This is a genomic window from Duganella sacchari (assembly GCF_900143065.1).
GTDB classification, from domain to species: Bacteria; Pseudomonadota; Gammaproteobacteria; order Burkholderiales; family Burkholderiaceae_D; genus Rugamonas; species Rugamonas sacchari.
The window spans coordinates 114,154-170,094 of sequence record NZ_FRCX01000006.1 but is presented as its reverse complement, the minus strand read 5'-3'; the positions used below and the strand labels follow the sequence as shown (position 1 = coordinate 170,094).

The 55,941-nt window shown below is 61.8% G+C and carries 54 protein-coding genes, 1 tRNA gene and 1 pseudogene (2 of these 56 cut by a window edge); 27 read left to right on the top strand and 29 right to left on the bottom strand.

All coding sequences use genetic code 11. From position 1 onward, the window contains the following. The 6 genes from BUA36_RS14730 to BUA36_RS14705 form a co-directional block, all read left to right on the top strand. Positions 1 to 696: the 3' portion of a LysR substrate-binding domain-containing protein gene (locus BUA36_RS14730; RefSeq protein WP_072785791.1), read on the top strand. 207 nt of this gene lie to the left of the window's left edge; the window shows 696 of its 903 coding nt (coding positions 208–903); the start codon falls outside the window, past its left edge; it ends in the stop codon at positions 694 to 696. Between the two features lie 45 nt (positions 697 to 741). Next, a complete protein-coding gene (locus tag BUA36_RS14725) occupies positions 742 to 1,758 on the top strand; it encodes a M14 family zinc carboxypeptidase (RefSeq protein ID WP_072785788.1) in 1,017 nt (338 codons plus the stop codon). Then, positions 1,755 to 2,519 (top strand): alpha/beta fold hydrolase, encoded by a 765-nt coding sequence (locus tag BUA36_RS14720; protein ID WP_072785786.1) that lies wholly within the window; start codon positions 1,755 to 1,757, stop codon positions 2,517 to 2,519. Before BUA36_RS14725 ends, BUA36_RS14720 begins: the two co-directional genes overlap by 4 nt. Before the next feature lie 12 nt (positions 2,520 to 2,531). Then, positions 2,532 to 2,810, top strand: a complete 279-nt coding sequence (locus tag BUA36_RS14715) for a YkgJ family cysteine cluster protein (protein ID WP_072785784.1) — start codon at positions 2,532 to 2,534, stop codon at positions 2,808 to 2,810. Positions 2,811 to 3,111: 301 nt separating this feature from the next. Continuing rightward, positions 3,112 to 4,008 carry a LysR substrate-binding domain-containing protein gene (locus BUA36_RS14710; protein WP_072785782.1) on the top strand — a complete coding sequence of 299 codons (897 nt, stop codon included), beginning with the start codon at positions 3,112 to 3,114 and terminating at the stop codon, positions 4,006 to 4,008. After that, a complete protein-coding gene (locus BUA36_RS14705) occupies positions 4,008 to 4,712 on the top strand; it encodes a substrate-binding periplasmic protein (RefSeq protein ID WP_072785779.1) in 705 nt (234 codons plus the stop codon). The genes BUA36_RS14710 and BUA36_RS14705 overlap by 1 nt, the downstream gene beginning before the upstream one ends. Position 4,713: 1 nt before the next feature. Here the strand turns inward: BUA36_RS14705 and gudD are convergent, their stop codons facing one another. From gudD to BUA36_RS14675, 6 genes are all read right to left on the bottom strand, one after another. Continuing rightward, positions 4,714 to 6,039: a glucarate dehydratase gene (gene gudD, locus BUA36_RS14700; RefSeq protein ID WP_072785777.1), complete on the bottom strand. Its 1,326-nt coding sequence runs from the start codon at positions 6,037 to 6,039 to the stop codon at positions 4,714 to 4,716. A 2-nt stretch (positions 6,040 to 6,041) separates the two neighbouring features. Then, positions 6,042 to 8,279 (bottom strand): glycoside hydrolase family 3 N-terminal domain-containing protein, encoded by a 2,238-nt coding sequence (locus BUA36_RS14695; RefSeq protein WP_072785775.1) that lies wholly within the window; start codon positions 8,277 to 8,279, stop codon positions 6,042 to 6,044. Between the two features lie 3 nt (positions 8,280 to 8,282). Continuing rightward, positions 8,283 to 10,184, bottom strand: a complete 1,902-nt coding sequence (locus BUA36_RS14690; RefSeq protein ID WP_072785773.1) for a glycoside hydrolase family 2 protein — start codon at positions 10,182 to 10,184, stop codon at positions 8,283 to 8,285. A gap of 19 nt (positions 10,185 to 10,203) precedes the next feature. Next, positions 10,204 to 10,584, bottom strand: a complete 381-nt coding sequence (locus tag BUA36_RS14685) for a 5-carboxymethyl-2-hydroxymuconate Delta-isomerase (protein WP_072786181.1) — start codon at positions 10,582 to 10,584, stop codon at positions 10,204 to 10,206. Next, positions 10,565 to 12,451, bottom strand: coding sequence for a hypothetical protein (locus tag BUA36_RS14680; RefSeq protein WP_072785771.1), 1,887 nt, complete (start codon positions 12,449 to 12,451; stop codon positions 10,565 to 10,567). Before BUA36_RS14680 ends, BUA36_RS14685 begins: the two co-directional genes overlap by 20 nt. Positions 12,452 to 12,519: 68 nt before the next feature. After that, positions 12,520 to 13,515, bottom strand: coding sequence for a LacI family DNA-binding transcriptional regulator (locus tag BUA36_RS14675; RefSeq protein WP_072785769.1), 996 nt, complete (start codon positions 13,513 to 13,515; stop codon positions 12,520 to 12,522). 86 nt (positions 13,516 to 13,601) lie between these two features. Between BUA36_RS14675 and BUA36_RS14670 the strand changes: the two genes are divergently transcribed. From BUA36_RS14670 to recQ, 5 genes are all read left to right on the top strand, one after another. Next, positions 13,602 to 14,414 (top strand): NAD-dependent epimerase/dehydratase family protein, encoded by an 813-nt coding sequence (locus tag BUA36_RS14670; RefSeq protein WP_072785767.1) that lies wholly within the window; start codon positions 13,602 to 13,604, stop codon positions 14,412 to 14,414. A gap of 35 nt (positions 14,415 to 14,449) precedes the next feature. Next, positions 14,450 to 16,645, top strand: coding sequence for a glycoside hydrolase family 88 protein (locus tag BUA36_RS14665; RefSeq protein ID WP_072785765.1), 2,196 nt, complete (start codon positions 14,450 to 14,452; stop codon positions 16,643 to 16,645). Positions 16,646 to 16,780: 135 nt separating this feature from the next. Further along, on the top strand, positions 16,781 to 19,174 hold the full coding sequence (locus BUA36_RS14660; RefSeq protein WP_072785763.1) for a TonB-dependent receptor: 2,394 nt from the start codon (positions 16,781 to 16,783) through the stop codon (positions 19,172 to 19,174). Between the two features lie 290 nt (positions 19,175 to 19,464). Then, on the top strand, positions 19,465 to 20,301 hold the full coding sequence (locus BUA36_RS14655; protein ID WP_072785761.1) for an undecaprenyl-diphosphate phosphatase: 837 nt from the start codon (positions 19,465 to 19,467) through the stop codon (positions 20,299 to 20,301). 25 nt (positions 20,302 to 20,326) lie between these two features. Continuing rightward, positions 20,327 to 22,150, top strand: a complete 1,824-nt coding sequence (gene recQ, locus BUA36_RS14650) for a DNA helicase RecQ (protein WP_072785759.1) — start codon at positions 20,327 to 20,329, stop codon at positions 22,148 to 22,150. Here recQ and BUA36_RS14645 read toward each other — a convergent pair. Next, positions 22,147 to 23,073 (bottom strand): helix-turn-helix domain-containing protein, encoded by a 927-nt coding sequence (locus tag BUA36_RS14645; protein WP_072785757.1) that lies wholly within the window; start codon positions 23,071 to 23,073, stop codon positions 22,147 to 22,149. The two genes, recQ and BUA36_RS14645, sit on opposite strands and share 4 nt — an antisense overlap. A 103-nt stretch (positions 23,074 to 23,176) precedes the next feature. On the opposite strand from BUA36_RS14645, the gene BUA36_RS14640 reads away from it, so the two are divergent. From BUA36_RS14640 to BUA36_RS14625, 4 genes are read left to right on the top strand one after another with little or no spacing between them, the layout of a single operon-like run. Continuing rightward, positions 23,177 to 24,067, top strand: coding sequence for a DMT family transporter (locus tag BUA36_RS14640; RefSeq protein WP_072785755.1), 891 nt, complete (start codon positions 23,177 to 23,179; stop codon positions 24,065 to 24,067). Between the two features lie 55 nt (positions 24,068 to 24,122). Beyond that, on the top strand, positions 24,123 to 25,904 hold the full coding sequence (locus tag BUA36_RS14635) for an amidohydrolase (RefSeq protein WP_072785753.1): 1,782 nt from the start codon (positions 24,123 to 24,125) through the stop codon (positions 25,902 to 25,904). Between the two features lie 30 nt (positions 25,905 to 25,934). Next, positions 25,935 to 26,444 (top strand): hypothetical protein, encoded by a 510-nt coding sequence (locus BUA36_RS14630; protein WP_072785751.1) that lies wholly within the window; start codon positions 25,935 to 25,937, stop codon positions 26,442 to 26,444. Then, entirely contained in the window at positions 26,441 to 26,881 is a 441-nt protein-coding gene (locus BUA36_RS14625; RefSeq protein WP_072785748.1) for a hypothetical protein, read from the top strand. The genes BUA36_RS14630 and BUA36_RS14625 overlap by 4 nt, the downstream gene beginning before the upstream one ends. A gap of 1 nt (position 26,882) precedes the next feature. On the opposite strand, the gene trmB is transcribed toward BUA36_RS14625, so the two are convergent. Next, positions 26,883 to 27,563 carry a tRNA (guanosine(46)-N7)-methyltransferase TrmB gene (gene trmB, locus BUA36_RS14620; RefSeq protein ID WP_072785746.1) on the bottom strand — a complete coding sequence of 227 codons (681 nt, stop codon included), beginning with the start codon at positions 27,561 to 27,563 and terminating at the stop codon, positions 26,883 to 26,885. A gap of 216 nt (positions 27,564 to 27,779) precedes the next feature. Between trmB and BUA36_RS14615 the strand changes: the two genes are divergently transcribed. From BUA36_RS14615 to BUA36_RS14605, 3 genes are all read left to right on the top strand, one after another. After that, positions 27,780 to 29,126, top strand: a complete 1,347-nt coding sequence (locus BUA36_RS14615; protein ID WP_072785744.1) for a GH1 family beta-glucosidase — start codon at positions 27,780 to 27,782, stop codon at positions 29,124 to 29,126. Positions 29,127 to 29,226: 100 nt separating this feature from the next. Then, positions 29,227 to 30,597, top strand: coding sequence for an MFS transporter (locus BUA36_RS14610; RefSeq protein WP_229255716.1), 1,371 nt, complete (start codon positions 29,227 to 29,229; stop codon positions 30,595 to 30,597). A 73-nt stretch (positions 30,598 to 30,670) separates the two neighbouring features. After that, positions 30,671 to 31,459, top strand: a complete 789-nt coding sequence (locus BUA36_RS14605; RefSeq protein ID WP_072785742.1) for a LytR/AlgR family response regulator transcription factor — start codon at positions 30,671 to 30,673, stop codon at positions 31,457 to 31,459. Here BUA36_RS14605 and BUA36_RS14600 read toward each other — a convergent pair. The 6 genes from BUA36_RS14600 to BUA36_RS14575 form a co-directional block, all read right to left on the bottom strand. After that, positions 31,433 to 31,669, bottom strand: coding sequence for a hypothetical protein (locus tag BUA36_RS14600; protein ID WP_072785740.1), 237 nt, complete (start codon positions 31,667 to 31,669; stop codon positions 31,433 to 31,435). The genes BUA36_RS14605 and BUA36_RS14600 overlap by 27 nt on opposite strands. Before the next feature lie 68 nt (positions 31,670 to 31,737). After that, on the bottom strand, positions 31,738 to 32,877 hold the full coding sequence (gene torT / locus BUA36_RS14595) for a TMAO reductase system periplasmic protein TorT (RefSeq protein WP_072785737.1): 1,140 nt from the start codon (positions 32,875 to 32,877) through the stop codon (positions 31,738 to 31,740). Next, positions 32,874 to 33,677 (bottom strand): substrate-binding periplasmic protein, encoded by an 804-nt coding sequence (locus BUA36_RS14590; RefSeq protein ID WP_167544296.1) that lies wholly within the window; start codon positions 33,675 to 33,677, stop codon positions 32,874 to 32,876. The genes torT and BUA36_RS14590 overlap by 4 nt, the downstream gene beginning before the upstream one ends. A 25-nt stretch (positions 33,678 to 33,702) precedes the next feature. Then, positions 33,703 to 34,620: an alpha/beta hydrolase gene (locus BUA36_RS14585; RefSeq protein ID WP_084560165.1), complete on the bottom strand. Its 918-nt coding sequence runs from the start codon at positions 34,618 to 34,620 to the stop codon at positions 33,703 to 33,705. An 85-nt stretch (positions 34,621 to 34,705) separates the two neighbouring features. Further along, positions 34,706 to 35,311: a PEP-CTERM sorting domain-containing protein gene (locus tag BUA36_RS14580; RefSeq protein ID WP_072785729.1), complete on the bottom strand. Its 606-nt coding sequence runs from the start codon at positions 35,309 to 35,311 to the stop codon at positions 34,706 to 34,708. Positions 35,312 to 35,444: 133 nt separating this feature from the next. Next, positions 35,445 to 37,895, bottom strand: coding sequence for a TonB-dependent receptor (locus BUA36_RS14575; protein WP_072785727.1), 2,451 nt, complete (start codon positions 37,893 to 37,895; stop codon positions 35,445 to 35,447). 240 nt (positions 37,896 to 38,135) lie between these two features. Between BUA36_RS14575 and BUA36_RS14570 the strand changes: the two genes are divergently transcribed. After that, positions 38,136 to 39,707, top strand: a complete 1,572-nt coding sequence (locus BUA36_RS14570; protein ID WP_072785725.1) for a tryptophan halogenase family protein — start codon at positions 38,136 to 38,138, stop codon at positions 39,705 to 39,707. Between the two features lie 14 nt (positions 39,708 to 39,721). Here the strand turns inward: BUA36_RS14570 and BUA36_RS30310 are convergent. After that, positions 39,722 to 39,847: pseudogene (locus tag BUA36_RS30310) on the bottom strand (MFS transporter); the annotation flags it as partial. Positions 39,848 to 39,958: 111 nt separating this feature from the next. Here BUA36_RS30310 and BUA36_RS14565 point away from each other — a divergent pair. Further along, positions 39,959 to 40,858 (top strand): hypothetical protein, encoded by a 900-nt coding sequence (locus BUA36_RS14565; protein ID WP_072785722.1) that lies wholly within the window; start codon positions 39,959 to 39,961, stop codon positions 40,856 to 40,858. A gap of 86 nt (positions 40,859 to 40,944) precedes the next feature. On the opposite strand, the gene BUA36_RS14560 is transcribed toward BUA36_RS14565, so the two are convergent. The 3 genes from BUA36_RS14560 to BUA36_RS14550 are packed head-to-tail and all read right to left on the bottom strand — an operon-like array spanning position 40,945 to position 42,735. After that, positions 40,945 to 41,934: an alpha/beta fold hydrolase gene (locus BUA36_RS14560; RefSeq protein WP_072785720.1), complete on the bottom strand. Its 990-nt coding sequence runs from the start codon at positions 41,932 to 41,934 to the stop codon at positions 40,945 to 40,947. After that, positions 41,934 to 42,311: a GFA family protein gene (locus BUA36_RS14555; RefSeq protein ID WP_072785718.1), complete on the bottom strand. Its 378-nt coding sequence runs from the start codon at positions 42,309 to 42,311 to the stop codon at positions 41,934 to 41,936. The genes BUA36_RS14560 and BUA36_RS14555 overlap by 1 nt, the downstream gene beginning before the upstream one ends. Before the next feature lie 16 nt (positions 42,312 to 42,327). Beyond that, positions 42,328 to 42,735 (bottom strand): organic hydroperoxide resistance protein, encoded by a 408-nt coding sequence (locus BUA36_RS14550; protein ID WP_072785716.1) that lies wholly within the window; start codon positions 42,733 to 42,735, stop codon positions 42,328 to 42,330. A gap of 140 nt (positions 42,736 to 42,875) precedes the next feature. Here BUA36_RS14550 and BUA36_RS14545 point away from each other — a divergent pair, with 140 nt between their 5' ends. Continuing rightward, positions 42,876 to 43,322 (top strand): MarR family winged helix-turn-helix transcriptional regulator, encoded by a 447-nt coding sequence (locus BUA36_RS14545; protein ID WP_072785714.1) that lies wholly within the window; start codon positions 42,876 to 42,878, stop codon positions 43,320 to 43,322. A gap of 115 nt (positions 43,323 to 43,437) precedes the next feature. After that, positions 43,438 to 45,078, top strand: coding sequence for a methyl-accepting chemotaxis protein (locus tag BUA36_RS14540; RefSeq protein ID WP_072785712.1), 1,641 nt, complete (start codon positions 43,438 to 43,440; stop codon positions 45,076 to 45,078). A gap of 11 nt (positions 45,079 to 45,089) precedes the next feature. On the opposite strand, the gene BUA36_RS14535 is transcribed toward BUA36_RS14540, so the two are convergent. The 3 genes from BUA36_RS14535 to BUA36_RS14525 form a co-directional block, all read right to left on the bottom strand. Continuing rightward, positions 45,090 to 45,163: transfer RNA gene (locus BUA36_RS14535), tRNA-Gly, on the bottom strand. Positions 45,164 to 45,234: 71 nt separating this feature from the next. Next, positions 45,235 to 45,555 (bottom strand): hypothetical protein, encoded by a 321-nt coding sequence (locus tag BUA36_RS30745; RefSeq protein ID WP_072785710.1) that lies wholly within the window; start codon positions 45,553 to 45,555, stop codon positions 45,235 to 45,237. A 13-nt stretch (positions 45,556 to 45,568) separates the two neighbouring features. Then, positions 45,569 to 46,195, bottom strand: a complete 627-nt coding sequence (locus BUA36_RS14525; RefSeq protein ID WP_208861894.1) for a hypothetical protein — start codon at positions 46,193 to 46,195, stop codon at positions 45,569 to 45,571. 501 nt (positions 46,196 to 46,696) lie between these two features. On the opposite strand from BUA36_RS14525, the gene infA reads away from it, so the two are divergent. After that, complete coding sequence (infA, locus tag BUA36_RS14520) at positions 46,697 to 46,957, top strand: translation initiation factor IF-1 (RefSeq protein WP_072785708.1); 261 nt, start codon at positions 46,697 to 46,699, stop codon at positions 46,955 to 46,957. A 123-nt stretch (positions 46,958 to 47,080) separates the two neighbouring features. On the opposite strand, the gene BUA36_RS14515 is transcribed toward infA, so the two are convergent. Further along, the gene (locus BUA36_RS14515) at positions 47,081 to 48,061 is read right to left on the bottom strand and encodes a choice-of-anchor A family protein (protein ID WP_072785706.1); all 981 of its coding nucleotides are present in this window, start codon (positions 48,059 to 48,061) and stop codon (positions 47,081 to 47,083) included. Between the two features lie 177 nt (positions 48,062 to 48,238). Between BUA36_RS14515 and BUA36_RS14510 the strand changes: the two genes are divergently transcribed. Continuing rightward, entirely contained in the window at positions 48,239 to 49,465 is a 1,227-nt protein-coding gene (locus tag BUA36_RS14510; protein WP_072786178.1) for a M28 family peptidase, read from the top strand. Positions 49,466 to 49,468: 3 nt separating this feature from the next. Here the strand turns inward: BUA36_RS14510 and BUA36_RS14505 are convergent, their stop codons facing one another. The 4 genes from BUA36_RS14505 to BUA36_RS14490 all read right to left on the bottom strand — a co-directional run bounded on the left by BUA36_RS14505 (position 49,469) and on the right by BUA36_RS14490 (position 52,182). After that, positions 49,469 to 50,134: a DUF799 domain-containing protein gene (locus BUA36_RS14505; RefSeq protein WP_072785700.1), complete on the bottom strand. Its 666-nt coding sequence runs from the start codon at positions 50,132 to 50,134 to the stop codon at positions 49,469 to 49,471. Continuing rightward, complete coding sequence (locus BUA36_RS14500) at positions 50,131 to 50,484, bottom strand: DUF4810 domain-containing protein (protein ID WP_229255713.1); 354 nt, start codon at positions 50,482 to 50,484, stop codon at positions 50,131 to 50,133. Before BUA36_RS14500 ends, BUA36_RS14505 begins: the two co-directional genes overlap by 4 nt. A 23-nt stretch (positions 50,485 to 50,507) precedes the next feature. After that, on the bottom strand, positions 50,508 to 51,188 hold the full coding sequence (locus BUA36_RS14495; RefSeq protein ID WP_072785698.1) for a CsgG/HfaB family protein: 681 nt from the start codon (positions 51,186 to 51,188) through the stop codon (positions 50,508 to 50,510). 118 nt (positions 51,189 to 51,306) lie between these two features. After that, a complete protein-coding gene (locus BUA36_RS14490) occupies positions 51,307 to 52,182 on the bottom strand; it encodes a LysR substrate-binding domain-containing protein (RefSeq protein ID WP_072786176.1) in 876 nt (291 codons plus the stop codon). A gap of 99 nt (positions 52,183 to 52,281) precedes the next feature. Between BUA36_RS14490 and BUA36_RS14485 the strand changes: the two genes are divergently transcribed. Genes BUA36_RS14485 through BUA36_RS14475 form a run of 3 tightly spaced genes read left to right on the top strand, consistent with a single transcriptional unit; the run spans position 52,282 to position 53,548 of the window. Next, on the top strand, positions 52,282 to 52,590 hold the full coding sequence (locus BUA36_RS14485; protein WP_072785696.1) for a carboxymuconolactone decarboxylase family protein: 309 nt from the start codon (positions 52,282 to 52,284) through the stop codon (positions 52,588 to 52,590). Further along, positions 52,581 to 52,982 (top strand): tautomerase family protein, encoded by a 402-nt coding sequence (locus BUA36_RS14480; RefSeq protein WP_072785694.1) that lies wholly within the window; start codon positions 52,581 to 52,583, stop codon positions 52,980 to 52,982. Before BUA36_RS14485 ends, BUA36_RS14480 begins: the two co-directional genes overlap by 10 nt. Continuing rightward, positions 52,979 to 53,548, top strand: coding sequence for a DUF4865 family protein (locus BUA36_RS14475; RefSeq protein WP_072785692.1), 570 nt, complete (start codon positions 52,979 to 52,981; stop codon positions 53,546 to 53,548). The genes BUA36_RS14480 and BUA36_RS14475 overlap by 4 nt, the downstream gene beginning before the upstream one ends. 2 nt (positions 53,549 to 53,550) lie before the next feature. On the opposite strand, the gene BUA36_RS14470 is transcribed toward BUA36_RS14475, so the two are convergent. The 3 genes from BUA36_RS14470 to BUA36_RS14460 all read right to left on the bottom strand — a co-directional run. Next, positions 53,551 to 54,096, bottom strand: a complete 546-nt coding sequence (locus tag BUA36_RS14470) for a DUF7010 family protein (protein ID WP_072785690.1) — start codon at positions 54,094 to 54,096, stop codon at positions 53,551 to 53,553. 38 nt (positions 54,097 to 54,134) lie between these two features. Continuing rightward, positions 54,135 to 55,172, bottom strand: coding sequence for a hypothetical protein (locus BUA36_RS14465; protein WP_139260567.1), 1,038 nt, complete (start codon positions 55,170 to 55,172; stop codon positions 54,135 to 54,137). A gap of 248 nt (positions 55,173 to 55,420) precedes the next feature. Beyond that, positions 55,421 to 55,941: the 3' portion of a flagellin N-terminal helical domain-containing protein gene (locus BUA36_RS14460; protein WP_072785686.1), read on the bottom strand. Its footprint extends 937 nt past the window's final position; the window shows 521 of its 1,458 coding nt (coding positions 938–1,458); its start codon lies off the right edge, out of view; it ends in the stop codon at positions 55,421 to 55,423.

Below are 55,941 nucleotides of genomic sequence, written 5' to 3'. Positions count from 1 at the left end.
CAAGCCTTTCTCACCCACGCGCAGCGGCTGGAAGGACTGGCCAAACGGCTGGGGCGCGGCGACGAAGGAGGCCTGTGCGTTGGCTACATCGAGAACGCCATGCACGCGGGTGTGCTGCCGGCCGGCCTGCGCACCCTGCGCGCCGCGCGGCCCAATGTGCACGTGGCCTTGTATAGCTTGCATTCGTCCGAGCAGCTGGAAGGCCTGCGCCAGCGCAGCCTGGACATCGCGCTGGTCTGCGATCCACCGCCGGCCGACGATCCCGACCTGGAAGGCGCGCAGGTGCTCAGCGATCCGATGATCCTGGCGATTCCGGAAGCGCACCCGCTGGCCAAGCTCAAGACGCTCAAGCCGGACGACCTGGCCGGACAGGAATTCATCGTCGTGCGCCACCACGAAACGGGCGACCATCACCATAACTTTGTGGCGGCCTGTGTACGCTCCGGCTTCACTCCCAACATCAAGATGGAAGCCAGCGAACCGACGACGGCACTGGGTCTGGTGGCGGCGGGACTGGGCATCGCCCTGGTGCAGCAGGGCTTGCGCCATCAGGCGCCGCCGGGCGTGGTGCTGCGCGAACTGCCCTGGTTCACCTACCGCGCCGCGCTGTGGGCGGCCTGGCACCGCATCAACCTGCGGCCTCTGGTAGCCACCTTCCGCGAGACACTGCTGCAATTGGCGGCGACGGAACGCTAGGAATATCGGCTACACTAGCCGTCACATCTTTTTTGCGCCGCGCCCATGCCTGAGAAGAACCTGCCCGAGCTGATCACCCTCAAACGTCTGATCGACGAAGGCGGGAAGCATCTTGAAGTCAGCACCGCCTGCACCGTCGCCATGGACGGACGCCAGTTCCCCGTCTACAGCATCGCGCTAGGTAATCCGAGCCTGGATGTACCGGCGCTGGGCTTCTTTGGCGGCATCCACGGACTGGAACGCATCGGCACGCAGGTCGTGCTGTCGTTCCTGGAAAGCCTGCTGGCGCGGCTGCGCTGGGACAGCACCCTGCATCAGCAACTGGAGTCGATGCGGCTGGTGTTCATGCCACTGGTGAACCCGGGAGGCATGTGGCAAGCCACGCGCTGCAATCCGCAAGGCGTGGACCTGATGCGCAACGCGCCGCTAAGCGCAGTCGAGCGCGTGCCTTTCATGCTGGGCGGCCAGCGCTACAGCCATCACCTGCCGTGGTATCGCGGCGCCGAGGATGCGCCCATGGAGCCGGAAAGCCAGGCCGTGTGTGCACTGGTGGAGAAGGAACTGCTAACGCGTCAGTTCAGCATGGCGCTTGACTGTCACTCCGGCTTTGGCCTGCGCGACCGCATCTGGTTCCCGCACGCGCACACCACCGCGCCGATTCCGCATCTGGCCGACATCGGCGCGCTGGAAGAGTTGTTCAGCCAGGCCTACCCGAATCACAACTACGTGTTCGAGCCACAGAGCCGTCAGTACCGCACGCACGGCGACCTGTGGGACTATCTGTATTTGAACGGCACCAGCTATAACCAGCGCGTGTTCCTGCCCTTCACACTGGAGATGGGCTCGTGGCTGTGGGTGAAAAAAAACCCGCGCCAGATCTTCGACCGCATCGCCATCTTCAACCCGACCGCGCGCCACCGCTTGCAGCGCGTGCTGCGCCGGCACCTGATCCTGTTCGACTTCCTGATGCGCGCCGCGAACAGCCACGGACGCTGGCTGCCCGAAGGCATGGCGCGTACCGTCCAGCATCGCCGCGCACTGTCGCAGTGGTATCACACATGAGCACCTGGGTGCTGTTGCGTGGCCTGATGCGGGAGCAGCGGCACTGGGGGCGTTTCCCCAGCGAGCTGTCCGCAGTGCTGCCGGATGCCGACATCATCACCCCGGACTTGCCGGGCAATGGCCAGCGCCACGCCCTGCGCAGTGCCACCAGAGTGGCGCAGATGGTGGAGTTCTGCCGCGCCGATTTGCGCGCGCGCGGCGTCAAAGCGCCCTACTCCTTGCTGGCACTCTCGCTGGGCGGCATGGTGGCCGTGGAATGGGCCAGCCGTTATCCGCAGGAGATAGAACGCTGCGTGCTGATTAACACCAGCATGCGGCCGTACAGCCGCTTTCACCAGCGCCTGCGCTGGCAGAACTATCCGTCCATCCTGCGGCAGATGGTGAAAGGCGGCGTGGAAAATCAGGAGCGGCTGATCCTGCGCCTGACCAGCCGCGAAGGCGACCTGGCACGGCGCGCCGGGTTGATGGAGCGCTGGCTCGAGTATCAGCGCGAGTATCCCGTCACCCGCGCCAATGCCTTGCGGCAGCTATGGTCGGCCGCCCGTTTCCGCGCGCCGTCCAAACCACCGGCGATACCGGTGCTGGTGCTGAGCAGCGCCGGCGACCAGTTGGTCGATCCACGCTGCTCCGCCAACCTGGCCAGCGCGTGGCAAGCCGCGCATGCGGTACACCCAACCGCCGGCCACGACCTGCCTCTGGATGATGGTGCATGGGTGGCACACGCCGTCGCAAAATGGCTGGCGTCCGGCGAAGCGCGGTAAAATACCGCCCCTATGAACTCCACCACGTCCGTACTGGAGTGCCGGCCGAACTGCGGCGCATGCTGCACGGCCCCCTCCATCACCAGCCCCATCCCCGGTATGCCCAACGGTAAACCGGCGGGTGTGCGCTGCGTGCAGCTCGCGCACGACAACCGCTGCCTGATCTTCGGCCAGCCATCACGGCCGGCGTTCTGCGGCGGCCTGCAACCGGCAGCCGACATGTGCGGCGACACACGCGAATACGCCATCCGCTGGCTGGGTGAACTCGAGCGCGCTACCGCGCCAGTCTGAATCAGCCCAACAAGAAAGCCAGCCGCTCATCGGCTTGGGATGGCGGAATTCACGATAATTTTGCTGTTACCACGTTCGCTTCAGGTCAATGGAATTCGCGATGCGCCATTTGTGCCAACAGCTTGACCAGTTCATTCGTAAAACGGGACTGTTGCACGCGCAGGATCAGGTCGGACATGAGAATCTCCTCTAAAGAAAACTTGTTCATGGAGTTTTAACTGCTGATAGGTTATATTTTCTGCTTGTTCCAAACTGTTATCAAACGAGTTATTTTCGACCTGAGCATAAGAAAAACTTAGCCATGCCCAAACTGCTGCGATCACTTTCCGGCTTGATCGATTTCGACTGCGCAGCGCGCTGGGGCAGCTTTAAACTGGCCGCCCAAGAGCTGCACAAGACACCTGCGGCAATCAGCTTGCAGGTAAAACAGCTGGAAGAAGCGCTGGGCTTCGACTTGTTCGTGCGTCACCCACGCCACATCACGCTCACTGAAAAAGGCCAGGAAATGGCTGCCACCGTGCGCCGCATGCTGGACGAGCTGAATACCAAGGTCGCGGCCCTGCAAGGCGGCGATGAAGAAAAAATCCTGCGCATCTCGACCACGCAATCGCTGGCCATCAAATGGCTGGTGCCGCGTATTACACGCTTCACCAAACGTTATCCCGACCTGGATATCCGCATCGATTCCAGCGACCGTCTGGTGGACATCGAGGACGGCAGCACCGACATCGCACTGCGCACCTACAACGTGGTCCCTGGCGACCCCGCACTGCTATTCCACGACTGCCTGGTCGCCGTCTACAGCCCGTCGCTGCTGGCGCCCGGCGAAACCGAGATCACGCTGGAGACGCTGCACCGCTATCCGCTGCTGCACGAATTCACCACCGACACCTGGATCGCGCTGCTGAGACATAACAACGCCCTCAAAGGCAAGTTCAACTTTTCGCGCAGCTTTACCAACTTCGCCGTGATGGTGCAGTCGGCCGTCGCCGGCCAGGGCGTGGCACTGGTATCGCACGCCATCGCCAGCGAAGACTTGCGCAACGGCGCCTTGCGCATGGTGAACTGCGCCAGCGCGCCGTATGAACGCGGCTATCGCTTCATCGTCAGCCGCAGCAAACAAAGCATGAGCAAGATCACCCACTTCTGCGACTGGTTGCGCGAAGAAGTCGCCGAGATGCAGAAAGGCTTGAACTGATGCGCGCCGCAATGCTGGCCAGCCTGCTGCTGGTCATGGCGTCCACACACGCTATCGAAAAAGAACCACTACGCTATGTCGAAAAAGTGGATGGCATGTTGACCGCCAATCCACTGCCCAAGTCGGAGTTTCAGGACAAGCTGGGCGCAGCCCTGGCACGCCAGCTCGGCATGCCGCTCAAATACGTGGAGCTGCCACGCACGCGCGTCATGGCGGCGCTGGAGAACGGCGATGGCGACATCCTGTGCAGCTACCTGCCCGAATGGCTGCCGGGCGATGTCGACTGGACGCAAGCCTTCATTCCGATCAGCGAGGTGGTGATTTCCTCACCGCGCGTGAAGCCGCCGGCTTCACTGGCAGAGCTGCGCGGCAAACGCCTTGGCACGGTACTCGGCTTCCGCTACCCGGAGCTGGAGAAAATCGTCGGCAAGGACTACATCCGCGACGACGCGCCATCCAGCGCACTGTCGATCCGCAAATGGCTGAACGGACGCTTTGACTATCTGGTGACGCCAACCACTGTCGTCCACCGCCAGTTCGCCGGCGGCAAAGTGCCGCACGGCGCACACGTACTGGTGGTCTACGAAGCACAGACCCGCTGCGCCGTCTCCCGCAAGAGCAAGATCACCGTCGCCGAATTCGACGCTGCGATCAATGCGCTGGACAGGAGCGGCGAACTGACGAAGATACTGCGCCTGCGCTGATTCAGCGCACCAGGCACGGACGCTTGGGATCGAAGCGCCAGCCTGGAATCAGGAACTGCATCGCGGCGGCGTCATTGCGTGCGCCCAATCCCATTGACAAGTAGCGCTGGTGCGCGGCTTCCACTTCCGCCATATCCAGCTCCACACCGAGTCCCGGCCTGGTCGGAACATCCACCAGGCCACCAGCGATTTTCAACGGTTCCGTGGTGAGGCGTTGACCATCCTGCCAGATCCAGTGCGTATCGATCGCCGTGATGTTGCCCCGCGCTGCCGCTGCCACGTGCGTGAACATCGCCAGAGAGATGTCGAAGTGATTATTGGAGTGCGAGCCCCAGGTCAGCCCCCATTCATGGCACAACTGCGCCACACGCACCGAACCTTGCATGGTCCAGAAATGCGGATCGGCGAGTGGGATATCCACCGACTGCAGCTGCACCGCATGTCCCAGCTCGCGCCAGTCGGTGGCGATCATATTGGTGGCGGTAGGCAGGCCGGTGGCGCGGCGGAATTCCGCCATCACTTCGCGGCCTGAATAGCCATTCTCCGCACCGCATGGGTCTTCCGCGTAGGCCAGAACATCGCCTTTATCGCGGCACAGGCGAATCGCATCCTTGAGCAACCAGCCGCCGTTCGGGTCCAGCGTCACGCGCGCCTCCGGGAAGCGTTCGGCCAGCGCGGTGACGGCTTCGATCTCGTCTTCTCCGCGCAGCACACCGCCCTTCAGCTTGAAGTCCTTGAAGCCGTAGCGCTCATACGCCGCCTCGGCCAGCGCCACGACAGCGTTGGCGTCCATCGCTTTTTCATGACGCAGACGGAACCACGCATTGTCCGCATCCGGCTCGCTGGCATACGGCAGATCGGTGACGGTGCGGTCGCCAACGAAGAACAGATAACCCAGCATCGGTACTTGCGTGCGCTGCTGGCCGTCGCCCAGCAACGCCGCCAGCGGCACGCCGAGGTGCTGGCCCAGCAGATCCAGCAGCGCGCATTCAATCGCCGTCACGGCGTGGATAGCGATGCGCAGGTCAAAGGTCTGCAAGCCGCGGCCTTCGCTATCGCGGTCGGCAAACGCAGCACGCGCCTTGTTCAGCACCGCATTGTATTGGCCGATAGACTGACCGACGATGAGCGTTTTCGCATCTTCCAGCGTGGCGCGGATTTTCTCGCCGCCGGGAACTTCGCCAACACCGGTATTGCCGGCGCTGTCGGTCAGGATCAGCAGGTTACGGGTAAAGAATGGCGCGTGCGCGCCGCTCAGGTTGAGCAGCATGCCGTCGCGGCCCGCGACAGGAATCACGCGCATGGCGGTAATGGTAGGCGTCGTCATAATCAGTTCAGTTTAAGAGTGCTTTCAAGGCGGATGTCATCCGATGCGCTGCCGACCATGAGTTTGAAGTCGCCTGCTTCCGCGCCCCACGTCAACTGGCTGTTGAAGAAGGACAGCGTATCGCGGTCAATCGTGAAGCTGATACGGCGGCTCTCCCCCGGTTTCAGGCGCACCTTCTCAAAGCCTTTCAACTCTTTCAAAGGGCGCACCACCGACGAGACCATGTCGCGCAAATACAGCTGTACGATTTCCGTGCCCTCGACCTTGCCGGTATTGGCCAGGTCAAAGGACAGCGTCACCTTCTGCGCACCGTTCATTGAGGGACTGCTCAGCGTCAGACCGGAATATTTGAACTCGGTATAGCTCATGCCATGGCCAAACGCATAGCGCGGCGTGTTGACGGAATCGATGTAGGCCGATTTGTAGACCACGTTCTTCTCGTCTGTCACCGGGCGACCAGTGTTGTACTGGATGTACGACAGCGGAATCTGTCCCACGCTGCGCGGGAAGGTAATCGGCAGCTTGGCCGATGGGTTGTAGTCACCGAACAGCACATTGGCGACCGCGTTGCCGCCTTCGCTGCCCGGGAACCACGCATAGACAATCGCGTCCGCCTGGTCGGCAATCGTATTGAACACCAGCGGACGTCCGGCCAGCATCACGACAACCACTGGCTTGCCGGTCGCCTTCAGCGCGTTGAACAGCGCCTCCTGCTGGCCAGGCAGCGTGATATCGCTGCGGGACTTGGCCTCGCCGCTCTGATCCCACGTCTCGCCGATGGCCAGTACGACGACATCCGCCGCTGCCGCCTTCGCCACCGCATCGGCAAAACCTTCGTTGCTGGTGCAGCCCGGCGCACACGCCTGCGCATAGCTGATCTCCGCCTTGCCCCCATGGCTACGCATGCCTTCGAGGATGCTCACCACTTTGGCACGCTCGCCCTGCACCACCCAGCCGCCTTCCAGGTCACGCTGCGAATCGGCCAACGGGCCAATCACGGCAATGCGCCGGGCCTCGCGCGACAGCGGCAACAGCTGGTTCCCGTTCTTCAGCAGGACGATGGACTTCTGCGCCACATCCAAAGCCGCAGCGCGGTGCGAGACATCACCCAGCACGGTCTTCTCGCGCGCGGCGTCCGAATAGCGGTAGGGATCATCGAACAGGCCCAGTTCAAATTTCTTGTACAGGATGCGGCGCACGGCGTCGTCCAGGGTAGCCATCTTCACCTTGCACGCCTTGACTGCGGCTTGCAGATGCTGGCTGTAGGCGTAGCCTTCCATGTCCATATCGCTGCCGGCATTGATGGCCTTGACGGCGGCATCGGACAAATCGGCCGCATACCCATGCGGCACCATCTCGCGCACCGAACCCCAGTCGCTGACCACAAAGCCCTTGTACTTCCAGGCGCCTTTCAGGATATCGCGCTGCAGGAAGGCATTGCCGGTGGCAGGCACACCATTCAGCGTATTGAACGAATTCATAAACGTCGCGGCGCCTGCATCCGCAGCAGCTTTGAATGGCGGCAGATAGGTTTCAAACAGCTGCTGGTTGCTCATGTCCACCGCGTTGTAGTCACGGCCGGCAATCGCCGCGCCGTAGGCGGCGAAGTGCTTGGCGGTCGCCATCACGGAATCAGTGGCGCCCAACTGCTTGCCCTGGAAACCATGCACGCGCGCGGCAGCAATGCGCGCGCCAAGGTAAGTATCTTCGCCCGCACCTTCCATCACACGGCCCCAGCGCGGATCGCGCGCCACATCCACCATCGGCGCAAAGGTCCAGTGGATGCCGGCAGCTGCGGCCTCCTTCGCCGCGATGTGGGCGGACAGCTCAATCGCCTCCATATCCCAGGAAGCGGATTCCCCCAGTGGCACAGGGAACACGGTCTGATAACCATGGATGACGTCAAGGCTGAACAGCAGTGGAATCTTCAAACGCGATTGCAGCGCCAGCGCCTGAATCTCGCGTGTGTCGGCGACGCCTTTGACGTTCAGCATGGAGCCGACTTTACCGGCGCGGATATCGGCCAGCTTGTCCGCATAAGCGCTGCTGGTGGGGCCAGTGAACTGGCGGCCCGACAGCTGATGCAACTGGCCGACTTTTTCCGCGACCGTCATCTTCTTCATCAGCTCCGCCACTTTGCGGTCAATCTGTGCATCCTGCGCGTGCGCAGCCATGCCCATGGCAAGGGTAGCGGTACCAATTGCGAGCGACAGCGTGCGGTGTATGATGGGATTTTTCATGGCTTATTTGTACTGCTGCTGTTTTTGTTCGTAATACGACTTCAGCGTGTAGAAGGCCTGCTTCTTCTTGCCAGTCTCCGAGATCAAGCCTTTGCGATTCCAGAAATCCTGGAAGTAAGGATGCGGACGGCGTGGCGAACGGAAGTCCGTCAGCACCCACGGCGTCATGCCACGCAAACCGGGAATCGCATCCAGCAGCTTGAAGGTATTCTTGTACAGCTGGTCCTGATACTCCTCGCTCCACTTCGTATCGCTGTCGGCGTGATAGCCGCCCAGCGCATCGGCGCCAAACTCCGTCACCAGCACCGGTTTGTTGTAATTGACCTTGAAGGAGAACTTCAGCATCTCCTTGTTGTTGGACCAGTACCAGCCGGCGTATTCATTAAAGCTGGCCAGATCGATCTTCTCGGCCAATGGATCTTCCACCGTCACCACATCGCCAGTACGATGCACTTCCAGCGCCGCACCAACCAGGCGCGTACGGTCCAGCGCACGCACTGTGTCCGCCAGCTTGCCCATGAAAGCGTTACGCGGTGCACTGACTGGCGTCTCGTTCCCGATAGACCAGATGATGACACTGGCGCGGTTTTTGTCGCGCACGACAAGGTCGGTCAGCTGTTGCGCCGCGTTGGCGTAGACTTCCGGCTTCTCCCACGAGATGGTCCAGTACACCGGCACCTCGGCCCACACCAGGATGCCCATTTCGTCGGCCAGCTTGATCATCTCCTCGCTGTGCGGGTAGTGCGCCAGGCGGACATAGTTGCAGTTCATGTCCTTGGCCCATTGCAGCATCATCCGCATATCGCCCTCGCCGCGCAAACGGCCCGGGATCAACGGGTTCTCGTCATGCAGCGACACGCCGCGCAGGAACACGGATTTGCCGTTGAGCAGAATGTCATGGCCGCGCGTTTCAATCGTGCGCAGACCGATACGGTCATTCAGCTTGTCCGTCGTGCTGGCGATGCTGACGTTATACAGTTTGGGATCTTCCGGCGACCAGTAGCGCACCTTGTTCTTAGGCAGTGCAAGGTTGATGACCGCACGGCCATTCACGTCCGTGTGCACCACCGTTTTTACGCCCAGCTCCGCAATCGATACCGTCACGTCCTGCGTCCGCTGGACACCGGCCAGCGTCACATAACCTTCAATGCGGCCCATATCACCTTTGGCCAGCTGGATCTGGTAATCCTCGATATAGGTGTCCGGCGTTTCAGCCAGCAGCACGTCGCGTGTGATGCCGCCGTAGTTCCACCAGTCCGTATTCAGCGTCGGAATATCGTCCTGATGACGCGTGTTATCCGCTTTGACCACCACCGTGTTCTGGCCATTCAGCAGCCGCCCCGTCACCTCGAACTGGAACGGCGTGAAGCCGCCCTTGTGGCTGCCCAGCTTCCTGCCGTTCAGGTAGACATGGGCCTCATAATTGACTGCGCCGAAATACAGGAAGTAACGCTTTCCGTCCTTGGGCGTGGCGTTGAACAGCTGGCGCATCCACACCGTGCCTTCATAGTTTTCCAGTTTGGCGTTCTGGGAATTCCAGTCGCCAGGAATCGCCAGCGTCGGCGAGCCTTCAAAGCTGTATTCAACCGCATCGTCCTTGCTTTTCGGTTTGCGGTCATCATAGAAGCCACCGGCGCCACTAGGCGACTGGTCGAACGGCTGATGGCGATAATTGTAGAAGCCTGTTTCATATGGATCGACGATGTAACTCCAGCGGCCATCCAGCAGCAGATGCTGGCGGCCATAGATGTTCTGCAGCGTAGGCGACTGCCTGGCCAGTTCGGCGCGTTTGCCAGCGCCCTGATTGGCCAGCGCCTGGCCCGGCGCCTGGTCGTCCTGAGCGCCCACCGCGAAACTCGCGGCCAGACAACTCGACAACAACAGCAGCTTCCACACTTTATGCATTCATCGTCTCCTGAAATTCTTAGTTGGTGAATTTACCTTCGTACGCCGGCGGCGCCGCATCGATATGCAGCGTCAGGCGCAGCGGCAATTTGTCCATGACCGGCGCCAGCTGCTGCCTGGCTTCGGCCAGCACCGCATCGCCTATCGCCTGTACCAGCTCTTGGCTGCGGCCGGGCGTGATACGCATATTGAGGTAGACGAAGGCCCGGTCCTGCTCTCCATCCGCCACCGCATACTGCGCCGACGGATAGGCCAGCACGCGCGTTCCATACAACGGGAACACCAGCGCGCCAGCCGCGTCCTTCAACGTCACCAGCGTGTGCGACAGCGCCTTGCACAAGATGCCGACATCGGTATGCGCGTCCAGATTCGCGGTGTACTCAATTTTCAGATGCGGCATATTTGATCGTCCACTTGATGGTCAGCGGCTCCTTCATGGTCAGCTTGCCGGTGCTGCAGGTGACGAGCGTCTTCATCGGTCCATAGGGCGCCATAAAGTTCTTGTCGCCGTTGGTTGGCGCAGCCTGGCATTGCTGCAGGCCGCTGACGCTGTATTCCTTCACATCGCCCTGCCTGAACGTGACCGTGTTGCTGTTCAGCGTAGCCTGGTCCGAGAACGACGCGAATTCCAGCGTGACCTTGTCTACGTCCTGCGTTCCCACCGGCGTGTAAACGTCCGTGCGGGTCATCATGCCATGTTCCAGCGTGTAGGCGGTTTGCAGCTTGATGCGCCCATCCTTGACCGGCGAGCGTTTGCCCAGCCGGTCCAGTTCATCCTGGCGATAGGTGACCGTGTAACGCTGGCCATCCTTGCCGGTCTTGATATCCTTGATCCACGCCGCGCCGATCAGCTGCGTGCCGTCAGCCATGGTGAACTTCGGCAGCAGTTGCGGATGTGCACCACCGCTGTCCGCCACGCCAGAGACGATGCCCGGTGCGAAAGGCAGCGGATAGTAAGGGCTGTTGTCATGCTGGCTGATGCCGCCGTTAATCATGTTCAGACTGACGACGTGCTTACCATCGCGGAAGATGGCCAGCGCGCGGTCATACTCGCCCTGCGCAAACGTGGTGGTGCTGAACTGCGGGCGGTTCTTGTCCAGCCATGCCTGCAAGTCCGCTTTCGGCTGCACATCCTTGAAGCCAGCCTTGTTCCAGGTATCGTTGGTATAGATCAGCTGATGCAGCAGCGAGAAGTTCTCGCCCAGGATGCGGTGCTTGCCGCGATAGGTGTCCGTGCGGCGCCCCTTGCCCCACATGTCCAGCGAGTGCATGGAAGGGTCGTACCAGAAGTCCATATAGCGCGCGGCTACGCGTGAGGAGAAGGCGTAAGCGTACTGCTTCTCTTCCGGCGTCAGCACGTCGAGATAGGCCGATACGGACAGGATTTCCACCAGCGCTGTTTCACCATACGGGCCAAGACTGCGGCCAAAACTGAAACCATCACCTGCGGTGTTGGCCACATTCAGCGCGATATCAGCGGCCTTGCGCAGCAGGCCTTTGAGTTCATCGGTCGGTTGCAGGCCGGTTTCCAGGAAGCGCTCGCAGATCTCGGCGATCAGCAGGATGCTGTAGCGATCAAAGCGCCCCTCGCCATCCGTCTCGTCGGAGAAGCCGTATTTGCCGGAGTACTTCTTGTAATGCGTGAGCATCTTCTCCAGCAGTACCTTGCCCGCGCTATCGTCCTCCCAGCCCATCAGCATGCGCAGGCGCGCGATGCTGAATGCCACGCCGTAGTAGTTGGTCGGCAGGCTAATCAGATCCCACTGCGGCGTGACAAAGGTGCGCCAGTCCAGTTGCTTGCGCAGCTTTTCCAGCGTGGCCGGGCTGACAGCACGCTCCAGCAGGCCAGCCTCCTTGAGCTTCACCAGCGTGCCGATGTAGTAGTAGATGCCCCAGGTATGGTTATCCATGCCGACCGTCATATCGGCGATTGCGCGGTAATCCTTGAGCTTCTGCGCCAGCGACGGATCATCCTTGGCGGTATTCAGCAGCACATGGCCCAGGCCTGCCGCCACTTTCCCGGGCAAGAACTTGTCGCCGCTCTTGAACGGCGACGCGCCATCCAGCACCATGCCCTCCTTTTCCGCCACCAGCTTCTTGAAGAAGAAGTCCAGCTGTGTGTACGCGTTGTCCTGCACGATGCGGTTCATCGGCGTGGTGGCCAGCGGCGCTACATAACTGGCAGGAGATTGGGCAAGGACTGCGGAAGCAGGCGCAAAAGCCAGCAAGACGGCCAGCGCAGAAGAGTTCAGGCGAAGAAAGGTCATGTGGTGTCTCTGATTTTTGGAAAACGTTTTACAAATATGGTATGTGATTTTTCTGCCGAGGTAAAGCACTAACGATTGTGGTTGCTGGTCGAGTGCCGCAAGACCAGCTTGGGCTCGATGATATTGGCGTGATCGGCGTCTTTGCCTTCGATCTGCGCAATCAGCTTTTCTACCGCCGCTGCGCCCAGCCGCTCGCTTTGCAGATCGACCGTGGTCAAAGGCGGCGAGGTGTAGCTGGCAAAGGCGATGTTATCGAAACCGGCGACCGAGATATCCCCCGGTATGCGGAAGCCCAGCGTCTGTGCTGCCTTCATGAACCCCATGGCCATCAAGTCGTTGTAGCAGATCAGCGCATCGGGATGCTGGGCGCCCAGCATGATGGAAGAGCTCATGCGTTCCCCTTCCTGCGCCGACGGTGCAGTGGCGTCATACACCTCCAGCGACAAGCCCACGTCGGCCAGGCAGTCGCGGATGCCGGCCAGCCGCTCCTCGTCGCGGCGCGACTTGGAAAACCCCAGGTAGGCAATGCGCTTGTGGCCCAGCGTGACCAGGTGCCGCGCCAGCATGGCCGCACCGCGATGGTCGTCGCCCGCCACCCACGGAATATCGTGCTGCGTCAGGCGGCCGAACAGCACCAGCGGCTTGCCCAGTTCGACCATCCAGTCCATCTCCGCTTCCGCAATCCGCGTGAAGACGATCAGGCCATCCACGCGGCGGCTCAGCGCCTCCAGCAGCGGACGTTCGCGGCCAGGATTTTCCTCCGTATCCACCAGCAGCAGATTGTAGCCATGCGCCTGCGCGACACGGTTGGCCCCTTTGACCACACTGGCAAAGTGCGGATTCGCCACATCCAGCACCGACAGGCCGATGCTCTGCGTGCGGCCGGTAATCATCGACTGCGCGAGCGGATTGGAACGGTAGCCCAGCTCCGCGATCACTCTGGTAATGGCCTCTTCAACCCCCGGCGAAAAGCGCTGCGTACCGTTGACAAACTTGGACACCGTCGCGGTGGACACGCCAGCGCCGGCGGCCACGTCGCGAATGGTGGGAACGGGCTTTTTCATGAATCGATTGACCTCGAAGAGAATTTCGTTATACTTGCGATTAAACGTTTAACCACAATACCTTTACCATCCCATAAAAGCAACCCATGACCACTACAAAACCTTTCAAACGCATTCTGTTGACCGGCGCCGGAGGCGGCCTGGGTTCCATCCTGCGCGAGCGCGCCAAGGAATGGGCCGACATCGTCCGCCTGAATGACGTCAAGGATCTTGGTCCGGCGCGCGAAGGCGAAGAAATCGTGATCGGTGATCTGGGCGACCGCGACAAGGTCATGAGCATGATGGAGGGCGTGGAGGCCGTGCTGCACTTCGGCGGCATTTCGGTGGAAGACAAATTTGAACCCATCATGAACGCCAACATCCTGGGCCTGCATCATCTGTACGAGGCGATCCACAAGTGCGGCGTCAAGCGCGTGATCTACGCCAGCTCCAGCCACGTGGTCGGCTACTACAAGACCACGGACCTGGTGGACGCCCACATGCCGCTGCGCCCGGACGGCTTCTACGGCATCTCCAAAGCGTTTGGCGAGGCGCTGTCGCGCTACTACTACGACCGCTTCGGCACCGAGACTGTCTGCCTGCGCATCGGCTCCTCTTTCCCCGAGCCGAAGAACAGCCGCATGATGGTGACCTACCTGGCCTACGACGACCTGGTACAGCTCATCAGCCGTTCGCTGTTCACGCCGCGCGTGGGGCACACCATCACCTTCGGCACCTCGGACAATGCCACCAAATGGTGGGACAACAAACATGCAGCGCACCTGGGCTATGCGCCGCAGCACAGCTCCAGCGAGTTCGCCGGCAAATTCCCGGACAGCGCCGACTATCCCGAAGCAGGCGATGCCACCACGATTTACCAGGGTGGCCCGTTCGTGACGGCCGGCCCGATGTACAAATAACGCATAAAAAGTATATCCATCACGGAGACAACTGCATGACATCGTCGCACCTGCGTATTGCCGTACTGGCTGCCGTAGCAGCCATGTTCCAAGCCGTACCCGCCATGGCAGCTGAAGCACCGGCCGCGCAAGCGGCAGCGCCATCGGCCGCCATCAATCCCAAAGCCGTGCTGTCGACCATGGAGCGCGTGGCCGACTGGCAGCTGGCCAATCCCAGCAAGCACCGTCCGGACGACTGGACGCAGGCGGTAGGCTACAACGGCATCATGGCGCTGGCGAATATCTCCGGCAGCAGCAAATACCGCGATGCGATGATCGCCATGGGCGAGAAGAACAACTGGAACCTGGGTCCCAACCACTATCACGCGGACGACCACATCGTCGGCCAGACCTACGCCGAGCTGTATCTGCAAACGCATGACTCGAAGATGATCGCGCCGCTGCGCGCCAGCTTTGACGACATCCTGGCCGACCGCCGCACCGGCACGCTGGACTTCACCGTCAAGGGCAACCAGGACCGCTGGTCATGGTGCGACGCGCTGTACATGGCGCCACCGGCCTGGCTGCGCCTGTGGGCCATCACGGGCGACCAGCGCTACCTCGACTTCGCCATCAGCGAATGGTGGGCGACTTCGGACTACCTGTACGACAAGGAAGAGCACCTGTACTTCCGCGACTCCAACTACTTCGACAAGCGCGAAGCCAATGGCAGGAAGGTCTACTGGAGCCGCGGCAATGGCTGGGTGATGGGCGGCCTGGTACGCGTGCTGCAATACCTGCCGGAGAACCATCCCGAACGTCCGCGCTTTGTGCAGCAGTATAAAGACATGGCCGCCAAACTGCTCACGCTGCAGCAGGCAGATGGCCTGTGGCGCGCCAGCCTGCTGGACCCGGACACCTATCCGATGAAAGAGTCGAGCGGCTCGGCGCTGTACACCTACGCGTTTGCATGGGGCGTCAACCAGGGCCTGCTGGATGCCAAGGCCTTCAAGCCTGCGGTGCAGAAGGCCTGGAGCGCGCTGGTCGCCAACGTGCAGGCCGACGGCAAGCTGACCCACGTGCAGCCTATCGGCCTGGCGCCGAAAGTGTTTGACGATAACCTGACCGAGGTCTATGGCGTCGGCGGCTTCCTGCTGGCGGGAAGCGAAATCTATCGCATGGCAGTGCTGGACAAGACCAGGCCGCAAACCGTCAGCGTAGCCAATCCGACCAACGGCGTGCGAGGCGACGAACTGGCGGAAGTCCGACCGGGCGCCGGCATCAAGCAGCCCGTCGTGATGGATGCCGCCACCTCGGCCATCATCAACTCGCAGGTGATCGGCAAACAGCTGCTGTTTCCGGTGAACCTGGCAGCGAACGAAACGCGCCGCTATCTGGTGCTGCCGGCCAGCCGTCTGGCCGCCGTGCCACCGGCTGACGTAAAAACCCATGCGCGCTTTGTGCCGGAACGCCTCGACGATTTCGCGTGGGAGAGCGACCGCACTGCCCACCGCGTCTACGGTCCCGCCATCATCAAGGACCCGAAAGAACACTTGATCAGCAGCGGCGTTGACGTCTGGGTCAAGAAGGTACGCACACCGGTGGTCGATAAATGGTACAAGCGCGGCGAGTACCACCACGATATCGGCGAAGGCCTGGACTTCTACGACGTCGGCCAGAGCCGCGGCTGCGGCGGCACCACCATCTACGCTGACGGCAAGCTGCACAACTCGTCCAACTTCACCCAATACAAGGTGCTGGCCGACGGCCCGCTGCGCGCCGTCTTCGAACTGACCTACGGCAGCTGGGACGCCGGCAACGGCCGCAGCGTCTCGGAAGTGAAGCGCTATTCGATCGACGCCGGCTCCAACATGACCCGCGTAGAAAGCCGCTTCGCCAGCAGCAGCAAGGCGCCGCTGACGGTTGGCGTGGGCATCGTCCACCGTGATGGCGAAGGTAGCCACAACACCGAAGATGGCGCCAACCATTTCAACAGCTACTGGCAGCCGCCGCACGGCGACGATGGCAGCATCGGCTGCGCCGTCATCCTGCCTGCTGGCGTCAGCGGCTTTGAGCTCGTCGACAAGCAGATGCTGACGCTCGGCAGCGCACAACCAGGCCAGCCCTTCGTCTACTACATGGGCGCCGGCTGGAGCAAGAGCGGCGACTTTGCCGACGCCTCCGCATGGGACGCCTACGTGCGCGGCTACGCCCAGAAACTGAAAGCGCCGCTGCAGGTCAAGAGTCAATAAAACCGGACCGCCGGCCGTCTGCGCGACGACCGGCGGATTTTTTTAAACCAGAAATGGAAGCGCTACCACAACCTGGTTTCAGTACCACGCAGCACACCATAACAGCTATAACATCGACAACACAGGAGACACGATATGCACTCGAATCAACCGAAAGTCCGGCGCATCACCGCTGCGGTATCCCTTGCTTTACTTGGATATGGTAGCGCTGTCATGGCCCAGCAGGCCGACAACGGCAAACTGGAATCCGTGATCGTTACCGCCAACAAGCGCGCGCAGAACCTGCAGGACGTACCGGCCTCCATCACCGTCCTCAACGACGCCGTCCTGCAGCGCGCCAACGTGCGCGACCTCGAAGACGTCCCGGCCCTGTCGCCGGCGCTGACACTGTCCTACGGCACCCAGCCGGGCAACTTCAGCATCAATATGCGCGGCATCGGCACCTTCTCGCTGGGCATCGGCGTCGAGGCCGACGTCGCCGTGATCGTCGACGACGTCCCGCTCGGCATGCAGGCCGGCGCCTTCAAGGACCTGGCCGACGTCGGCCGCATCGAAGTACTGAAAGGCCCGCAAAGCACGCTGTTCGGCAAGAGCTCGATCGCGGGCGCCATCAACATCACCACCAAGCCGCTGGGTGGCCCGTGGAAAACCAACGCCACCACCTACGTCACCAACGACCATGAGTGGCGCGCCGGCTTCAGCACCGGCGGTTCGGTGTCCGACACGCTGCGCGTACGCCTGGCCGCCAGCAAGACCAGCTTCGACGGCACGCTCAACAACCTCACCACCGGCAAGAAACTCAATGGCAGCAAGGGCGACAACCTGAGCGGCAAACTGGAATGGCAACCGCTCGACCAGCTGACACTGACGCTGACGCCGCACTACAACCGCACCGAAAAATTCTGCTGCTCGACCGCGTTCACCGCCATGTCGCCGGGCGCGCTGTACCGCAATGCGCCGCAGCTGCCGCCATCGGTGGTCCTGTCCGGCATCACCGTCGGCCCGGACAACCGCGACGTGCGCAACGACTACCCCACCGGCGGCAAATTCCACGATGCCGGCACCGGCGTCAAACTGGACTGGGCGTTTGACGACAACGGCCCGCTCAAAGGCCACACGCTCACCTCCATCTCGTCCTATAGCAAATACCATATGGACGACTACCAGGACAACGACAACACCGACGTCGACATCCTGCCCTTCCTGCTGCTGCCCAACGGCCAGCCGACCGGCATGCACGGCGGCCTGTACCAGTATGGCTACTTTGACGTCAAATCCACCACCCAGGAATTCCGCCTGACCTCGCCGGACAAAGGCGCGCTGCGCTACGTGGCCGGGCTGTGGTACGGCAAAAACAACCTGACCCGCGAACTGACCAAGGCGCCGCTGATCCAGGCCTACGGCACCGCCTATGGCGCCGACGCCTGGAACACCAGCAAAGCCATCTACGGCCAGGGCACCTGGGACTTCCGTGCCGACACCAGCCTGATCGCGGGCGCCCGCTACAACGACGAAGACACCGGCTACAACTTCCGCCGCTACACCGTGCCGCCGCAAGCACACGCGCTGACCGAGTTCTATACCAAATCGGACACCGACAAGAGCAGCACCTACAAGCTGGGCCTGGAACACCGCCTGAACAAGGACACCATGCTCTACGCCATGGCCTCCACCGGCCACAAAGGCAAGGCCTACGACCTGACTTCCGGCTTCACCGCCGCCACCGCCAAGCTGCCAGCCGTCGCACCCGAGACCGCCACCAGCTACGAGCTGGGCTGGAAGCAAAGCCTGCTGGACAACCGCGCCATGTTCAGCGTGGCCCTGTTCCGCACCAACTTCAAGCATTTCCAGCAATCGTCGAGCTTCTTTGACGACGACGGCACCTTCCGCACCGGTCTGAACAGCATCGGCGGCCTGCGCACCCAGGGCCTGGAAGTCGAAGGCAGCGTCCGCGTCACCCGCGAACTGCAGCTGAACGGCAGCTTCGCCTACACCGAAGCCACGATCCAGGAATTTGAAAACGGTCCGTGCTACAACGTCGTCAACGCAGCCGGCACCGGCAGCACGCCCGGCCCGGGCTGCGCGCAGAATCCCAAGTACAACAACACCTTCGTGCAGAACCTGGCCGGCAAAACCCTGCCCAACGCGCCCAAGATCAAGGTCAACCTGGGTGGCCAGTACGACCTGATGCTGCCATCGCAAAGCTTCAACGGCTTCATCGCCGGCAACACACGCTACCAGAGCCGCACGCAATTCTCACTGAGCCAGGACCCGACCACCATCCAGGGCGCCTACAGCATCACCAACCTGAGCTTGGGCGTCAAAGACAAGCAGGACCGCTACAAAGTGACCCTCCTGGTCAACAACCTGTTTGACAAGCGCTACGCGACCGGCCTCAACAACGCCATCGCCAACGGCACCTGGAGCCCGAAAGCGCCCAACACGCCGATCGCCGTCAACACCACCGAATGGATGCCGCCACGCGACTTCCAGCGCTACTTCGGCGCCCGCCTCGACGTCACCTTCTAACCCCACTCCGGGGTCAGGTCCGCCATTTCTACACGAGCTCTTCCATATCAAGGTTGAGTTCGTGTAGAAAAGACGGACCTGACCCCGGATTTGCCGAGCATCTCCCTTGCGACGCTGCTTTCGGTCGCAGTTCTTGCCCCTGCGGCCTTTCGCGGGGGCTTTTTTTTGGTTTGGGCTGATTACGCTTGCGTCAGATTCAGAAAACACCGGGCTGAACATGGTAAGCTTCGACCCCGGCGCCTTCTTCGCCGCTCACTTTTCCCCAACTTCCACGTATAAATACTTAATTCATGGATATCGTTCTCGCATTGAAAGCCCTCATCATGGGCCTGGTTGAAGGTTTTACGGAATTTCTGCCGATTTCTTCGACCGGCCACCTGATCCTTGCCGAGCATCTGCTGGGGTTCCAGGGCATGGAAGAGAAAATGAAGGTGTTTGAGATCGTGATCCAGGCCGGCGCCATCTTTGCCGTGTGCTGGGAATACCGCGCCCGTATCGCCGCCGTGCTGACCGGCCTGGGCGACCCGAAGCAGCAGCGCTTCGCCCTCAATGTGCTGATCGCCTTCCTGCCGGCCGCCGTGCTGGGCGTGCTGTTCAACAAGACCATCAAGGCGGTGCTGTTTGCGCCAGTGCCAGTGGCGCTGGCCTTCATCATCGGCGGCCTGATTATTCTGTGGGTGGAGAAACGCGCCAAGAACAATCCGGCCTCGGCCCGCATCAATTCGGTCGATGACATTACCCCGGTCGATGCGCTCAAAATCGGCATCGCTCAGGCGTTTGCGCTGATTCCCGGTACCAGCCGCTCCGGCGCCACCATCATGGGCAGCATGATTTTCGGCTTCTCGCGCCAGGTCGCGACCGAGTTCTCGTTCTTCCTGGCGATTCCAACCCTGCTGGGCGCCACCGTGTATTCGCTGTACAAGGAGCGCGCGCTGCTGTCGGCCGCCGACCTGCCGCTGTTCACCGTCGGTACGGTGGCGGCATTTATCTCGGCCTTCCTGTGCGTGCGCTGGCTGCTGCGCTATATCAGCTCGCATACCTTCACCGTATTCGCCTGGTACCGTATCGCCTTTGGCCTGGTGGTGCTGATCACCGGCTATCTGGGCATCGTTGTCTGGGCCGACTAAACTTTTGAATAGCAGTAGTAGCATCATGAGTCATCAGGAAATCAACGAACGCGCCCTCCACTTGCTGCAAACGGTATTCGGCTATCCGGCCTTCCGTGGACAGCAGGCGGAGATTGTCAGCCAGGTGGCCAATGGCGGCGACGCGCTGGTCCTGATGCCCACCGGCGGCGGCAAGTCGCTGTGCTATCAGATTCCCGCGCTGCTGCGCGATGGCGTCGGCGTGGTGGTGTCGCCGCTGATCGCGCTGATGCAGGACCAGGTGGACGCGCTGGCCGAAGTCGGGGTGCGCGCGGCGTTCCTGAATTCCACGCAAACCTACGAGGAAGCCAGCCGCATCGAACGCCTGGTGCGCACCGGCGAGATCGACCTGGTCTACGTGGCGCCTGAACGTTTGATGACGGAGCGCTGCCTGAATCTGTTCCAGGATTCGAAGATCGCGCTGTTTGCCATCGACGAAGCGCACTGCGTATCGCAATGGGGCCATGACTTCCGCCCCGAGTACATCAAGCTCTCCATCCTGCACGAGCAGTTCCCGAACGTGCCGCGCATCGCGCTGACGGCGACCGCCGATCCGCAGACGCGCGCCGAGATCGTGCACCGCCTGCAGCTGGAAGATGCGGCGCAATTCGTCTCCTCCTTCGACCGTCCCAACATCCGCTATGCGATCGTGGAGAAGGCCAATGGCCGCAAGCAGCTGCTGGACTTCATCACCACCGAGCATGGCGGCGACTGCGGCATTGTCTACTGCCTGTCACGCAAAAAGGTGGAAGAGACGGCCGAGTTCCTGAACGAGAACGGCGTGCGTGCGATGGCGTATCACGCTGGCATGGACCACGCGGTACGCGCCGCCAACCAGGCGCGCTTCCTGCGCGAAGAGAACATCGTCATGTGCGCCACCATCGCCTTCGGCATGGGCATCGACAAGCCGGACGTGCGCTTCGTCTGCCACCTGGATCTGCCGAAAAGTATCGAAGGCTACTACCAGGAGACCGGCCGCGCCGGCCGCGATGGCGAACCCGCCAGCGCGTGGATGGCCTATGGCTTGCAGGACGTGGTGCTCCAGCGCCGCATGATCGATGAATCGGAAGCCGACGAAACCTTCAAGCGCGTGCTGGGCAACAAGCTCGATGCGATGCTGGGCCTGTGCGAAACGCTGAGCTGCCGGCGCGTGCGCCTGCTCGACTACTTCGGCGAGAAGGCCGGCCCTTGCGGTAATTGCGATACCTGCCTGATTCCTCCCGTCTCCTTCGATGGTACGGTGCCGGTGCAGAAGCTGCTGTCCACCGTGTACCGCGTCGACCAGCGCTTTGCGGCAGGCCATGTGATCGACGTGCTGCGCGGGCAGGAAACCGACCGTATCAAGACCTGGCATCACGATTCGCTTTCCGTGTTCGGCATCGGCGCCGACCGCAGCGAGCAGGAATGGCGCGCCATTCTGCGCCAGGTGATTGCACTGGGCCTGCTGACGGTCGACCATGAACAATTCAGCTCACTGAAACTGACCGACGCCGCTCGCCCCGTGCTCAAAGGCGGCCAGAAAGTACAGCTGCGCCAGTACCAGAAGCCGGTCAAGCCACAGAAACCGAGCCGCGCTGCCAAAGGCTATGCGGAGACCGACCTGTCGGCCCAAGAACAGAAGATTTTCGACCGCCTGCGCTCGTGGCGCATGGGTACCGCGCGCGAACACAACGTCGCCGCCTACATCATCTTCAACGATGCCACGCTGCGCGAAATCGCCAAGGCCCGGCCGATGGCGCTGGACGACCTGCGCGGCATCTCCGGCGTCGGCGAGAAAAAGCTGGCGTCCTACGGCGACGAGATCGTCGCACTGATCCAGGAACTGGATTAGGCAGCGATGATGCTGCGGTAGCGGCTGGGCGAGGCGCCAGTAGCGTCGCGGAAGCGGTGGCTGAAGTGGCTCAGGTCCGCATAGCCGCAGGCGTCGGCAATTTGCTGCAAGGGCTGGCCGCTGGTCTTGAGCAGACGGCGCGCATACTCGATGCGGCGCGCGGCAATCCACGCGGATGGCGGCATGCCGAACGACAGTTTGAACATCCGCGCCAGATGGTATTCGGACATGCATGCCAGCTGCGCCAGCATGCCCAGCGTGATGTTCTGCGACAGGTGCGCCTCGATGTAATCGGCCAGACGGCGGCGCACCACGGGCGCCAGTCCGCCGCGCACTCGCGTCTGATACTGCAGCACCGATTGTGCCAAAAGAAGATCGCTCAGGGCTTCATGCGCCACTTCATTGGCGCACAGCTGCGCGTCCGGGCCGTCCCAAGACATCGATGTCAGCGAAGTACACAGCTGGCCGATACGTTCATGTTCAAAATAGGTGCGGTCGGCCAGCGTCAGTTCGCGCGGCTCGCGGTCCAGTTCCACCACTGCGCGGCGCGTGAAGTGTTCAGGCAAAAAATACAGGTGCATGAAGTGCATTTGCCCGCGCACCGTCCAGCTGGATTCGTGCCAGTCCGGCAGCGTACATAAGCGCTTGGGGGCGCCATAGATGCCAGGCAGTTCCCAGCGCTCGGTACGGTGGCCGCCATCCATGTAGTAGGACAGCGTGTGATGGCCCGGCTTGTCGTACGAGGTTTCAGCAACCACCGTATCGCGCCGCCAGATGGCGACCGCCAGCTCGTCCCCGAGCCAGGCAAAGCGCTCCAGCGTGGCATCCGTTTCCGACATGGTCTTGAAGACGGAATGCGACAGCGCCCCTTCCGGCATGGCGGATGGTTCAAGCGCGTTGGCGATGGCTGGGCGTGCATTCATGATGAGGAAAGTCTAGCACGCTGCTTGCGAGGCTGCAGGCCGCCGCCGCGAAATGCGCAATTTCAGACAAGTCGCCCCGCCGCCGCCCCGGCATGCTGGCGACATGAATATCTTCCTCTACTCTCTCACTGTCCTGATCTGGGGTACCACCTGGATCGCCATTTCATTCCAGATGGGCGTGGTGCCTGCACCGGTGTCCATTGCCTACCGCTTCTGGATCGCTGCCGCCGTGCTGCTGGCCGGCCTGCTCATCACGCGCAGAAAATGGTGGCCGCCACGCCAGGCCTGGCCTTATCTTTTCGCCCAAGGCATCGCCTTGTTTTGCCTGAATTTCCTGTGCTTCTACTACGCCAGCAAATGGGTCACCAGCGGCCTGGAGGCGGTGATCTTCTCCACCGCGCCGCTGTGGAACGCCATCAATGGCCGCATTTTCATGAAGCGTCCGATCAAGCCGCAAGTGATGATGGGCGCCCTGCTCGGCCTGTGCGGCATCGTGCTGCTGTTCGCGCCGCAGATGGCCGGCCACTGGCATGACAGCCTGACCCTGTTCGGCCTCGCGCTGACCTTGGGGGGCACGCTATGCTTCTCGTGCGGGAACCTGCTGTCCAGCCGCATGCAGTCGCTGAACCTGGGCCTGACGCCATGGCTGACCAATACCTGGGCCATGCTGATCGGCTCCACCACGCTGGGCATCGCGGCGCTGGCGTTGGGCATGCCGTTCACTATCGACCCCGCGCCACGCTATCTCGGCGCCTTGCTGTACCTGGCAATCCCCGGCTCGGTGATCGGCTTCACCGCCTACCTGATGCTGGTGGGGCGCATTGGCCCGGACCGCGCGGCGTATTCCACGGTGCTGTTCCCCATTGTCGCGTTGACTATCTCCACGGTCTACGAGGGCTATCAATGGACGCCGCTTGCGCTGGGCGGACTGGCGCTGGTGCTGGCCGGGAATCTGCTGGCCTTCCTGCCTGCCTGGCCGCGCAGAGCGCGTTGATCGATCTGATACAAGCGAGGTAATATCTACCTTCCCATTCAGTGAGGCCGACCGCATGAAACGCATCGCCATAGCAGCAGCCCTGATCGCAGCAGCCACCGTGGCCCACGCCGCCAGCAAGCCGGCCGACACCACTTACCGCAACGGCTATGTCTACACGGTAGACGCAAAGGACAGCGTGCAGCAGGCGCTGGCTGTGCGCGCTGGCCGCATTGTCTACGTGGGCGATAACGATGGCGTTAAAGCCCTCACTGGCAAAAAGACGGAAGTCATCGACCTGCAAGGCCGCATGCTGATGCCAGGCCTGATCGACGGCCATATGCATCCGCAATCCGGCGGCAGCCGTCTGCTCAATTGCAGCCTGAATTACGAGTCGCTGACGGTGACGCAATTCCAGTCGCGCATCCAGGCTTGCCTCGACAACGATAAAAAGTCAGGGCCGGATCGCTGGCTGGTGGTGGTGAACTGGTTCCAGCAAGGCATGCAGCCGGACGGCGTGGAAACCACCGCCGCCACGCTGGATGCGCTCAAGACCGGACGCCCCATCATCGTGCGTTCGTCCTTCGGCCACTCGGCGCTGCTGAACAGCAAAGGCATCAAGCTGGCCAAAATAGAGCGCGATACGCAAGACCCGCCAGGCGGCAAGATCACACGCGACGACAAGGGCAACGCCACCGGGCTGCTGGAAGACGCCGCGCAGGATATGGCGATGAATCTGCTGCCGCCGTTGACGGTGGCAGAGAACCTGGCCGCATCCAAAGCGGCACTGGCAGCCATGCGTCAGCAGGGCATCACCAGCTTCCTCGACGCCTACACCGATCCGGAAACCATGACCGCCTTCGCCGACCTGCACCAGCAGGGCAAGCTGACGGCGCGCGCACACTTCGCGGTGCTGATCGATCTGGACAAAGGCGCTACGCCACAAAGCGCGGTGGCCGAACTGCTCAAGCAGCAAAAGCAGTTCGACCAGGGACCGACCAAGGTGGCGCCATCGATGCAAGTACGCCACGCCAAGCTGTTCATGGATGGCGTGATCTCCGCACCCGCCTTCACGGGCGCCATGATCGAGCCTTACCTCGTCAACAAAGGCACACCGGAGAAGCCGGACTGGCAGCCCGGCAGCAGCAACGGCCCCGCGAGCTACTTCGCGCCGGAAGCGCTGCGCACCACGCTCAAGGAACTGGCCCGCGCGCACATCGATCCGCACATCCACGTTGACGGCGACCGCGCCGTGCGCGAATCGCTGGACGCCATCGCCGACCTGCGCGCCACGCCGGAGGGCAAGCACGTACGCCCTGCGCTGGCCCACGACGAAATCGTCGATCCGGCCGACTACAAACGCTTTGCGCAGCTGGACGTCACGCCGGTACTGTCCTTCCAGTGGGGTAAGCCGGCGCCGGACACGCTCGGCGCGCTCAAGGACTTCATGGGACCGCGCCGCTACGCGCTGGTGGAACCGCAGGCGCTGCTGCTCAACGCCGGCGCACGCATCGCCTATGGCAGCGACTGGCCGGTCGATCCACTCGACGAATGGTTCGCGCTCAAAGTCGGCGTCACCCGCACTGCCGCGCCGGATGCGGGCAAGGAGTACGCGGGCACGTTGACCGGGCAGCCAGGCCTGCCGCGCGCCGCCGCGCTGCGCGCGATCACGCTCAATGCCGCCTACACGCTGCGCCAGGAAACGCAAACCGGTTCGCTGGAAGTGGGCAAGCTAGCCGACCTGATTGTCCTGGACCGCAATTTCTTCACCATCCCGGCCGAGGACATCGCCAACATCAAGGTGCTGCAGACCATGGTGGGCGGCAAAATCGTCTATCAGTCCAGGGACATGCGTTAAGATGTCGGCCTTTGTATAACACCAGACGCCATGCAGCTGCTTATTTCCCTGCTCATCATCCTCGCCACGGCGGCGGTGGTGTATGCCATCATCAAGACCAATCCTAACCAGCCCAAGCCTTTGCCGCTGCCAACCGGCGTGCCGTATGAGCCCAAGCTGCCGGACAGCGCGCCCGCGCTGCACTGGTCCGACGGCGGCCGCTTCATGGTGGAGGTGATGACGGAGTCGCGCTACCAGCCGACGCTGAAGGCGCTGGCCGGCGATCATGGCGACGGTGCCGCTGCAGCGCCCTACATGGCGACGCTGATGCCGGATGACCACAACGCCTACGAAAACGAGGCGGTTGCCGTGTTTATCGGCGGCCGCATGGTGGGCTATCTGCCGCAGAAGGCGGCCATCAAGTTCCGCGAGCTGCTGCGCAAGAAGGAAGCTGCGGGCCAGCTCAGCACCACCGATGCGCAAGTGCGCGGCGGCGCGCTGTGGCAGGGCAAGCGCCTGCAATACGCGGTGGTGCTGGACGTGGAACCGCTACAGAAATGAACGCGCGCCTGCCCCGCCGTGCCGCCGCGCGCGCCGTCACCGCGCTGAGCGCGCTAATCTCGCTGGCCGGGGCGGCAACGGCCGCCGAGCCGCTGCTGATCCACTACAACGACCGTCCGCCACAGCACTACACGCAGCGCGGCGTGCCGCAAGGCCCGGCCATCGCCCGGATCAGCGCCGCACTCAGCACCGCCAACATTCCCTACGCCTTCCGCAACACGCCTGCCAAGCAGCAGCTGGTGCTATTGCAGGCCAACGACAAACCCGCCTGCATGCTGGCGTGGGCCGACATTCCCGGCCGCGACCGCGTGGGAAAATTCTCGGACGTGATTTACAAGGATGAACCGCGAGGCTCCGAACGCCGCCTTTGGTGCACCAACGCGACGCCGGATGAGACGATGCAGCGCCTGAACGCGGCGCTGCACCAGCAGGAATGACTTACTTCTTGGTGAACACCAGATCCCACACGCCGTGGCCCAGCTTGAGGCCGCGGTTTTCAAACTTGGTCAGCGGACGATAAGCCGGCTGCGGCGCATAGCCATCTGCCGTATTCTGCAGGCCCTCTTCCGCGCTCATCACTTCCAGCATCTGCACCGCGTAGTCTTCCCAGTCGGTCGCCAGATGGATGTAGCCGCCCGGCGCCAGCTTCTGCACCAGATGCTTCACAAACGGCGACTGAATCAGACGGCGCTTGTTGTGGCGTGCCTTGTGCCACGGGTCCGGGAAGTAGATATGCACGCCATGCAGCGAGCCATCCGGGATCATGTGGTTCAGCACTTCCACCGCATCGTGCTGGATCGCTTTCAGGTTGGTCAGATTCTGCTCGCCGATCAGCTTGAGCAGGCTGCCCACGCCCGGCGTATGCACTTCCACGCCGATGAAGTCCTTCTCCGGCATCACCCCCGCGATGTGCGCGGTGGTGCCGCCCATGCCAAAGCCGATCTCCAGCACTACCGGCGCCTTACGCCCAAACGCCTGCTCGTAATCCAGCGGCGCCTTGGTGTACTCGATCAGGAACTTCGGTCCCAGTTCCTCCAGCGAACGCGCCTGCGCGGTCGACAGGCGGCCGGCACGGGTGACGAAACTACGGATGCGGTGTTCGGTCGGGTCGTACAGCATGGCCCGCGCTGGGCCGTCTTTAGGCGTATCGGAAGACATGGTGGGAAATCAGGAGAAATTTATTGAGGCGGCATTATATCAGGCTTGAGCGGTCACTTTTTCAAATCGATTGACACCCCGATGCAGTTGAGGTCTAATCATCACACCAGCTTGAAATCGTTTTCAAGCGCAGCAATGGCCCTGCCAGCACCCGTTAATCCTACCAAAACGACAACAATGACCGATTTCACGCAATTCCCGCCTTCGTTTACCTGGGGCGTCGCCACCAGTGCATTTCAGATTGAAGGCGGCGCCACCGCCGACGGCAAGGGTCCATCGATCTGGGATACCTTCAGCCACACGCCCGGCAACGTGATTGACGGCAGCAACGGCGACATCGCCTGCGACCACTATCACCGCTACCCGGAAGACGTGGCCATCATGGCCAGCCTGGGCGTGGACGCCTACCGCTTCTCGATGGCGTGGTCGCGTGTGCAGCCGCAGGGCAAAGGCGCGTGGAACGAAGCCGGCTGGGATTTCTACGACCGCCTGCTGACGGAACTGGCAAGCAAAAACATCGCCGCCCACATCACGCTGTACCACTGGGACCTGCCCCAAGGCCTGCAGGACGAAGGCGGCTGGTTGAACCGCGCCACCGCCTATCACTTCGCCGAATATGCCGCCGAAGTCGCGCGCCGTTTTGGCCATCGCGTGAAAACGATTGCAACCCACAACGAGCCGTGGTGCACCGCCAATCTGGGCTATGGCAACGCGCAGTTTGCGCCGGGCGTGGCGAACCTGAAACAATCGATCCAGGTATCGCACCACCTGGTGCTGTCGCATGGCCTGGCCATGAGCGCGATGCGCAAGGTTGGCAACACGGCGCAGCTGGGCATTGTGCTGAACCAGTGGACCGCCGATGCCGCCACCGACAGCGCGGCCGACCAGGCCGCCGCCGAATTTGAATATGCGCGCTCGGTCGAATGGTTCATGGACCCGATCTTCAAAGGCAGCTACCCGGCACTGGCGCTCAAGGTCCATGGCGACAACGCACCCGTGGTGCAGGATGGCGACCTGGCCATCGCCCATCAGAAGATCGACTTCCTCGGCGTGAACTACTACTTCCGCGCCTTCTGCTCGACCGACACGCCACCGCGTCAGCCCGAGTGCAAACTGGGCAAGACCGACATGGGCTGGGAGATCTTCCCGGACGGCCTGACCGAACTGCTGCTCAAGCTGAACGCCGCCTACGAGCTGCCGCCCATCTACATCACCGAAAACGGCATGGCCAATCCGGACAGCGTGGTGCAGGGCGAAGTGCCGGACGCAGCGCGCATCGATTTCGTCAAGCGCCACCTCAAGGCACTCAACGACGCCCGCCTGCAGGGCGTGAACGTGCAGGGTTATTTCCTCTGGAGCCTGCTGGATAATTTTGAATGGAACTCCGGCTACGCCAAGCGCTTCGGCATTGTGCACGTGGATTACGCCACGCAACAGCGCACGCTGAAACACAGCGCCCTGTGGTATCGCGACTACCTGATCCAACAGCGTCCGCAGCCGCTGAACACGGCGCACGCTGCCTGAGCAACGCAACCGCAGTACCGCCGCCGGCCCTGTGCCGGCGGTTCCCGTTTAAACTGGCCGCAGAGCCGGTGACCAACCGAGAATAACGAGGACGACAAACATGACCACCGCACCATCCGCTGCGCAGTCCGTGCAGCAGCCCGCGCCGACGACCGACCCGACACCCGCGCCATCGCTGTTGCGCGCCATGTTCCAGCGTGGTACGCCCATGCTATGGGTGCCGAGCGGCTACTTCGCCATGGCGCTCACCTACATGATGCTGACCAGCGTCACCTCCATCATGTTCAAGAACCTGGGCATGGACAACGGCCAGGCCGCGCAGTACGCCAGTTACCTGATCCTGGCCTACACCATCAAGCCGCTGTTCGCGCCGTTTGTCGAAATGTACCGCACCAAGAAGTTCTTCGTGCTGTGCGCGCAGCTCATCGTCGGCGTCGGGTTTGCCGCCGTGGCGCTGGCGATGTCGCTGCCGGACTACATGGTCATCATGGTGTTCCTGTTTGGCGTGCTGTCGCTGGTGGGCGCCACGCAGGACATCGCCTCCGACGGCGTCTACGTCACGGCGCTGGACAGCAAAACGCAGTCGCTGTTCTGCGGCATCCAGAGCCTGAGCTGGAACATCGGCCCGATCGTCGCCTCGGGCGGCATGGTGTACCTGAGCGGCTGGCTGCATACGCACTACTTCCATCATCAGGCAGGCGTGTTCGGACCGGAGTGGATCGATTCGTGGCGCATCATCTTCTTCATCGTGGCCGGCATCACCATCGTCACCGCGCTGTGGCATCTGCGCGTGATGCCGGAAGGCGCCAAGGCGGAAAATGCGCCGAAGTCGGTGGCGGAAGCCGCCTTCATCCTGCGGGATTCCTTCATTACCTTCTTCCAGAAGCGCGATGTGTGGCTCATGGTGGGCTTTGCGTTTGTGTTCCGCCTCAGTATCGGCCTGCTGGAGAAGATCGGTCCCTTCTTCATGGTCGATCCGGTGGCCAAGGGTGGCCTCGGCCTGTCCAACGAGATGCTGGGCCTGATCTATGGCACCTACGGCCTGATCGCCGTGCTGCTGGGCTCTCTGCTGGGCGGCATCTTTGTCGCGCGCCGCGGCTTGCAGAAGACCCTGTTCACGCTGTGCTGCGCGGTCAACATCCCCAACGTCACCTTTCTGCTCATGAGCATCTACCAGCCGGACAACCTGGTGGTCATCTGCGCCGGCGTGGCGATTGAAAAATTCTTCTTCGGCTTTGGCTCGGTGGGCTTCATGATTTATCTGATGCAGCAGCTGGCGCCCGGCAAATACACCACCACCCACTACGCCTTCGGCACGGGCCTCATGGGCCTGTGCATGATGGTGACGGGCGTGGTCAGCGGCCACCTGCAGCAGTTGCTGGGTTATGTGCACTACTTCTGGCTGGTGATGGCGGCCACCATTCCATCCTTCCTGGTGACCTGGTTCGCGCCGTTCCACCACCAGGAATAAGTGGGACGAAAGCCGGCATCCGTGTGATGCGGCGATGCAGGCGCCATCAGGGCGCCTGCTATACTCGCTGCCCATGGAACCAATCAGCTACATCATCGTTGACGATGAAGCGCCAGGCCGCGTCAACCTGCGTTACGCGTTGGCCGCTCATCCGGGCTGGCAGCTGGCGGCCGAATGCGACAGCGCTGCCGCCGCGCGCCATGCGCTGGCGCAGCAGCCGGTGGATGTGGTGTTCCTCGATATCCAGATGCCCAAGGAAAGCGGGCTGACGCTGGCACAGGAGCTGGGCAGGCTGGCCGCGCCGCCGCTGATCGTCTTCGTCACCGCCTACAACGTGCATGCGGTGGACGCGTTTGAAGTCCACGCGCTCGACTACCTGCTCAAACCCATCGACGACCAGCGCCTGGCGCAAACCCTGGTGCGCGCGGCTGCCATGCTGGCCTACCGCAGCAGCGATGGCTACCGCGATGCCTTGCGCGACTATGCCGCCGCCACGCACACGCACACGCAATATGCGGACACGCTCAGCGTACGTTCAGTGGGACAGATCGAGAAGATCCGGATAACAGATATTTTGTGGCTGCAGTCAGCGGGAAATTATGTGGAGCTGCATCTGGCGGAACGCACCGTGCTGCATCGTGTACCGCTGAGCCGCCTGGAACAGCGGCTGCAGCCGGACGTGTTCCTGCGCGTGCACCGCACCACCATCGTCAGACGCGGCCAGCTCCAGCGCCTGTCCTCGTTGGGCGCCGGCCGCTATCTGCTGGCACTCAGCTGCGGCGCCCAGCTCACCGTGAGCGAGCGTCATGTGCCTGAGCTGAAAGCCTGCATGCAATCAGGCTTCGCCAGTGAGCGAGCGTAAATCCTCTTCGCGGACGCGGCGCTCGGGCGCCAGCACACGTGCGATGACCTGCGGATTGAGCCCCATGTTCTGCAGCAGCTCGACCGCGCCAGGCGTACCGACATCGCGCTGCACCTGCAGCGCCTGCCGTACAATAAAATCGTAGGAATGCCAGCCCGCAGTATCCGACGTTCGCGGCCGCGTCTGGCGCCTGTCGTGTTCCGGTGTCATGACCACCTCCTCATCTCTGCCTGCGCATAGGGTAACGCAAGATGGGATTGTACAGGCGTCCGGTACGCTCAATCCTTGCCGGGTTCGTAGGACAGCACCACCTTGTAGTTTTCCGGCGCCACCGAGGTATCAAACGGATAGCTGCTGTAGTTCTGCTGGTCCAGCATGCCCAGCTTGACCAGGATGGTGTGCGGCTGCTCCTTGCCGCGCCCTTCCAGCAGGTTGACGGCCGCATTGATCGCCACGCGCGCCTGACTCACGCCCTTGGTATCGGCCGCCGCGTAGATTTCCTTGTTACGGATGAGATGCGCGATTTCATCGGTCAGGTCATAGGCGACGACCCGGATCTTGTCGCCCAACCCTGCCGCCTTGATCGGCCCCAGCGCCGCCGGCGCACAGCCCGTGCAGCCGATAATGTAGTCCAGTCGCTTGCCATGCTTGGCCAGGATGCGGCCCGTCAGTTGCGACTGCAAACCGCGTTCGCTGTCGCCATAGCGGATGTCCAGGATATTGACTTCGATCGCGGCTTCCTGCGCGGCGATGCGCGTGCCATCCACCTCGCCCTTCACCCAGCCGGCGCCCATGGGGCCGGGCAGCAAGGCGATGTTGATGGACTTGAGGCCGCGTTGCTGCGCATCGCGCACCACCCAGCGCGTCGCCTCCTGGCCCATGCCGCGCAGCGAGGTAGTCACTTTCAGCTGCAGATCGTCGCTGCGGCTGTCGTTGGCCAGTTCCAGCACCGGGATGCCGGCCGCCTTGGCGCGCACGATGGACGGATTATTGGCCGTCATGCTGATCGGCGAAATCACGATGGCGTCGTACTTGCCGGCGATGGCTTCATCCATCTTGTGCAACTGGCCCTGCAGGTCGTCGTAGCCGCTGGCAGGCAGGATATCGGCCACGATGCCAAGGCGGCGCGCTTCACTGATGACGCCATAGGCGCAGCCGCTCCAGTAAGGGTCTTTCATGTGCGGGAACAGAAAGGCGATGCGCCAACGCTTGCTGGCATGGGCGGCCGGCGCATAGTTGCCGGCCACCACACGGCCGCTGGCCAGCGCATCATCCGCCGTGCCATTCGGCTGCACGGGACGGAAGATGGAGGTGACAGGGATCGGCGCAAACCTGGCCGGCTGCTGCGCCCATGCCGGTAGCGCGCACCAACCGCAGACTGCCAACAGGGATAAGCGTAACGAGGATATCTTCATCATGGTGACTTGTGTTTATCCGCGCAGGCGGACGTCCTGGCAGCGCCATCGCCCGACGGCACCAGCACGCCGTTACGGGCGCCCAAACGCGCCAGCTCCCCAGAGCGTACCATTTCGGTGAACAAAACGTTGTAACGATCTCGCAACGTTGCGTATTTTGCGTCGCGCGGGAAGGCGAAATAGCCATCCAGCTGCGTGATATCGGGGCACAGCGGCACCAGCGCGTCGGCCAGGCGCAGGCTGTCAATCAGGCTTGTGCTGTTGCGTTCATTGGTGGCCAACAGGTCAACGCGGCCACGCGCCAGCATCTGCAAGCCGTTTTCCAATTGTGATACCTCGCTGATCTCCAGCTGCGCGCGGGCCTGGTCGAACTGGGTGCCGTAATGCCAGCCGCGTACAGTGGCGATGCGCCGGGCCTTGAGCGCGGCGAAGTCGCCATGCCAGGGCTGGTCGTCTTCGCGGCGCATGTAGAACACCATGCGGTCGCGGTAAAACGCATGGTCCAGAAATGCAAAGCGCGCGGCGCGCTCCGGCGATTTGTAAGGGCCGATCAGGATATCGGCCTGTCCCCGCTCCACCATGGCCTGGGCGCGCGGCCAGGGATAAAGTTTGAAACTCACCGTGTCGCCGGCGCGTGCGGCCAGTGCGCGCAGCGCATCGACACCCAGGCCTTGCCACTGGCCGTTGGCGTCGCGCTCAAAGATATGGCTGAAGGTCGCGCCGACCGCTACCAGTTCTGCTGCATAGCCCTGCTGCGGCGCGGATGCGCCGAGGGCCAACGCCACCAAGAATGAGATCGTCATCCGCATGGATAAATACTAGCATGGGCTAAGGCATATGCTGCCGCAGGAAAGCCACACTCGCATCAACTGTCGGCTGCAGCCACGGATCGAACAGCCAGAAGGAATGCGGCGTGTCCGGCAGGATCACCTTGTCGCTGGCCACACCTGCCTGTGCCATCTTCGCCATCATCTCCTCGCGCCCGGCCGAGAAGCGCGGCTGGCCGCTGCCGATGAACAGGATGGGCGGCATGCCGGCACGTACGTACTGGATCGGCGACGCCTCGCGCCACAGCGCGGCCTTCTCCGCATAGCGGCCTCCGAACCAGGCGCCGGCCGAGGAGGGATTTTTGTTTGGGTCGTCTTCGTATTGGCGTGCCAGTTCGCTGGTGAAGTCGGACAGGCCGTCGATGTTGATGATGGCTTTTACGCCTTCGCCCGTCACGCCGGCCAGCGTCGCCAGTTGCCCGCCCGCCGAGCCGCCTGCCAGCGCAATCCGCTGCGGATCGATATGCAGTTGCGCCGCATGCGCGCGCACCCAGCGCACGGCGGCCTGCACGTCCTGCACGGCGGCCGGATAGCGCGCCTCGCCAGACAGGCGATAGCTGATCGTCACTGCCGCATAACCCTGCTGCGCCAGCCGCAGCGCCATCGGCACGAACTCCGAACGGTAACCCGCCTTCCAGCCGCCGCCATGCACCAGCACTACCACCGGCAAGCGCTCGCCAGCGGGCGCATAGACATCCAGCTGCATGCAGCGCGCGCCATACTGCGCATAGATCTGATCCGCCAGCTTGCTCACGCCCTCCGGCAAGGCATCGCCCGCAACGCGTATGGACGGATAGCCGCGCACCAGCTTTCCGTAAGTGTGCACGGCATCGTAGGTGTTGGCAGGATCGGCAGGCGGTTCCGCGCAGGGTGGCACGGCGACAAGGGCAGCAGCAAGGACGGTACTCAGGACAGGCATCAAGACCTCGGCAGAAAACTCACGCGCCGAGTATGGCACAAACGGGCAGGTTCAAGGTTGCCTGGAACTTGCCCCTCGTTAGGGATCAGTTCCGTTGCTTGCGGCGCGCGCGCCAGCCCAGCAGCATCAGGCCAGCGCCGAGTAGCGCCCATGACGAGGGTTCCGGCACCGGCGTCGTGGTCAGCGCCATATTGTCCAGATTGAGGATGTAATTTGGATTATCAGGAAGCACGGCAAAGCCGGCGATCGCTTCCTTGCTGGACAAGGACAGCGTCTGATACTGGAAAGTTTGGCCAGGATTGAGAATGCGGTCGCTGGCGATCACCTTGCCGCTGACATCGTAAGCATACAAAGTCGCATCCCACATAGAATAACTTTGGATGCTGATGCCGTACACCGGGATACTGAAGGTGCCGATCGGATTAGCGGACGACAGAAAATGATTGTCGGGATTGCCGTTGAAGAAACTGCCGTGGAACAGCGTACCTTGCGTGAAGGTGATGCCGGCAGGAGTGAGCTCATCGCGTATCCAGCGGTTGTCGCTGAACATCGGCAAGTCATCGGCAGTACCCAGGCGACCGTCGGCGCCTGGCGTGGCTTCAAAATCCACCAGAATGGTGGCAGCCGATGCGGAACCTGCCATGAGCGCAGCTGCCAAGGCCGTGGCAAACAGACGATTGATTGCGACCATATTCACTCCATGTTAATTAAAATTTAATTATTAAATATTTAATCATGCATGTCCAGCATCGTTACATCAGAAAAAAACCCCTGGACCTCGAAAGGAGCAGGGGCTATAAGACCACAACACTACATGAAGAACCTTAGAAGCTGCGGCCCACGTTGATGCCGAAGGTGCGCGGTGGCAGATACTGCGCCTGCCATGGACCGTTGGCGTTCATGGCGCTGGTCTTGATCTTCGCGTCTTCCGCATTGCGGATGAAGGCGTCGAAGTACCATTTGGCGTTGGCGTCGTACCGCAGACCCAGATCGGTACGGGTGTAAGCCTTCTGACGATCCGGTTCGCCCAGATTGAACACGCTCAGCCAGCTGGCGGTTTCGTAGTGGGCGCTGATGCGCGGGATCAGCGTGCCGTCGGCCAGCGCGAAGCTATGCTGGTACATCAGCTGCGCGCTGAACTTCGGCGAGTGCGGCATGGTGTTGCCGCTCACGTCCAGGCAAGGGTTGGTAATGCCCGGCGCCGTGCAGGCAGGCAGCACGTAGTCGTTGGAGCCACCGACCAGGTGTTTCAGCTTGGCGTTGGTGTACGCTGCGGTGAACTGTACGCGGTCCTCGCGCGTGATCTTGGCGGCGATCTCGGTCTCCACACCCCAGACCCTGGCGCCTTCCGCATTGCTGGTCGCCAGGCCGCGCGTGCCGTCGGCATACGTCACCGGTGCGCTGAACTGGAAGTCCTTGAACTTCTCGTAGTACGCCGAGTTGTTCATGCGGACCGCGCCGCCGAGGAAAGTCGACTTCGAACCGATCTCGTAGTTGGTCAGGCTTTCGGAACCGTAAGGTACGCCACCATCTTGCAGGCCGCCCGACTTATAGCCGGTCGATACCGACGCGAACACCATATTGTTCTTGTCGATGTCGTAGCTGACACGCGCCAGTCCGGTCAGCTTGTGGTCCTTGTAGACGCCGTCGTTGTGCTGGTAGGTGGAGAAGCCGGTGCCGCCGCCGAGTGGATTCATCGACGGGTTCACCGGAATCTGCGGTGCATCCAGATTGCTCCAGCCGTTGTTGGTGCCGCCGATGTTCTTACGCTCGTCAGAGGTGTAACGGAAGCCGCCAGTCAGGTGCAATTGATCGTTGGCGTTCCAGGTCGCCTGGCCGAAGGCCGCCGTCGAATCCACGGTTTCCTTAGGCTGGATGAAGGAACCCTGCCAGCTCACCGTGCCCTGCTCGGTGCCGTTCATGATCGGAATGTCGAAGCGGATGCCGTTGTCTTCATTGGCGTAGTACAGGCCTAGCAGCCAGTCGACATCGCGCTTACCGGTCGACATGATCTCCAGCTCATGGCTGTAGTTCTTGTACTTGGACCAGACGGTGTTGTTGGCCTGGTAGCCGGAGCTGCCCGCGCCGGCCGTGGTGAAGCTGGTCGCCGGATTGGCGCCGCCATCCTGATCGAAGGTCGAGGAGCCATTGAAGCGCGAGTAGCCGGCGATGTAGGCCAGCGCCACATCGTTATTGATCTGGTAGTCAACGCGGCTGCGCACCGAATGCGAATCACGCTTGACGCTCGGCGCGGTATCGATCAGCGCCGACCAGAAATCCTGGCCTGGACGCTGCTGCTGCAGCAGGTTCATGTTCGGCGTGCCGCGGTCAGCATAGTGCTCGTACGAGATATTCCACTTCAGGTTGGCCGATGGCTGCCACAGGAAGCTCAGACGCGCTGCGCTCTGGTCCTGGGCGTTGTACTTTGGACCGCCCTGCACATACAGGTTCTGGTTCAGCGGCTGGAAGCCGATCGGGTTACCCGGATGCGCGGTGTTCCATGCGGCGATGACCGGATCGGCAGCCGCGTGCTGCTGCGCCAGCGTCGGCAAGGACGGCTGCTGATAGGCCACGTAGCCATCATGCTGTTCGTGCACCACCGCCACGCGCAAAGCCATGGTGTCGTTGATCGGGATATTGAACGCACCGCGTGCGCCCAGGCGCGTGTAGTTGCCGTAACCCAGCTCGAAGCTGCCGGCATTGCTGCCGATTTCCGGTTTCACGGTCTGCATGTTGACCGCGCCGACGGTCGAGTTACGGCCCCACAGCGTGCCTTGCGGACCACGCAGCACTTCAATCGCTTCCAGGTCGAACAGCAGCGCGGTGGCGCCTTCCGGGCGCGGCGAGTAGATACCGTCCACGAAGGTTGCCACTTCCGGGTCGGCGTATTCGGTCTTCGCAGAGTCGTTGCCGATACCGCGCATGGTCATGGTGATGACGCCATGATCGCCCTGGCCGGTCGCCGAGAAGCCCGGCACCAGATTGACCACGTCCTGAATCGTCTGCACATGGTTGTCGTCCAGTGCCGCCGAGTTCAGCGCAGTCACGGCGACAGGGGTTTTCTGCAGTGAGGTGGAACGCTTGGTGGCGGTGACGTACACCTCGGTGATCTTGCTTGCATCTGCAGGCGTCGCCTGTTCAGCCACCGCTGCGGCCTGGGCATCCGCTGGTTCTGCTGCATGGGCGACATTGGTGCCGGCCACCAGGGCGAGGATGGCCATCGAAATTGGGGACAGCAGCAAGCGCTTCCCGGACTGCGGTACGTGGACGTTCATAAGTCTCCTTTTGCGTAGCGATCGCCGAGGGGGAAGGGGCGGTGCTACCATTTATCTTAGAAAGCGATTTCATGTTGCTTGAAAACGTTTTCAATTTAACTGAAATCGTTTTCTGTATTTGTGAAATCGATTTCATAGTACATAATTCAATTCGCCGATGTCAAATTAAAAATTGTAGTCGCGTTGTATCTTCGGCATTTTCCATGCGCTGCACCGGCTGTTCTACGGAGACAAATCGATATGAAAACGTTACCAAATCATGGCGTAAAAAATGTTCTGATTGTTGGCGGCGGCACCGCCGGCTGGCTGACCGCCGCCTTTCTTGCCAAGCAGCTGGGTGCCGGTGCTGAGGGCGCCGTGCAGATCACGCTGGTGGAATCGAAGGAAATCGGCATCATCGGCGTTGGCGAAGGCACTTTCCCATCGATCCGTGGCACGCTGGCCACCATCGGCATCGATGAAGCGCGCTTCGTCCGCGAATGCAACGGCACCTTCAAGCAAGGCATCCGCTTCAACCACTGGGTGCGTGAGCCGGCTGCAGCGGGCGCCGACCACTACTTCCATCCATTCAGCCTGCCCAGCCAGCGTCCGGGTGGTATTGAGCTGCTGCCCTACTGGCTGCAAGGTGCAGCGGGACCGGACGTGGGCTTTGCCGCCGCAGTCACCATGCAGAAGCGCGTGGCCGATGCAGCGCGCGCGCCCAAGCGTCCCGGCGATGCCGACTTCATGGGGCCGCTCAACTATGCCTATCACTTCGACGCCGGCAAGTTCGCCGCCCTGCTCTCCACCCACGCACAATCGCTGGGCGTGCGGCATGTGCAGGCGACGGTGGAACGTGTGGTGCTGGATGCGGATGGCGCCGTCGGCGCCGTCCACACCAAAGAAGCCGGCATGCTGACGGCCGACCTGTACATCGACTGCACTGGCTTCCGCGCGGCGCTGATCGGCGAGGCGCTGGGCAGCAAATTCCGCAACATCAACGACGTGCTGTTTGTCGACCGCGCGCTGGCCATGCAGGTGCCGTATGAGCGGCCGGATGCGCCCATCCCGTCCTACACCATCGCCACCGCGCACGAAGCGGGATGGACCTGGGACATCGGCCTGCACCAGCGGCGTGGCATCGGCTACGTCTATTCCAGCCGCCATACGGACGACACGCGCGCCGAGCAGGTGCTGCGCAACTACATCGGCAAGGCAGCCGACGACCTCAATCCGCGCCAGCTCAAGCTCAATGTGGGCTACCGCGAACAGCACTGGGTTAAAAACTGCGTGGCGGTCGGCCTGTCGGGCGGCTTCCTGGAACCGCTGGAATCGTCCGGCATTGGGCTGATTGAAACGGCGGCTTATCTGGTCAGCTATCTGTTCCCGTACGATGGCGACTTCGCGCCTGTCGCCAAAACATTCAACGAAATGATGAAGGCGCGCTATGAGCGCATCGTTGATTTCGTCAAGCTGCACTACTGCCTCACCCAGCGCAAGGACCACGCCTTCTGGACCGACAACGCCGATATGGCGAGCGTGCCGGACTCGCTGCAAGACAAGCTGGCCATGTGGCGCCAGCGCGCGCCGCACCGTATGGACTTCGTGGTGGATTATGAGATGTACCCGCCATCAAGCTGGCAGTACGTGCTGTACGGGATGGAGTATCCGACCACGCTGTACGCCAACGCCAAGACGCTGCCGCGCATGGACGAAGCCCGCAAGGAATTCGCCATGATCGAACAGGTATCGCAGCGCGCGCTGGCTGACCTGCCTGGCCACCGCGCGATGGTAGAGCACCTGCTGCGCCAGGGCGAACGCAAGATCGCCTAGGCCGGCTGCCTGGCCGCCGCGCCCAATCCCAGCCGCGTTTTCGCAAACGGCACCAGCGGCGCCCAGGCCGACATGGCCAAACCCGCGGCCAGGAAAGCGAGACGCGTGGACAAGCGTTGTTGCGGGCCGATTGAATGCATGCGTTTGCCTTGCGTAAAAGAGGGCCACAGTATAGTCGGATATGTTCGGGCACGAACATACTGCGGGCCAGCGACAGCGCATGATGAGGACACAAACAAAAAGGAGCCATCATGCAAACACAACCTTTACACGCGAGCGCAACAGTCGCTAACACGGCTGACGGCGACGGTTTCGCCTCCGGCGTCTCGTGGGGCGCCATTCTCGCTGGCGCTGCCGCTGCTGCTGCACTGTCCTTCATCCTGCTGATACTGGGCGTCGGCCTTGGGCTGTCGTCGATCTCGCCGTATCAGTACAACGCGACGCCGCTGGGTACCGCCAGCATCGCGTGGATCGCCTTTACGCAGCTGGCTGCTGCCGGCATCGGCGGCTACATGGCTGGCCGCCTGCGCGTCAAGTGGGCCAGCATCCACACGGACGAAGTGTATTTCCGCGATACCGCCCACGGCCTGCTGGCATGGGCAGTAGCAACGCTGGTGACGGTGGCCGTGCTGGCCGGCGGCGCCCGCGCGGTGCTGAGCGGAGCGATTGACAGCGGCGCCGCCGTGGCCACCGCCGCTGCACCTGCCGCTGCTGCCGCAGGCGCCTCTGCAGCGGGCCGTTCCAACACCTACTTTGCCGACATGGTACTGCGCTCGCCGAACGGCGAGATCGCCACGGAATCGCAACGTACGGAAGTCAACCGCATCCTGCTGACCGATCTGGCGGCAGGCAAAATCAGCGGCGAGGACCGTACCTACCTGGCGCAGCTCATCGCCAAGCGCACCGGCCTGTCGCAAGCGGAAGCCGAACAGCGCATTGACCTGATCTACGCCCAGGCCACGCAAGCTGCCAACGAAGCCAAAGCCAAGGCACAAGCCGCAGCGGAAGAAGCCCGTAAAGCAGCCGCCCACTCGGCACTGTGGATGTTTGTCGCCCTGCTGCTCGGCGCCTTCATCGCCGCCGTCGCCGCGATCGCAGGTGGCCGCAACCGCGACCACGCCCGTGTGCTGATTACCCACCGCACCATTTAAAACAAGGAGAACAATATGCGCTCGATCTTACTGCTGCTGCTTGGCATCCCGCTGCCCATCGTCATCCTGATCGCCCTGTTCGTGCGTTAAAGCTGGCCGACGTCGATCACAGCCTGCGCAAAAGCCTCCGGTGCTTCTTGCGGCAGGTTGTGGCCAACGCCACCGACAATCAGCTGGTGCTTGTATTTGCCGGTGAAGCGCTTGGCGTAGGCTGCTGGCTCTGGGTGTGGCGCGCCATTGGCATCGCCTTCCATCGTAATGGTCGGCACGCTGATACTCGGGAATTTGGCCAGCGCCGCTTCCAGCGCCTCATATTTTGCCTCGCTCTTCTCCAGGCCCAGGCGCCAGCGGTAGTTGGACACCGTGACCGCAGCGTGGTCCGGATTGTCCAGCGACACCGCACTGCGCGCATAAGTGGCATCGTCAAAGCTCCACTGCGGCGATGCCAGCTTCCAGATCAATTTGGCGAAATCGCGGTGGTTCTTTTCATAGCCGATGCGGCCACGCTCGGTCGCAAAGTAGAACTGGTACCACCACTGCAATTCCGCCTCCGGCGCCAAGGGCTGCTTGCCCGCTTCCTGGCTGCCGATCAGATAACCGCTCACCGACACCAGTCCCTTCACCCGCTGCGGCCACAGCGCGGCCACGATATCGGCCATGCGTGCGCCCCAGTCATAACCGGCCAGCGTGGCCTGGTCGATCATCAGCGCATCCATGAGCGCGATGACGTCGGCCGCCAGTGCTGCGGGCTCACCGTTGCGCGGCGCTTGCGCATCAAGGAAGCGCGTCGTGCCATAACCGCGCAGGTGCGGCACGATCACGCGGTAGCCCTGCCTGGTCAGCTTGGGCACCACATCGACAAAGCTGTTGATATCGTAGGGCCAGCCATGCAGCAGGATCACCACCGGGCCATTGGCCGGGCCTTCATCGACATAGCCGACATTAAGGTCGCCAGCGTTAATCTGTCTGATAGTGTTGAAAGTGGCTGGCGTGGCGGCCTGCACCTGGCTGGCGCCGAACAAAGCGGCAATGGCAAAAGCGGTGGCGGCGGCGACGTTGCGTTGGGTGGTATTCATTATGCATCCTCCAGGATAACGGTAGAAAGGCTGGCGCCATCATTAACGCCGGCATCGAAAGCGTGGGGATCGACGCCGTCCAGGCAGCCGATGTTCACGCGCCAGAGCAAGGGATCTTTACGCGTTTGGTGAAACGGATAAATCCCGCAGTGCTTGCAAAAGTAGTGCCGCGCCACGCGGGGGTTGAACTGGTACAGCGTGAGCACATCTTCGCCCTTGACGATCTTCAGCGCGGCCACCGCGAACGGCGGCGTCATCAGGGCGCCCTTGCGGCGGCACAGGCTGCAATTGCAGCGCGCGGCCGGCGTCAGCGCGGTGTGCACTTCAAACTGGACGGCGCCGCAGTGGCAGGAACCGTGGTGCAGATCGTTGGACATGACGCGCCCTCCCCGTTCAGATGAGATGAATCTCGACGTCGATGTTATTGCGCGTCAGCTTGGAGTACGGGCAAGCCTGGTGCGCGCCGTCAACGATGGCGCGCGCCGTGCCGCTATCCAGGCCCGGCAGGCTGACATGCAGGCGCGCTGCCAGGAAGTAGCCGCTGTCGTCATTTTTCAGATCGACTTCCGCATCGACATACAGGTCAGCCGGCAGCGCCAGCTTCATCTTGCCGGCCACCAGGCCCATGGCGCCAATGAAGCAGGCCGACCAGCCAGCCGCAAACAGTTGCTCGGGATTGGTGCCATTGCCGCTGCCGCCGGGCGACGACAACTGGATATCCAGACGGCCATCATTGCTGCGGGCTGCGCCTTCGCGGCCGCCGGTGGTGTGGGTTTTGCCGGTGTACAGAACGTTGCTCATGGTAAGACTCCTTGGTAGTTTTAAATCGCACTCGATTGAAGCGGATGCGTTGAATCTTACCAGCGTTTTAAAGCATGTCAAGCACTTTCGATTAAATCGCATCCGATATATAATCCTCCCATCGACTTAGGAGGTGCATCATGAGCCAAGCCACTACCCCGCAACTGGCGGATTTCCTGTGCTTTGCCGTCTACTCGGCCAACCTGGCCTTTGGCAAAGCGTATAAACCCATCCTCGACAAGCTGGGCCTGACGTACACCCAGTACATCGCCATCATTGCCTTGTGGGAGGAAGACAACCAGACCGTGAGCGGCCTGGGCGAAAAGCTGTTCCTGGAATCGAACACGCTGACGCCGATCCTGAAAAAGCTCGAAGCCATGGGCTACGTCCACCGCGCGCGCGATGCGGCCGATGAACGCCAGGTGCGGGTCGGCCTGACCCCGGCCGGCCGGGCGCTGCGTGAAAGCGCGCTGCAAATGAATCTGCGCGAAGCCACCGGCCTGACCAAGGAAGAATTCCCGCAGGTGCAAAAAGCCGTGGTCAAGGTCCGCGACAATTTAATCAAGTCCATGCCGGGTAAAAACTGACAATAGCGCCAGTTCGTTGCGTTCATGCAAAAAGCATACTATTGAGAAATTATTTGAGACTTGAATCTGTTAGTATGCAGACCACCTTATGTAACAATATGGACAGGATTTGCACATGCGCAGCACACCCCATGCAGTTAGCCGCGAGACCGTACTGGAAGACGGCAAGCCCATCGTCACCACCACTGACCTGAAGGGCCGTCTCACCTACGCCAACTCCACCTTCCTCGAGGCCAGCGGCTACGCGGACGAGGAACTGCGCGGGCGCATGCAAAACACCCTGTACCACGCCGACATGCCGCCCCAAGTCGATGCCGACATGTGGCGCACCGTGCTGTCCGGCCAGCCATGGCGCGGCCTGGTCAAATACGACTGCAAGGACGGCGGCTTCTTCTGGGCCATCGCCAACGCCACGCCCGTGATTGAAAAAGGCCGCACCACCGGCTTCATGTCGGTCTGCACCAAGCCCAAGCGCGAACAGATCCAGGAAGCCGAGCAGCTCTACCGCACCGTCAAAGGCCCGAACCCGGACGGCGTCACCATCCTGCGCGGCGCGGCAGCGCCACGTGGCCGCCGCAAATTCACCACCGCGCTGCGCAATATCACCCTGTCGCAGCGCCTGGCGCTGTGCTTCGGCAGCATGACGCTGCTGGCGGCGATGATGGGCCTGCACGCGGTACTGCCGTATGCCGAAGGCTGGCTGCACCTGCAAGCCTTGCTGATGGCGGCGCTCGCCTTGTACGGCTGGTTCAACCTGCACAACGCCATCGTCGCGCCGATCCAGGCCAGCATCACTGCCACACGCATCCTGGCCGGCGGCGACCTGACCACGCGCATGGCGGTCGACCGCCACGATGAAATCGGCCAGCTGCAAGCGTTTGTGCGCCAGCTGAATCTGAACCTGGCCTCCATCCTGGTCGACATCCGCGCCAACTTCGCGCTGAGCCGCAGCACCACCACGCAAGTGCGCGCCGCCAATGCCGACCTGTCGGCCCGTACCGAAGCGCAGGCCACCAACCTCGAACAAACCACCGCCAACATGGGCCAGATCACCGGCAACGTCAGCCAGACCGCCGACAACGTCAACGCCGCCAGCGGCGTCGCCAGCGAAGCAACCGCGCTGGCCGAGCGCACCGGTGTGGCCGTGACGCAGGTGGTGGCGGCGATGAACGACATCAGCGCCTCGTCGCGCCAGATCGTCGACATCATCGGCCTGATCGACGGCATCGCCTTCCAGACCAACATCCTGTCGCTGAACGCCGCAGTGGAAGCGGCACGCGCGGGCGAAAGCGGCCGCGGTTTCGCCGTGGTCGCCAGCGAAGTGCGCAACCTGGCACAGCGCAGTGCGGCCGCCGCCAAAGACATCAAAGCGCTGATCGACACCTCGGCCGGCAAAATCGCCAGCGGCGCAGAAGTGGCCAGCGCAGCCGGCCAGGACATGGATGCGGTGATTGCCGCGATTGGCCGCGTGGCCGCCATCATGGGCGACATCAGCGGCGCCACGCGCGAGCAGAGCAATGGAGTGAATCAGGTCAAGGACGCCATCGTCCAGCTGGACGAAGTCACGCGCCAGAACGCCTTGATGGTGGAAGAAGCCTCAGCCGCCACCGGCGTGCTGGACCTGCAGGCGCAGGCCGTGGCAAAAGCACTGGAAGTGTTCAAGCTGCCGCCGCAGTCGGGCGCAGCCAAGTCGGCCAGCCTGGTGCATCTGACGCCGCGCGCACCGCAAGCAGCACCAGCGGCACGGCGCGCATAAGAGCAGGGATCTGGAGCGGGTGAAGGGAATCGAACCCTCGTATGAAGCTTGGGAAGCTGCCGTTCTACCATTGAACTACACCCGCGTTGCCGTGCATTTTACGCGGCTTTGTGCAAGCTTGACAATGCTGACGGGTGGCAAGTGCGATGATGCATTTCAATGAGAAGCATCGACTTCGGTATAGCTCTTGACTGATTCGTACGCGTGTTGGGAGATCGTCCTGAGAATGTGTGAGTTTTCCTTATACTTTTCCGTCAACACGGGAAGCTGCTGCTTGGCGGGGGCGCAGTATTTTTTTACTGACCTCGTGATTTCCCTGCGCTGACTTAAAGGTAGCTCGCTGTCCCACTCGCCTGCCATGTGCTCGCACGCCACGGCATTTCTCACAAAAGTCTGCACGTCTTTTGGCAATGGTCCGGCCGCCGAAACACAGTGCACGGGGATGAAAGCCAGCAGAAAAATAGTTCGCATTATCATGTCATCTCCTCGTCTAGCGGCCGGTAGCTGACCAGTGCGGTTTGTCCTTGGCACCGCCGATAAATTTCTTCACGCCGTAGCTGGCACCAATGACTTTTAGCTGGCGATTCATGCCGGAGCGAGGCGTCGTCTTCACTTCGACGAGCTTGCCATCGGCATCCTTGACGGTGACGGTATCTTTCCACGAAATAGACATGCCAATTGCCCGTCCTTCATTGTGCAATGAATACAAGGCTGGCGCCGTGTTCAAATCACCCATGTCAAAGGCGCGCACCATTTGCTTGGCAGCCTCTATGGAAGCAGTGGGAATAGGATGGACCCAATTGATATCAACGCCAGCCGCAGCAGGCACGTCTTCTGGCGCAACGTACTTGTACCTGATTTGCCAGCACCAGTGCATCAAATAAGAGCGCGGAGCTGGCCGATAGGTCGCCGAGATTCGAACGTTGATACCGGCCGCCGTCATTGCCTCGATAAAAGCATCAACGGCTTTGCGGAATGTGGGCGCGAGGTCTTTTGTATCCTTGCTGCCTTTAAACCGCTGCGCCCATTGAGCACCACTTAACTCTTTGTTACTCCGATCAGCGGTGCGCATCGTCGCAGGTCTAACTGTCCGTAGTTTCTCAGTCGCTGTCGTCATTTATATATGCCTCCAGGATTGCGGCATTGGAACAAAAGCTGGGGAAGTTCGAGAGTACGTATAGCAATGAAGATTCGCTTTGATCTAGCACTAGATTTACGAAAGATAACCCGGCGGGGCACGCTCTTAACCGGGTCAAATTCTTGACCAGTCATCACACCATAGGTGCAGCTTCGACTAGCGGCAGGGTCGAAAATAGGATGGCTGATACCTTGTTGATGACGGTGGACTTGTAGGGTGATCGCCATTGGCCCATCAATTCCCGGTAGCGTCGTTGCCAGGCGGTGCCCCAGCTTGGGCGAAATGCTTAGGCGATCGGGCCAATCACCGGTATAGTGACGCTGTATTTCATTAAGCTGCTACGCTGGTTTCTCTCCTGTCTCGGCCATCGGCCATTTCCGTCAGATTCTTCCCTGTCATCGCTCCTGTTGAACGAGAGCCAGCGCCAGTGCTTGACGCGCATACCGCGCAGCCGTCCCATCCCCCTATAAAGGAGCCACATTGGCCAAAGAAGAATTGATTGAAATGAATGGCGTCGTCAACGAGATCCTGCCCGACACCCGCTTTCGTGTGAGCCTGGAAAACGGCCACGTTATCGTCGCTTACACTGCCGGCAAAATGCGTCGTCACTCGATCCGCATTTTGGCGGGTGATCGTGTCACGCTTGAACTGTCGCCTTATGACCTCAGCAAAGGCCGTATCACGTTCCGCCATCTGGACACGCCAAGACCGCGCAGCGCTCCGTCCCACCGCCGCCGCTAAGCTCACGCTTGTTCTTCTCATCCTTTCTTTCTTTGGCGCAACTCCAAGGAAATCTTACCTCACTCTGCACCCGTAAAACAAAAAAGCTCCCGAAGGAGCTTTTTTTGTGGGACGAGATGTTGGTTAAGCCGACTTGCGGCGGCGTGCCACCACGCCCATCAGGCCCAGACCGCCCAGCAGCATGGCGTAGGTGGTCGGTTCCGGTACCGGGGTGGTGACGTAGCCGTGGAATGGCTCATAGCCGATTTCCACCGTGCCGTTCATCGAGTTGGCGATGATGTTGCCTTCCAGGTGGCCGGCGCCGCGCAGTTCGGCCTTGTTGGCCAATACCGAGCCGTACACGAAGGTGTTGACGTTGACCACGTCCGCGTCCAGCAGGTTGTAGATGACGTTGGCGCGCAGTGCCTGCAGCTGGCCGTCCTGGCCGCCGGTGAAGTCCACGGTGCTGCCGCTGACGTTGATCACCACGGTGGAGCCGGCTTTGACGTTGCTCAGCACCAGATTTTTCAGATTGCCGCTGCTCAGGTTGAACACTTGCAGGCCGGACGTGTTGTTGCCGGTCAGGTGGGTGCCGCTACCGTCGATCTGCACGCTGCCGTTGGCCGCCGCGCTGCCCAGGGTGCTGGACAGGGCGGTGAAGCTGGTCTTGGCGGCGCCGAAGTTGACCACGCTGTTGATATCGTTGCTCTTGGTCAGGCTCAGGTAGTTCGACGAGCTGTTGGTGCCACCGTAGACGCCAAAACCGTTCCAGTTCTTGGTGTAGTCGGTGATAGGGCCGATGGTGACGTTGGTGTCGATGCCGGCGCCCGGGTTGGCGTAGATGGTGCCGCCCGTCAGCGCGACGTTTTTACCGACCACCACCGATGGCAGGCTGGTCGGCACCTGGGTGCGGTAGGCGAACGAGAAACCCGAGGTCGTCAGGTTGCCGCCGACGGCCAGACGGCCCTCAACGTCGCGCACCTGGCTGACATTGCCATAAAAGAAGGCGCTATAGCCGGACGCCAGGCCCAGGTCGAAACTAGGTACAGCGGCCTGGGCAGCGCTTATTGCGCCAACAGCCAGGCTTGCCGCGATCAGGCGGCCGATCAGAGTAGCTTTTTTCATGGTATTAAAGTGGTCTGGTTGTAAAGACAGGAGGATTATATATGAAAGACAACAGTTGTGCTCATTCTTACAATTTATTTTTCGATTTAACAATGCAAACGTTTCCACTAGTTGCTATTCAAAACGCCATGGCTGCTGCAGAATAAGCAGACCACTTCAGACGAAAGGACCTCCACCATGAAAGCAGTTTTAGGGTTGAGCTTGGCCCTGGCATTGACCGCGCAAACCGCCTGCGCACAGGCGCCAGCCGACCCCATTGCGGTGCTGGTCAAGCAGCTGGAGCTGGACAAGTACAAGGCCACGATCAAGGGATTGACGCAGTTTGGCGACCGCCGCCAAGGCACGGCGCGCAACCGTCAGGCGCTCGACTGGATTGAAGCGCAGTTAAAATCGTACGGTTGTTCGAATACAGAACGACTTCAATACCAGTTCACGCAACCGGCCCCTGGCGAGCCCGCGCCCAAGCGTGCGCCAGGGATTGCCAGCGGCGGCGCCGGCGGCCCGCCAGGCCAGGGCGGCAGCACGCTGTTTGGCAACCGCATCCCCACCGGCGTGAATACCGACCCGCTGCGCCAGCCCGATGAACGCCTGCGCGCGCTCAACGCCGAACAGACGCCGGTTGGCACGTCGCTGCGTGAAAACGTCTACTGCACCAAGGTCGGCAGCACCCATCCGGAAGAAATGTATCTGGTCAGTGCCCACATGGATGGCATCGGCTTTGGCGAAGCCGCCAACGACGACGGTTCCGGCACCGCGCTGGTGATGGAGCTGGCGCGCATCTTCAGTATGCCGGGCGTGGAGACGGACCGTTCGATCCGCTTCGTTCTGTGGAATAACGAGGAAACCGGCCTCAATGGCGCCGCTGCGTATGTCGAGCAGCGCAAGGATTTGCAGGGCATCGAATCGCCCAAGGGCTCCGGCAAATATCCCGAACCCAGGTGGCTGGGCATGATCCAGCACGACATGATGATGTACGACCATGGCATGCCGATCCCCAAGGTTGATGCTGACGGCAAGACTATTTACGTGTCACCGCCGGAACAGCGGCTGGAAGCGGACGTCAATATCGAATACCAGTCGGTATCGAAGCAGGCCGACGGTTCAGCCAGACTGGCCTGGGCCTTCCGCGCCGCCAACGACAAGTACGCGACCCACTACCCGGCCGCCGTGGGCTTCCACATGACCAATACCGACTCGACACCGTTCATGGACCTGGTGCCATCGATTTCGCTGCGCGAGAATGAGCGCGGCCAGCAGATCGGCGCCGGCTGGAACCCCAACTGGCACCAGCCGACCGACGTCTATGCCAACTATTCCGACAAGGACTTCCTGCTCGGCCTGAACGCGGCCCAGACCACGCTGGCCGGTGTGGCGCAGCTGGCCGGGGTCCGCATCAAAAAGTAAGGCTTACTGCTTCTGGTAGTTTTCCGAACGCGGGCCATACAGCAAGCCGTTGTTCAGGCCTGCCGACAGCAGGCGGTTGCTGGCCGCGCCAGCGACCGGGTGCGACTGGTCGGTGGTGCTGTTGATGATCTGCTTGACCGCCGCTGCCACCAGTGCGCCGACCAGGCCGCCGCCGCCGTTGTTGCCGCCTTCGTTGTTGCTGGCGCTGGCCGTGCCGCTCCACAGCACCGTGCCGGTTTTCAGGTCCACCAGCTTGGCGGCGGCTTCCACCACGATCACGCTGTTCAGCACCGTGTAGGTGGCGCCGTACTTGTTGATGGTGATGTACATGCCGGCATCGGCGCCGAAGATCTGTTGCAGCTTGACTGGCGGCAGCGCGTGGATATCCGCTGCGGTGGTCATGCCGTTCTGCTTGAAGGTTTCGTTGACCAGCGCCACCGGCAGCACGTAATAGCCTGCTTCCGCCAGCGGATAGGTCACTTGTGCGTACACGCTATTGGTGGCGTTGACTTCCGGCGAGTTGTTCAGCGGCGGCAGCACCAGAATGGAACGTGGCTTGGCAGCCTTGAACGCCGTGTAGTCATATTGGGCCGCCTTGTTGGAAGCACAGCCAACCACCAACACCATCGGCGCCACGCAGGCGGCCAGTTTCAGCATACGCTTGATCATAATTTTTCCCCGTTCTTTACTTTCGCCAGCAGGAAATCCATATAGGCGGTCGATTCCGGGAACAGTTTTTTCTCGTCCTCGAACTGCGCGGCCATCTGGTCCTGTTTGCCAACCATGGAATACAGCATGCCCAGGTGGGCATGGAAGCCAGGCGGCACCGGAACGCCCTTGGCGCTGATCTTTTGCAGCGAGACTTCCATTTCAGCGATCTGCTGGTCAGGGCTCTCGCCCTTGAAATGCTGGTACACCTGTGGCTGGTAGCCATCCCAGCCATACATGGTCTTCGGTCCGGCACAGCCGGTCAGCAGTGCTGCGCCAGCCAGCGCCAGCGGCAGGCAAACGCGTTTCATGAGATTGATCTGCATCACCGGCATCACTGTGCACGCACGTTCAGTGCACCGGCTTCGACGCCAGCCACCAGTTTGTCCACGGCTTCGCGCATGGCCAGGTCCAGCACTTTGCCATTGAGCGTCGCGTCATAGCTGGCGGTGCCGCCAAAGCCCAGCACTTCGCGGTTGGACAGGCTGTACTCACCCGCGCCTGCAGCCGAATACACCACTTCCGAGGTGGCGATATTGACCACGTTCAGCGTGACTTTGGCATACGCTACCTGCGTCTTGCCGCGGCCGGCCAAGCCGAACAGCTGATGGTCGCCCACTTCCTTGCGGCCGAATTCCGTCACATCGCCGGTCACGATGAAATCGGCGCCCTTGATCTGCTGGCTTTGCTGCTTGAAGCCGGCTTCCTGCTTCATCTCGCTCAGGTTGTCGCGGTCCAGCACGTTGAAGCGGTTGGTCTGCTGCAGATGCGAGATCAAAATGGTTTTGGCCTGGCTGCCCAGACGGTCGACGCCATCGGAGAAAATGCCACGCATGAAGCTGGAACGGTTGTCGAACTTGCCGACGGCGATCAGCGAACGTGGACCGACATACGGTTTCGCTGCGCTTGCCGTGGTGGCCACCGCGACCGCCTGCGAGCTCTCGGTCGCGCAGCCAGCCAATGCCGAAATGGCCAGTGCTGCTGCCAGCAACTGCGTGGTGTGGATGATTTTCATTTTTTTTCCCCTAGTGAAATGCAAAAATTGCCTTAAGGCAAAAATCCAAGGGCGAATTCTATAGATTTGTGCGGCCGACAATCTCTCCAATAATCACCCTCAGGCAAACCAGCGGCGGCTAGAGCGACTGCAAGGCCTGCAGCACGATGTCATGCAGGCGCTGGGCCGGTGGGTTCAGCTCCTTCTCGGCGCGGAGCAGGCGCAGGCCAACGTCCGGCAGCGGCGGCAGGCCCGGCATATCGAGTACGCACAACGACGGCGGCAGACCGATGGCGGTGCGTACCGTGACGCCCAGCCCGGCCGCGGCCGCCGCCCACACGCCCGACAGGCCGGGACTCGTGAATGCAATCCGCCACGGGATACCGGCCTGGTCCAGCGCGCGTGTGGCGGCGCTGCGCATGATGCAGGGCGCATCCATCATCACCAGCGGCAACGGTTGGTGCACGCCGCCCTCCAGCGCCAGCCGCGACGCATCCACCGGACCGATCCAGCGCATCGCCTGGCGGCCGACATCCACCGCATGCGCGGCCGGCATGCCGTTATCCCAGGTCAGCGCCAGGTCCAGGCGGCCGCCGCCCAGCTGATCCATCAGTTCCGAATTGCGCGCCACGCGCGCCTCGATGCGTACCTGCGGATGCACGCGCGTGAAGCGGCCCAGCACCTCGGTCAGCATCTGCTCGCCGAAATCCTGCTGGATCCCAAGCCGCACGCTGCCCGCCAGCTCGGCGCCGCGCACGGCGTTGGCGGCTTCATCGTTCAGCTCCAGCAGGCGGCGCGCGTAGCCCAGCAGCGATTCACCGGCTGGCGTGGTCACCATGCCGCGCCCTTCCTTGCGCAGCACCGGCATGCCCAGCTGGTCCTCGAGTTTTTTCAGCTGTGCGCTGACGGCCGAGGTGGAGCGCCCCAGCCGGTCCGAAGCCTTGGCAAAGCTGCCCATGTCCACGCCAGTGACAAAGGTGCGCAGGACATCCAGATCAAAAGTAATGCGCCGCATGACCATCCCGTTTTTTCGAACTGTTTATCAAAATATTCCTGATTTTCAGGAATAAGATAGGCCGGTATTCTGACGCTGTCAATCCAACAGGAGCGTGAAATGGCAGCACATGGAATGGACGGGGTCGCCCCCAAGCTGGCGCAGCTCACCGATGAGGTGTTGTTTGGCGATATCTGGCAACGGCCCGGCCTGTCGCCGCGCGAGCGCAGTCTGGCCACCGTGTCGGCGCTGGTGGCGTTGTACCGGCTGGAGCAACTGCCCTTTCATTTGCAGCGGGCGCGTGATAATGGTGTCACGCGCGATGAGCTGGTTGAACTCATCACGCATCTGGCGTTTTATTCCGGCTGGCCGACTGCGGCCTCCGCGATCAACATACTTAAACAATTGGAGGAGTCATCATGCCTATGAGCCGCATCTCTGTATTGAAAGGTAAGTCGCCCGAATATCTCCGTGCGCTGGCCGATGGTTTGCAGCGCGCCATGGAAGAAGCGTTCAACGTGCCGAAGAACGACCGCTTCCAGCTGATCCACCAGCACGAACCCCACGAGCTGATTTTCGACCGCAACTACGAAAGCCCCGACGGCCCGCGCTCGGACGACTTTGTGCTCATCACCATCACCGCCGGCAAGCCGCGCACGACGGAGGTAAAGCAGGCATTCTACCGTCACCTGGTGGCGATCCTGGCCGAATCGCCGGGCCTCAACCCGCGCGACGTGATGGTGGTGATCGCCACCTCGCAGGGCGATGAATGGTCGTTCGGCGGCGGCCATCCGGCGGCTTCGCTGATGAGGACATCATGATCGCGATGCAGTACCGCTTTGTGCTGCCGGCCGATTACGACATGGCGGCAATCCGCGAGCGCATCGCCACCAAGGGTCCGCTGCTGGACAACCTGCCCGGCCTGGTCTTCAAGGCCTATCTGCACGCAGAAGATCCCGAGCATACCTACGCCCCGTTCTACCTGTGGCGCGACGAGGAAGCCATGCACGGCTTCCTCAACGGCCCTGCGTTTGCCGGCGTGTCGCAAGCCTTCGGCTGGCCGTCCGTGCAGACGTGGACGCCGTGGCACGCCACCGTCACTGCCGATGTACGGCAGGCGCAGCACGCCACGATCAGCAGCACGGCGATTGCGCCTTACAGCGCGCTGGCACAACTGCGCGAACAGGAACAGGCGGCGGCGCAACAGGCATTGGCGCATGGCGCACTGGCGGTGGTGGTGGCATTTGAGCCGGTGACCTGGACGGTTACACGCTTGAACCTGTGGCGCTCAGCAGCGGCAGCGGAAGCTGCGCACGCAGGCCAAACAGCCACAGTGCGGCACTATCAGGTGGGCCATGTATCCGCCCCTGGCGTCACTGCAATGTGAGTTCAGCTTGCGGGCCTGGCGGCGTTTGAAAACACCAGGACCGCAAATACAATCTCAATCAGTCCACCGAGTGCGGCGGCAACCACGGGCGGAATCGCCAGGAATAGCACGCCATTGGCGGCGACAATCAGCGTCGCCCCCATCACCCAGTAAACCGGTCTGGCGTAGATGCTCGCAAAGACCAGGTAGCGGCCGCCAATCGCGGCCAGCATCGCAGGGAAAAACAGTTTCGGCATGAAGACGAACAATCCATACGCCATGGCGCAGCACAGGATGAGCCATACCGTCGACGCCATCACCAGCTGGTTCAGCGCATTGCCCTGGTCTGTCTTGGCGGGGCGCCGCAACACCTTGGTCACGACAACGCTCAATGGATAAATCAGTACACCGCCGATCAGCAGCGTCCATACCGCCTGGCGTATCCCAAGCAGATGGCACACCGCAGCTGCGCTACTCCAGACGAGGCCGGAGACCAGGATGCCAGGGGCGCCGTCATAGTACGCATGGCGCATCTCCTGTTGCTGCTGTTCGGACAGGGTTAGTTTCATCTTCTCTTCCTATGGTCTGACTGACGTAATACGCCGCACTACAACCGCAGCACCATCTCCTCCAAACGGTATTGCCTGACCGTGCCATCCGCTCCCACCAGGACGTGCAGCTCCTTGAGCGTGCGCTCGGGCTTGAGCAGCGTGCCAACAATGGGGATCAGAGATAAAAGCTTGCCGCTGCCGGTCTCGCTGCGAAATACCCAGGACGCATCACCATTGGCAAACTGGACGACCTCGGGACTGCCAAACACGCCCTGCAAGACGGTGGCGCTGGTCTGGCCTTCAATCAGCCATCGCGCCAGATCCGCGCGCGTCACTGACTGCAGCGCTTCAGCTGCTGGCGGAGGCTCGGCTTCCGTGACCGCCGCCGGCGCCGCGCGCATCGGCTCCAGCTCGACCAAGGTATCGTGCGGCCAGCTGGCATCCCACAACGGAAGTTCATAGACCCGGTCACGGCCAGGCCAGTCGCCGGCCAGGGCTTTCACCCAGGCAGGCAGCGAACCGCCATACAGGCTGCTGACCGGCAGTACCTGGCGCCGCGCCCCATCCACCAGGGTCACGGTAAAGATGGGCTCATCGCCCATCGCCAGTATGGTGAGATTGCGGAAAGTGCAGGGATCCGCGCCCGCTGCCGTCTGCGCGTAATACAAAGGACTGAAAATACGCCGCCCCAAATTGGCCGCCAGCAGCTCGACCCGGCATTGCAGGCGCAAGTCGCCCAGCCGTCGGGTATTGGCCGCCAGACCCGGCGTGCGCACATCGACGCTCCAGTTAAAGCTGTCTTCCTTACGGTTGCTGCGCACGGTGGCGTCCTCGCGCAGCGCCAGTTCGTTGCGCTCGACGGTGAAGAAATGCTCCGGCGTCAGCGCAACCGGGGCGCGCACCGTGGTGCCGGTCAGCGTCAGCTTGAGTGCATCAACCCGCGCTGAACGACGCTTGGCATCCAGGTGAAAGCGCAAGTTGGACTGCGGCGCCAACGCCGGGCGCTCGGCATCAAACAACTCCATGGCCTTCACAAAGCGCTGATAGGGGCGTTCATCAGCATCCGCCTTGGCCGACACCTCTACCCTGCTCAAGGACTCCTGGCCTGTAGGCTCGGGCAACGTCTGCGCATATCCCATGGACAGCCAGCCTGACATCAACAGCACGGCACAAGCTGTGCGAAAACTGGCATTCATGAGTCCATCCCTTGTGGGTGCGCGACCATTTAATCGTGAGGGGAATATATAAGCGGCAAGATTAACACGCAAGCATTGATGGAAATACATTGCTGGTCACTACGCTGAGGTGGCGGTTGCGAAAAGACTGACGGTCGCGCCGGCGGCTAACGCAATAGCATCAGCGCCTGTTGCGGCAGCGCGTTGGCCTGCGCGACGATGGAGGCGCCGGCCTGGCGCAGGATGTTGGCGCGCGTGAGCTGGGCGGTCTCCGTTGCATAGTCTGCGTCCAGAATACGTGAGCGCGCGGCGGTCAGGTTATCGGCTTCGCTGGTAGCGTTGCCGGCCGCCGCCGTCAGGCGGTTGTTGATCGCGCCCAGCTGCGCGCGGATGCTGTTCACGAGATCCAGCTTGCCATCGAGGTAGTCAAGCGCGTCGCTGGCGCCGCTGTGCGTGGACAGGTCCATGGCTGGCTCGCCCGCAGTGTAGGTCGGCCTGATCTGCATATCGGGCGGACCAATCGACACGGAAGAACTGGCGCCGGCCACCAGTCCCGCCTGCGCCGGATTCGCGCCGGCGATACGCATGCTATGGGGCAGCGGCCGCGGCGCCTCGCTCACCGTCACGCTGCCCTTGATGCTGCCAGCCGGCAGTCCCAGCGAGCCAAGGCTGCCGCCAGCCGCTTCGG

Excerpts from the sequence above, each read along its gene's own strand:
- BUA36_RS14725 (WP_072785788.1), top strand. The coding sequence starts at position 742 with ATGCCTGAGAAGAACCTGCCCGAGCTGATCACCCTCAAACGTCTGATC.
- BUA36_RS14720 (WP_072785786.1), top strand. The coding sequence starts at position 1,755 with ATGAGCACCTGGGTGCTGTTGCGTGGCCTGATGCGGGAGCAGCGGCAC.
- BUA36_RS14715 (WP_072785784.1), top strand. The coding sequence starts at position 2,532 with ATGAACTCCACCACGTCCGTACTGGAGTGCCGGCCGAACTGCGGCGCA.
- BUA36_RS14710 (WP_072785782.1), top strand. The coding sequence starts at position 3,112 with ATGCCCAAACTGCTGCGATCACTTTCCGGCTTGATCGATTTCGACTGC.
- BUA36_RS14705 (WP_072785779.1), top strand. The coding sequence starts at position 4,008 with ATGCGCGCCGCAATGCTGGCCAGCCTGCTGCTGGTCATGGCGTCCACA.
- gudD (WP_072785777.1), bottom strand. The coding sequence starts at position 6,039 with ATGACGACGCCTACCATTACCGCCATGCGCGTGATTCCTGTCGCGGGC.
- BUA36_RS14695 (WP_072785775.1), bottom strand. The coding sequence starts at position 8,279 with ATGAAAAATCCCATCATACACCGCACGCTGTCGCTCGCAATTGGTACC.
- BUA36_RS14690 (WP_072785773.1), bottom strand. The coding sequence starts at position 10,184 with ATGCATAAAGTGTGGAAGCTGCTGTTGTTGTCGAGTTGTCTGGCCGCG.
- BUA36_RS14685 (WP_072786181.1), bottom strand. The coding sequence starts at position 10,584 with ATGCCGCATCTGAAAATTGAGTACACCGCGAATCTGGACGCGCATACC.
- BUA36_RS14680 (WP_072785771.1), bottom strand. The coding sequence starts at position 12,451 with ATGACCTTTCTTCGCCTGAACTCTTCTGCGCTGGCCGTCTTGCTGGCT.
- BUA36_RS14675 (WP_072785769.1), bottom strand. The coding sequence starts at position 13,515 with ATGAAAAAGCCCGTTCCCACCATTCGCGACGTGGCCGCCGGCGCTGGC.
- BUA36_RS14670 (WP_072785767.1), top strand. The coding sequence starts at position 13,602 with ATGACCACTACAAAACCTTTCAAACGCATTCTGTTGACCGGCGCCGGA.
- BUA36_RS14665 (WP_072785765.1), top strand. The coding sequence starts at position 14,450 with ATGACATCGTCGCACCTGCGTATTGCCGTACTGGCTGCCGTAGCAGCC.
- BUA36_RS14660 (WP_072785763.1), top strand. The coding sequence starts at position 16,781 with ATGCACTCGAATCAACCGAAAGTCCGGCGCATCACCGCTGCGGTATCC.
- BUA36_RS14655 (WP_072785761.1), top strand. The coding sequence starts at position 19,465 with ATGGATATCGTTCTCGCATTGAAAGCCCTCATCATGGGCCTGGTTGAA.
- recQ (WP_072785759.1), top strand. The coding sequence starts at position 20,327 with ATGAGTCATCAGGAAATCAACGAACGCGCCCTCCACTTGCTGCAAACG.
- BUA36_RS14645 (WP_072785757.1), bottom strand. The coding sequence starts at position 23,073 with ATGAATGCACGCCCAGCCATCGCCAACGCGCTTGAACCATCCGCCATG.
- BUA36_RS14640 (WP_072785755.1), top strand. The coding sequence starts at position 23,177 with ATGAATATCTTCCTCTACTCTCTCACTGTCCTGATCTGGGGTACCACC.
- BUA36_RS14635 (WP_072785753.1), top strand. The coding sequence starts at position 24,123 with ATGAAACGCATCGCCATAGCAGCAGCCCTGATCGCAGCAGCCACCGTG.
- BUA36_RS14630 (WP_072785751.1), top strand. The coding sequence starts at position 25,935 with ATGCAGCTGCTTATTTCCCTGCTCATCATCCTCGCCACGGCGGCGGTG.
- BUA36_RS14625 (WP_072785748.1), top strand. The coding sequence starts at position 26,441 with ATGAACGCGCGCCTGCCCCGCCGTGCCGCCGCGCGCGCCGTCACCGCG.
- trmB (WP_072785746.1), bottom strand. The coding sequence starts at position 27,563 with ATGCTGTACGACCCGACCGAACACCGCATCCGTAGTTTCGTCACCCGT.
- BUA36_RS14615 (WP_072785744.1), top strand. The coding sequence starts at position 27,780 with ATGACCGATTTCACGCAATTCCCGCCTTCGTTTACCTGGGGCGTCGCC.
- BUA36_RS14610 (WP_229255716.1), top strand. The coding sequence starts at position 29,227 with ATGACCACCGCACCATCCGCTGCGCAGTCCGTGCAGCAGCCCGCGCCG.
- BUA36_RS14605 (WP_072785742.1), top strand. The coding sequence starts at position 30,671 with ATGGAACCAATCAGCTACATCATCGTTGACGATGAAGCGCCAGGCCGC.
- BUA36_RS14600 (WP_072785740.1), bottom strand. The coding sequence starts at position 31,669 with ATGACACCGGAACACGACAGGCGCCAGACGCGGCCGCGAACGTCGGAT.
- torT (WP_072785737.1), bottom strand. The coding sequence starts at position 32,877 with ATGATGAAGATATCCTCGTTACGCTTATCCCTGTTGGCAGTCTGCGGT.
- BUA36_RS14590 (WP_167544296.1), bottom strand. The coding sequence starts at position 33,677 with ATGACGATCTCATTCTTGGTGGCGTTGGCCCTCGGCGCATCCGCGCCG.
- BUA36_RS14585 (WP_084560165.1), bottom strand. The coding sequence starts at position 34,620 with ATGCCTGTCCTGAGTACCGTCCTTGCTGCTGCCCTTGTCGCCGTGCCA.
- BUA36_RS14580 (WP_072785729.1), bottom strand. The coding sequence starts at position 35,311 with ATGGTCGCAATCAATCGTCTGTTTGCCACGGCCTTGGCAGCTGCGCTC.
- BUA36_RS14575 (WP_072785727.1), bottom strand. The coding sequence starts at position 37,895 with ATGAACGTCCACGTACCGCAGTCCGGGAAGCGCTTGCTGCTGTCCCCA.
- BUA36_RS14570 (WP_072785725.1), top strand. The coding sequence starts at position 38,136 with ATGAAAACGTTACCAAATCATGGCGTAAAAAATGTTCTGATTGTTGGC.
- BUA36_RS14565 (WP_072785722.1), top strand. The coding sequence starts at position 39,959 with ATGCAAACACAACCTTTACACGCGAGCGCAACAGTCGCTAACACGGCT.
- BUA36_RS14560 (WP_072785720.1), bottom strand. The coding sequence starts at position 41,934 with ATGAATACCACCCAACGCAACGTCGCCGCCGCCACCGCTTTTGCCATT.
- BUA36_RS14555 (WP_072785718.1), bottom strand. The coding sequence starts at position 42,311 with ATGTCCAACGATCTGCACCACGGTTCCTGCCACTGCGGCGCCGTCCAG.
- BUA36_RS14550 (WP_072785716.1), bottom strand. The coding sequence starts at position 42,735 with ATGAGCAACGTTCTGTACACCGGCAAAACCCACACCACCGGCGGCCGC.
- BUA36_RS14545 (WP_072785714.1), top strand. The coding sequence starts at position 42,876 with ATGAGCCAAGCCACTACCCCGCAACTGGCGGATTTCCTGTGCTTTGCC.
- BUA36_RS14540 (WP_072785712.1), top strand. The coding sequence starts at position 43,438 with ATGCGCAGCACACCCCATGCAGTTAGCCGCGAGACCGTACTGGAAGAC.
- BUA36_RS30745 (WP_072785710.1), bottom strand. The coding sequence starts at position 45,555 with ATGATAATGCGAACTATTTTTCTGCTGGCTTTCATCCCCGTGCACTGT.
- BUA36_RS14525 (WP_208861894.1), bottom strand. The coding sequence starts at position 46,195 with ATGACGACAGCGACTGAGAAACTACGGACAGTTAGACCTGCGACGATG.
- BUA36_RS14515 (WP_072785706.1), bottom strand. The coding sequence starts at position 48,061 with ATGAAAAAAGCTACTCTGATCGGCCGCCTGATCGCGGCAAGCCTGGCT.
- BUA36_RS14510 (WP_072786178.1), top strand. The coding sequence starts at position 48,239 with ATGAAAGCAGTTTTAGGGTTGAGCTTGGCCCTGGCATTGACCGCGCAA.
- BUA36_RS14505 (WP_072785700.1), bottom strand. The coding sequence starts at position 50,134 with ATGATCAAGCGTATGCTGAAACTGGCCGCCTGCGTGGCGCCGATGGTG.
- BUA36_RS14500 (WP_229255713.1), bottom strand. The coding sequence starts at position 50,484 with ATGAAACGCGTTTGCCTGCCGCTGGCGCTGGCTGGCGCAGCACTGCTG.
- BUA36_RS14495 (WP_072785698.1), bottom strand. The coding sequence starts at position 51,188 with ATGAAAATCATCCACACCACGCAGTTGCTGGCAGCAGCACTGGCCATT.
- BUA36_RS14490 (WP_072786176.1), bottom strand. The coding sequence starts at position 52,182 with ATGCGGCGCATTACTTTTGATCTGGATGTCCTGCGCACCTTTGTCACT.
- BUA36_RS14485 (WP_072785696.1), top strand. The coding sequence starts at position 52,282 with ATGGCAGCACATGGAATGGACGGGGTCGCCCCCAAGCTGGCGCAGCTC.
- BUA36_RS14480 (WP_072785694.1), top strand. The coding sequence starts at position 52,581 with ATGCCTATGAGCCGCATCTCTGTATTGAAAGGTAAGTCGCCCGAATAT.
- BUA36_RS14475 (WP_072785692.1), top strand. The coding sequence starts at position 52,979 with ATGATCGCGATGCAGTACCGCTTTGTGCTGCCGGCCGATTACGACATG.
- BUA36_RS14470 (WP_072785690.1), bottom strand. The coding sequence starts at position 54,096 with ATGAAACTAACCCTGTCCGAACAGCAGCAACAGGAGATGCGCCATGCG.